Source organism: Pseudomonas sp. GCM10022186 (genome assembly GCF_042656385.1).
Classification (GTDB): domain Bacteria; phylum Pseudomonadota; class Gammaproteobacteria; order Pseudomonadales; family Pseudomonadaceae; genus Metapseudomonas.
In genome coordinates, this window is record NZ_JBHSOU010000010.1 from 333738 (window position 1) to 389446 (window position 55709).

Here is a 55709-nt window from a genome sequence, read left to right on the forward strand (position 1 = left end):
ACCACCTGCCGTATCCCGCCCCTGGCGCCACAGGCTCTTGCCGTCTCGATACAGCGGCACGGAGTAGCCGCAGGATCGCGCCATATCGTGCCGATCGGTGTGCAGCTCGATTTCGAGGCGATCAGGGAAATGTCGGCTCGAAGCATCCAGCACCACATGCCGGCTGGTCACCAGGAACAGGCGCTCCTCCCGCGCGAAAAAGAAGCCGCTGGCATTGGTCAGCAGGCGCGGCCCTGCATAGGTACAGATGCGCACGGTGCTTAGCAGCAGTGGTTCGATTACCGGCATTGCGTAAGCTCCATTAGCTCGCGGCCCAGGACCGCCACCACAACCGGGCGACGTGCGTTACACCTGTCGGCAGTTTGGCCAGCAAAACCCTCCGACAGGGCAATATGCCGACCGGTGGCGGATCGGCCCGGGGGCCATAGGAAAACAAGTACCCGCACTACCATCCGCCTAATCGAGCCAATTGACCACGACCAGCAGCTGTGGCTACCACTCGATGATCGCTCGCACCTGTTGGAACCTCGGCCAGGCGGGAAAAGGGGACAGAAAAGTGAATCTGTCCCTTTCTTTTCTATGGTTCGGGGCCACTGGGCAGAAAACTGTTACGGACTATGAACTTCCGCGACGCAGCTCGGTTCAACCCTACATCGTCAACTTTTCGTCGGGAGGGGGATGACCAAGAGAACTTAGACGGAGGCACATTATGCCTATCAGAAAATGCCTACTGGCTCTGGCTATTGGTGGAGTCCTCTCGGCATCGACAGTGTTGGTACCTGATTACATTTCGATTGGATCGTATGCCTCTGCCCGGGATGGCAGCAGTGGTGGAGGAGGCCACGGTGGTGACGGTGGCGGAGGCCATGGTGGAGACGGCGGTGGTCGCGGTGGCGATGGTCACGGCGGCGATGGAGGTGGTCGCGGTGGCGATGGTCATGGCGGCGACGGCGGTGGTCGCGGTGGCGATGGCCATGGCGGCGACGGCGGTGGTCGCGGTGGTGATGGTCATGGTGGCGACGGTGGCGGTCACGATGGCGGTGGTCACGCCGGTGACGGCGGCGGTCACGATGGCGACCATGGTGAGGCAGGCCATGCCGGTGACGGTCATGGAGGCAAGGGACACGGCGACGCTGACGCGGACCATGGCGGTCTTGCCGGGGACAAAGGCATGGGCAAAGACCATGACAACGACCATGACAGAGACCATGACAAAGTCGGCGGCAACCGGGGTCCTGGCAATGCCCATGACGATGATGCAGGGGACCGGGATAAGGCCGATCGCGACGACGCGGACGGCATGGCCGATGCAGCCAGGGATGCTGACAAGGATGCGGTAGATGCAGCCAGGGACGCTGCCAGGGATGCGGCAGATGCAGACAGAGACGCTGACAAGGATGCCGCAGATGCGGCCAGAGACGCTGCCAGGGATGCGGCAGATGCAGCCCGAGATGCCGCCAGGGACGCTGCAGATGCTGCCCGTGATGCGGCCAGGGACGCTGACAAGGACGGCGCGGATGCAGCCAGAGACGCGGCTAGATTAGCCGCAGATGGCGCCAGAGACGCGGCCAGGGACGCTGCGGATGCGGCCCGAGATGCTGCCAAGAACGAAGCAGATGCTGCCAGGGAGGCTGATAAAGATGCCGCAGATGCTGCCAGAGAGGCAGCCAGAGAGGCCGCAGAGCTGGCCAGAGAGGCAGCCGGCAAGGCTGAAGATGCTGCCAGAGAGGCGGCTGAAGAGGCCGCAGACGCTACCAGGGAAACAGCCGAAGACGCCGCGGATGCCGCCAGAGAGGCGGCCGAAGACGCCAATGAAGCGCCGGACGCGCCGGACGTCGATGTCGTCGAGGCAGAGCCGGAACCCAATAACGTACCCGACGCACCGGATGCCGATATGGTCGAGGTACAGCACTAAGGCCGCGGGTTCCGAAAGGAACACGTGGGCATATCGGTAGAGCGTCCCGGGAGTTCGAGGGACGCATCAGAAGGAGTCGCTGGGCCTGAAGCGTCACGGGGCCTGCGGCTCCTTCTTGCGTCGGGTCCGTTTGCCAGGTCTCCCGCTCGACGGTCGTGCGCTCGAACAGCACGCAGCGCGCCGAACCCATCAGGCGGGCACGGCGGCTCTTCTCCAGCCCATCAGCCTGGCAACTAACCCAGGACGCTCGCACGCTCCGGACGGGCATGGCCCCGTGCGGTGACGATGCCCAGGAACGAAATGACGATCGCCAGGCTGATGGTCGAGGTGACCTCGGTTCGATGCTCGGGGGTCACGAGCATCACCCCCAGAGCGCAGACGATGAAAACGATGACCAGCCAGGTGAGCCAGGGAAACAGCCACATCCGGAAGGTGATCTCGACGTTGTTCCGGCGCAGCAGCGACCTCATGCGCAATTGGGAAATCGCAATCACGAGATACACCAGCAAGGCGATGGCGCCGGAACTGGCCAGCAGGAAATCGAACACACCGGCAGGGGCGAAGAAGTTCAGGACGGCAACCCCCGCGCCGATCAGGGTACTGGCGATGACCGCGGCCCGGGGAACGCCGGCCGACGACGTCTCCTTCAGAAACGCGGGAGCCTCGGCGCGCCGGCCGAGGGAGTAAAGCATGCGGGAGGCGATGTAGATCGACGAGTTCATGCAGCTGGTGACGGCGATCAACACGACGACATCCACCAGGAACTTGGCATAGGGAATGTTCATCAGCTCCAATGCGCGCTGATACGACCCCTGCACGGTCAGCAACGGATCATTCCAGGGCACGATGGAAATGATCACGAAAATGGACAGCAGGTAGAAAATGCTGATCCGCCAGATAACCGACCGCGTGGCCTTGGCGATGTTCTTTGCCGGATCGCTGGATTCGGCAGCGGCGATGGTCACGGATTCCGTGCCGATGAAGCTGAACATGACGGTAATGAACGCGCCCACGACCGCAGCCATCCCATTCGGGGCAAACCCGCCATGTTCACTGCTCAGGCGACTCAGGCCGCTGACTTCCCGGTCCGGCAGCCAGCCCATCAAGGCGGCGGAACCCAGGGCGATGAAGCCGATGATCGCCACCACCTTGAACATCGCGAACCAGAATTCGAACTCGCCGTACTTGGCAACACTGAACAGATTGGTTGCGGCCAGGGCGACCACGGAGACCAGGGCGTACAGCCAGATGTCGATCTGCGGGAACCAGTTGTGCAGCACATTGCCGGCCGCCAGTGCCTCGATGGGAATGACCAGCACCCAGAACCACCAGTACAGCCAGCCGATCGTAAAGCCGGCCCATGGTCCGATCGCCTGGTCAGCGTAGGTGGAGAACGACCCGGTATCGGGGTTCGCAACAGCCATTTCGCCGAGCATCCGCATGACCAGGACGACCAGGAGCCCGGAGACGATATACGCCAGGATGGTCGCAGGGCCGGCGGCTGCGATGGCATGCCCGGAACCTACGAACAAACCTGCGCCGATAATGCCCGCAATCGAAAGCATCGTTACGTGGCGCGGCTTGAAGCCCTGCGCCAACTTACCACTCGAACCATCAGATCCTACGCTAACCATTTCGTCTTATTCTCTTGTTACTGACATAGGAAACTACGAACTGACTCTGGCGACGAAACCAACTCCTTTGAAAACAAGAAAAAACCGCACGACCCGGACGCTCTTTTTCGCCTCGACCGGGCATCGCCGATAGCGCACGGCACTCGAACGGCGCGCCACTTTAAGCCCCGCAAGCAAAATCCCAATTATTCGAAAACGCCACGAAGCTGCCCAAACACGACAGCCATCCGCCATCGACGACTGCTGGCAAAGTGCCAACAACCCATTGTTAATCAAAGCTTTTTTGCAGAGCTTCGGCGCATTGCACGGCGACGCCTGTTGGCGTAACGACAGGTGCGCCCCACGCGCATTGAACGGTGGATTTCGGCGATCACCCGGGACATTGGCAGCCAAAACGCAGAGCCCGCCGAAATGGCGGGCTCTGCGTTTACCGGAAGAGGCCTCAGCCTTCCCACTTGCCGCCTTCGACTATGACCGACTTCGGATCGGTGCCGTCGGCCAGTTCCTTGCGCACGTACTGGTCGTAGAGCTTGAGCAGGAACTGCTCCTCGCCCAGCTTGGCCAGTTCAGCGTTGACCCAGTCACGCAACTCGATGTTGCCCCTCTTCACGGCCGGGGCGATCGGCGCCTCGTCGCCGAGCTTGTCGGCCAGCACGCGGTAGCCCGGGTTCTGCTTGGCCCAGCTGAACAGCACCAGGTTGTCCTGGGCGTAGGCATCGCCTCGGCCATTGGCCAGTGCCTGGAGGGACTCGGAGTTCTTCTCGAACTTGACCAGCTTCCAGTCCGGGCGGTTCTGGGTCAGCCAGAGGTCGGCGGTGGTGCCGGTGGTGACGATGATGGTCTTGTCGGCCAGGTCATCGAGCTTCTGTACCGGGCTGCCTTCCGGGACTATGGCCTGCACGGCGACGCGCAGGTTGGGGTTGGTGAAGTCCACCGCCTCGGCGCGTTCCGGCGTCACGGTCATGTTGGCGAGGATCAGGTCCACCTTGTCGCTCTGCAGGAAGGGAATGCGGCTGGCGGGCTCCACCACCACGAACTCCACCTTCTTCTCGTCGCCGAGCAGGTCCTTGGCCAAACGCTTGGCGATGTCGGTGTCGAAGCCGACGTAGTTGCCCTGCTCGTCGACGAAGCCGAACGGCGGCTTGTCGCTGAACACGCCGACCACCAGCTTGTCGCGCTGCTTGATCTTGTCCAGGTAGCCGGCGCTGGGCGCGGCTTCCCTGGCCGGGGCGGCCTCCTTGTCCGCTTGCTTGGGCGCATCCGAGTTGCCGCAACCGACCAGGATGCCGGCAGCGAGCAGGGGGAAAATAAGGGCTGTTCCAAGTTTCATGACAATTTCCTTCCAGGCATTTTTTCCACGTAGGAGAACTTCTCCAGGAACTGCTGCGCGCGTGCGGTTTGCGGGTTGCTGAAAAAGGTTTCGGGGTCGTTCTGTTCGGCGATCACGCCACCGTCCATGAACAGGATTCGGTCGGCCACCGCGCGGGCGAAGGCCATTTCATGGGTGACGATGAGCATGGTCATGCCACCCTCGGCGAGGCCTTGGATGACCTCCAGCACCTCCTTGACCATCTCCGGGTCGAGTGCCGCGGTGACCTCGTCGAAGAGCATCACCTCGGGGTTCATGCACAGGGCGCGGACGATGGCGATGCGCTGCTGCTGGCCACCGGAAAGCTCACGCGGATAGGCATGGCGCTTGTCCAGCAGGCCGACCCGGGCAAGCAGCGATTCGGCCTGGGCCAGGGCTTCGCCGCGGACACGCTTCTGCACCTTGAGCGGGCCGAGCAGGATGTTCTCCAGCACCGTCTTGTGGGGGAACAGGTGGTAGCTCTGGAACACCATGCCGATGCGCTGGCGCACCTCGCGCCAGTCGGTCTTGCGATCAAGTTCGCGGCCGGCGAAGCGCAGGCTGCCGCCCTGCCCCTCCTCCAGGCCGTTGAGGCAGCGCAACAGGGTGCTCTTGCCGCAACCGCTGGGGCCGAGGATCACCACCACCTCGCCGCGCCGGACTTGCAGGTCCACCTCCCGCAGTACCTGGGTGGCGCCGAAGCGCTTGCTGAACGAGGACAGTTCGATCAAGGCGGTCATGGGTGACTCCAACGGCGTTCCAGCACGCGCGATGCGGCCGACAGCGGATAACAGAGCAGGAAGAAGAAAACGAACAGGAAGCCGTAGACCAGCACCGACTCGTAGGTGCGTTCGATGATCTGCTGACCCACCTTGATGACGTCCACCACGCCGATCAGCACCGCCAGCGAACTGGTCTTGATGATCCGCGTGTAGACGTTGATGGTCGGCGGCGTGATGCGCTTGAGCGCCTGGGGCAGCAACACCTCGGCATAGAGCCTGGGCAGGTCGAGGCCGATGGCCAGGCCCGCCTCGCGCTGTCCGCGCGGCAGCGAGCGCAGGCCGCCACGGACCACCTCGCCCACCTCGCTGGCTCCCCACAGGGACAGCACCAGCACCGCGCACCAGAAACTCGGCAGGCTGACACCGAGGAAGATCGGCAGGCCGAAGAAAAACAGGTACAGCCAGACCAGCACCGGGATGGCGCGGAACAGCTCCAGGTAAATGCGCAGCGGCAGCTCCAGCCACGGCTTGCCGAGGTTGCGCAAGACGCCGTAGAGCACGCCGCCGGCACTGCTGAAGAGGATCGCCGTGGCCGAGATGGACAGCGTCTCCCAGGCGCCCCGCGCCAGTTGCGGCGCCGAGATCAGCAACAGCTCAAGACCCGAACTGGCCATGCTGCAGCCTCCTTTCCAGTCGGGCCAGCAGCAGGGACAGCGGCAGGAACAGCAGAACGCAGAGCGCGGTCATGACCGCCAGCATTTCGTAGGTCTTGTAGTGCAGGGCGATGTAGCTCTTGGTGGTGTAGAGGATTTCCGGCACCGCCACCGCCGAGACCACGGTGGTTTCCTTGAGCAGGAAGATGAAGTTGGCGAACAGCGCCGGCAGGCTGAGGATGCCCGCCTGGGGCAGGATCACGTGGCGCAGCAGCTGCCAGCGCGACAGGCCGATGGACAGCCCGGACTCGACCTGCGCCCGGGGCACCGCCTCCACGCCGGCGCGCAGCACCTCGGTGAGGTAGGCACCGCCGAGGAAGGTCATGGCGATGATGGCGCAGGCGAAGCCGGACAGGCGGATGCCGACACCGGGCAGCGCGAAGTAGATGAAGAACAGCTGGATCAGCAGCGGCGTATTGCGCGCCACCTCGATATACCCCTTCACCAGCGGGCGCAGCAGCGGCACACGCAGCACCAGGATCGCCGCATTGACCAGCGCCACCAGCAGGGAGGTGGCGATGGCGATCGCCCCCACCTGCAGGGTCACGCCGACGGCCTTGGCGAAGGCCGGCAAGGTGGCGATCACGAAGTTCCAGTCGAAACTCATCGGGGCAGTCTCTCCCCCGGCTGCAGCAGCGGCACCTCCACTTCCACCGTGTCCGGGTACTTGATGCCGGCGCCGGTGTTGAGCACCACCACCCGCTCGCCGGGACGGATCCAGCCTCCTTCGCGCAGCTTGCGCGCGGCGGCATAGAGCGCGGCGCCCTCCGGGCAGACGAAGGCGCCTTCCAGCTCGGCCACCTTGCGCTGTTCGGCCAGCAGTTCGGCGTCATCCACGGCGATGGCGTAGCCCTCGCTTTCGTACAGCGCCCGCAACACCAGGAAATCGCCCAGGGCCTTGGGTACGTTGATGCCGAAGGCGACGGTGCGCGAGTCCGGCCAGAACTCCGAGGCCTCCGCCCGCGCCTCCCAGGCCCGGACTATGGGCGCGCAGCCGCTGGCCTGCACCGCCACCAGGCGTGGCAGCGGACGGTCGGCGGGAATCCAGCCGAGTTCACGCAGCTCCTGGAAGGCCTTGTGGATGCCGATCAGCCCCACCCCGCCCCCGGTCGGGTAGAGGATCACGTCAGGCAGGCGCCAGCCGAACTGTTCGGCGAGCTCCAGGCCCATGGTCTTCTTGCCCTCGATGCGGTACGGCTCCTTGAGGGTGGAGGCGTCGTACAGGCCACCTTCGGCCACCGCCTGGGCCACCTGCTTGCCGGCATCGGAGATCAGGCCGTTGACCAGGAACAGGCGAGCGCCGGAGATGGCGGTCTCATTGCGGGTGATCAGCGGCGCATCCTCGGGCATCACCACCGTGGCCCGGATGCCGGCCCGCGCGGCGTACAGCGACCAGGCCGCACCGGCGTTGCCATTGGTGGGCATGGCCAGGGCGCGCACGCCGAGTTCCCTGGCCTTGGACACGCCCACCGCCGCGCCACGGGCCTTGAAGGAGCCGGTGGGGATGATGCCCTCGTCCTTCAGCCAGAGGTCGTCGATGCCGAGGTCCCGGCCGATGCGCGGTGTGGGCAGCAGGGGGGTGAAACCTTCGCCGAGGCTGACCACATGGGCCGGGTCCAGCACCGGCAGCAGCTCGTGGTAGCGCCACAGGCTGGCCTCGCGGCCGATCAGGTCGGACGGTTTCCAGGCCTGTCTGAGTGCGTCGAGGTCGTAGGCCACCAGCAGCGGCGCCCCCACGTCGCTGAGCTGCTGGATGCGGTCGGCGTCGTAGCGCGCGCCGGTCTTCGGACAATGGAGATGGGACAGGTAGCTATAGGGCATGGGTATCACCAGGCAGGGAAAGAAATCGGAATGGCGCTGACCGTACGAAGTGCGCTCACCGCTGCATCCCCCAGCGCTTGACGGTCACCCGCTCCAGGCTGGCGAACACCAGGTACTCCACCAGCAGGCCGATCAGGATCACCGCGATGAGGCCGGCGAACACCTTGTCGGTGTAGAGCTCGTTGCGGTTCTGGAAGATGTACCAGCCCAGGCCGCCCTTGCCGCTGGTGGCGCCGAACACCAGTTCGGCGGCGATCAGGGTGCGCCAGGCGAAGGCCCAGCCGATCTTCAGGCCGGCGAGGATCGACGGCAGCGCCGCCGGGATGAGGATGTGCAGCACCAGGCGCAGGCCCTTGAGGCCGTAGTTGCGCCCGGCCATGCGCAGGGTTTCGGAAACCCCGAGGAAGCCGGCGTAGGTGTTCAGCGCCAGCGCCCAGAGCACCGAGTGCACCAGCACGAAGATCAGGCTGTTCTCGCCCAGGCCGAACCAGAGCAGCGCCAGCGGCAACAGCGCGATGGCCGGCAGCGGGTTGAACATGGCGGTCAGGCTGGAAAGCAGGTCGCGGCCCAGTTGGGTGGATACCGCCAGGGTGGTGAGCAGGAACGCGAGGACGATGCCGATCAGGTAGCCCTTGACCAGCACCGCCAGGGAAATCGCCACCTTCTGCGGCAGCTCGCCGCTGGCCAGGCCTTCGGCGAAGGCGCGGATGGTCTGCAGGAACCCCGGCAGCAGCAGGTCGTTGGCCTGGTAGCGGGCCACCAGTTCCCAGGCCAGGGCCAGCAGCGCCAGGATCGCCAGCTTGCGCAGCCAGCCCTGCTGCCAGATGCGCTGGGACAGAGGCAGCTCGCGTTCGAGGGGCAGGTTGTCGAGAGGGGCGAGGACGACTTCGTATTCCTCGCGGCGGACGCCGGAAACACTCATGGGGATGCTCTCGTCAGTAGGCGATGCGGATGTCCTGGAAACCCAGGTCGGACGCGGGTGCGGCGCCGTCCTCCCGGTCGAACAGCAGGCGGTGGATGCGCTGGGCGGCATTCTGGAAGGCCACGCCCCCCAGGCTGTGCAGGCCGAACTGGTCGCTGCCGATCTCCGCCCGCACCCGCCCCGGATGGGGTGAGAGCAGCAGGATGCGGTTACCCACCACCAGCGCTTCCTCGATGGAATGGGTGACGAACAGCAGGGTGAAGCGCACTTCCTCCCAGAGCTGCAGCAGCTCCTCCTGCATCTTGCGTCGGGTCAGGGCGTCCAGCGCGGCGAAGGGCTCGTCCATCAGCAGGATCTTCGGCTGCATCGCCAGCGCCCGGGCGATGGCCACCCGCGCCTTCATGCCGCCGGACAGCGTGTGCGGATAGGCCTCGGCGAATCCGGCCAGGCCGACCTTGTCCAGATAGTGCAGCGCACGCTCCTCGGCCTCCTGGCGTTTGGCGGTGCGCGATGCCAGCAGCGGGAACATGACGTTCTCCTTCACCGTCTTCCAGGGCGGCAACTGGTCGAACTCCTGGAACACCACGATCCGGTCGGGACCGGGCTCGCGCACCAGTTCGCCGTCCAGGCGTATCGCTCCGGCGCGCGGGGCGATGAAGCCGGCCACCGCCTTGAGCAGGGTCGACTTGCCGCAGCCCGAAGGCCCGAGCAGGACGAAGCGATCCGCCGGATCCACTTCGAAACTCACTTCATGGGTCGCCCGCACCACCCGTTGCGGCGTGCGGTATTCGAGGTTCACCGACTCCACCTGCAGCAGCGGCCGCAGGTGGGTGAGCGTGCTGGCCGTGCGGCCTTGCAGCGGGGCATTCATCACTTCAGCTTCCTTGCAGCGGGTGCGCTTCGTCCTGGAAGAAGTAGTCCTGCCAGGAGGCCGGCTTGTTCTTGATGGCGCCGACGCGGTGCAGGAACTCAGCCAAGGGGTAGGTATTGGTGGGGTTCACGCTGAACTGGATCTGTTCGTTGCCGATCACCTTCAGCAGGTCCTCGCGGCTGACCTTGGCGCCGGTCACGCGGATATAGGTATCGGCGGCCGCGCCCTTGTCCTTCTGGGCGAAATCGGCGGCCTCGGCCAGAGCGGCGACGAAGGCCTTGTAGGTCTTGGGGTTCTCCTGGCGGAATTTCTCGGTGGTGTAGAGCACGGTGGGCGAGTTCGGGCCGAGCAGCTCGTAGGTGTCGAGCACCACGTGCACGTCGGGGTTCTCCAGGGCCTGGTTCTGGAACGGCGGGTTGGAGAAGTGCCCGGTCAGCTCGGTGCCGCCGGCCTTCAACGCGGCGGTGGCGTCGGGGTGCGGCAGGGCCACTGTGTACTTGTCCAGGCGGTCATAGGCCTTGTCGCCCCATTGCTTGGCGGCGGCGTACTGGAGGAAGCGCGACTGCACCGAAACGCCCACGGCGGGCACGGCGATGCGGTCCTTGTCGCCGAGGTCGGCGATGGTCCTGACCTTGGGATTGTTGCTCACCAGGTAGTAGGGGAAGTTGCCCAGGGACGCCACGCCCTTGACGTTCTGCCGGCCGTGGGTGCGGTCCCAGATGGTCAGCAGCGGGCCGATGCCGGCGCCGGCGATGTCGATGGAACCGGCCAGCAGCGCGTCGTTCACCGCGGCACCGCCGGACAGCTGGGTCCAGTCCACCTTGATGTCGAGGCCCTCGGCCTTGCCGTGCTTCTCGATCAGTTGCTGGTCGCGCACCACGTTGAGCAGCAGGTAGACCACTCCGAATTGTTCGGCGATGCGGATCTCGCCTTCGGCCTGGGCCACGGAGGGGGTAGCGAGCCCCGCCGTCAACAGGCTGAGACCGAAGCCCAGGGTGCCGGCCAGTCGGCCGAAGCGCGGAATGAAAGGAAAGCGTTTGCCTAGAGACATATCGGGCTCCATGGAAAAGGGATCGCGGGAAAGGGTCAGCGGATCAGAACGGGGCGTCGCCCTGGATGGTCGTGCGGTGCATGCGCCGGCGCAGGTGGTTGGGGCAGCCGGTGGCCAGGTGGATCAGGGCGCGGTTGTCCCAGAACACCAGGTCGTGGGGTTGCCACTGGTGGCGATAGATGAATTCGGGACGGGCACTGTGGGCAAACAGCTCGGCGAGGATCTGCCGGCTTTCGTCCTCGGGAATACCGAGGATGTGGGTGGTGAAGTTCTCGTTGACGAACAGGCCCTTGCGGCCCGTTTCCGGGTGCGTGCGCACCACCGGGTGCACCACGGCCTTGACCTCGGCGAGCTGGGCCGCCGTGAGCTGCGGCCGCTGGATGCCCTCGAACACCTCGTCGGCGTAGCGCGCCGTGTAGGAGTGGGAGGCGCGCTTGCCCTCGATGGCGTGGCGCAGGGGCACCGGCAAGGTGTCGTAGACCAGGTGCTGGTTGGCGAACAGGGTATCGCCGCCCTCCTCCGGCAGCTCCTGGGCGAGCAGCATTGAGCCCAGGCTCGGCAACTCCTTGTACGACAGGTCCGAGTGCCAGAACTTGCCGGCATCGCCCAGGCCGACGGGGCGGCCGTTCTCGACGATATTGGAAATGATGAAGATCTCGGGGTGCCCTGCCAGCAGGAACTGCTTGAGCACATGGATCTGCAGGGGGCCGAAGCGGCGGCTGAAGGCGATCTGTTGCTCGGGGGTGATGCGCTGGTCGCGGAACACCAGCACGTGATGGTCCAGATGGGCGCGGTGGATGCGGCCGAAGTCCGCATCGTCCAGGGGCCGGGACAGGTCCAGGCCGATCACCTCGGCACCCAGGGCGGCGCCGGCGAAGGGACGAATCTCAAAACGCTGCGGTTGCGCCGCAGAAAGGGCTTGTGCCACGGACATGGCGACTCTCCATGCAATAACTGCGCGCTCATGGCGCGCATCGGTCAAGAACCGCGGGGTGTCCGCGAAGGTTCATCGAGCGGCGCGCCGATTGGTCGGCAGGTACGCATGGAGAAACAGTATAGAAATAAGAAAATTAATTTAAATATCTTTTAGGAATATGCATATCGCGCCCCAACGCACCGTTCGCACCGGAAAGCCGGGGCATGGCCTTGCATGGATGGGCTGGCCCGACCAAGGCGGGTTAAAGCACAGCCTGCCGGCTGGTTGATGGGTTTCGTTCCTCAACCCATCCTACGGGCGGCCCCAAGCGTTGTGCCGTGCGCATAAAAAGATCAAAATTGAATAAATAAATGAATATTAAGTATTTATTGTTCTAATTCGGAGCGACTAGGCTAGCGCCGTACCCCATGACTCCAAAGGAGCAACGCAAATGGACCGCACCGACAACGTCATCGACATCGCCCGCTACCGCACGCGCCGCCAGGCCCGCCGCATGGCCGAGCTGATGTGGCTGATGTACGCCTCGCGCGCGGGCTATGGCGCGTTCCAGGTTCTGCAGCAAGGTCGGGACAGCGGCATTCGAGAGGCTTGAAACCATGGGGCAGTCCGTTTCTGCCGGCGCCCTTGACCAGGTGTTGATCGCGGCCACAGGTGCCGTGGACGACCCCATAGGCCAACGAGTCGCCAGCAATCTCCTGCGCCTGCGCAGCAAGCGCAACCTCTCGCTGGATGGCCTGTCGCGAGTATCCGGCGTGAGCCGGGCAATGCTGGCGCAGATCGAGTCGGGACGCAGCGTTCCCTCCATCAAGGTGCTGTGCAAGATCGCCCAGGGCCTGAAGGTTTCGGTGGCCGCCTTCCTCGACGACCGCGCGTTCGACGGTGTCGCGGTGCTGCCGGCGCGCCAGAGCAAACGCCTGGTGAGCAGCGACGGCAGCTTCGTCAGCCGCGCGCTGTTCCCCTTCGATTGTTCGCGCCAGGTGGAGTTCTACGAACTGCGCCTGGGGGCACTGGCCAGCGAGGATTCCCCCGCTCACGCGCCCGGCACCCAGGAGAACCTGGTGGTGGCCCAGGGCGTGCTGGAGATCAGGGTCAACGACGAGCGCTTCCTGCTGGCCACGGGCGACTCGATCCTGTTCTACGCCGACCAGCCCCACACCTACCGCAACCCCTCGGACAGCGAAGCGGTGGCCTACCTGGTCACCACCTATGCCGAGCGGCTCGACTGAGTCGGCACGCCCAACTGGTGGACAGAAAAGCGCTGTCCACCCTACGGGGCTGGATGGTGGGAGCATCTCCTTGTAGGGGCGAATTCATTCGCCAAGGGCGGCGAAGCTGCCCCCTGCGGCGCCCGAATGGCAGACCTGCGGCCTGCTTGGCGAATGAATTCGCCCCCACAGGTAAAGCAGACCCGAATGAATCCCACCTTCCCTCTCCCGGAGGGAGAGGGGTGACTTGCGCCGGCGAGTCCATAGTCATTCTGAAACCAGAGTCTCAGGGTGGAAATCGCGAAGCGATTTCCACCAAAGGCGCCCGGAATGGAGGCACAAAAAAAGCCCGGCGGGTTTCCCGGCCGGGCTTTTTCGCATCCTGCCGATCAGCAGGTGCAGCACATCACGGGCATGCCGTTGCAGCTCATCATCATGGGCATGCCGCACTCCATCATCTTCATCATCAGGGCGCAGCAGCTCTTGAACATCTCCATGTTCATGCCCTGCATCGGCATCATCCTGCACATCATGGCGTCGCCTTCCATGGTGCACTCCATCATGCACTTCATGGACGGCGTGGGCATGCCCATCCCCATCATCGGCATCATGTTCATCATGCCCATCATCGGCATCATGGCCATGCCGGACTGGGACATGCACATCATCGACATGTTGCCGCAGTGCATCATCATCGGCATGCCGCAGTTCATCATCATCGCCATCATTTCGGCGCTGTTGCGGAACATCGCCATGTCCATGCCCATCGCCGGCATCATCTTGCACAGCATGCCGTCGGCCTGCATTTCACACTGCATGGTGGCCATCATCATCGGCATGCCCATCATCGGCATCATGGTGTTGGCGGTCATCGGCATCTGCATGGCATTCATCATGTTGGCGCTCCTTCAAAGGATGGAATGAGTAATCGGAATGGCGCCAATTCTAGGAAAGCGCGGATGCCGGACAAGATGGCGGGCCAGCGTCGGCGAACGGCGCCGGGCCGCTGATTTTTCGCGAGCCGCGAACGGATTCGATGCGGTAACGATGGATCAGCGGCTATAGCGATCAGCCAATCGGCCACAACGCCGAAACCGGCGAAATGGATATGCGATCAGACACTTAGCAAATAACCCTAGTGAATAAAGAATCTAAGCCCGGGCCATTTTTTCGAGCAGCGATGCCTGGGCTGCGAGCCGCTGCAGGAACACTTCCCTGCGCTCGCGATCCTGCTGCTCCTTGGCCAGCAGCTCAGGGAGCATATCCCGCGCCCGCTTGGCATCCAGGATAAAGACACCGTCGTCATCGCCCACCGCCAGGTCGCCTGGATAAACCCAGGTGCCGGAAACCTGGATCGGATGGTTGATCTCACCTTCCAGCCCGTTCCCGCGCGTGGTGCAAGCGCTGATCCCTCGGCAGAACACCGGCAGTCCGTGCTCGCGCAAGGCGGCGGAATCCGTGACGCTGCCGGAGACCACGACGCCGGCGAGCCCCTTGATTCTCCCCGCCAGTGTGCGCAACTCCCCCCAGCACGCGCAGTCATCGCCCAGGCACTCGATGACCAGCACGTCCCCCGGTTCGCTCAGCAGCAGCGCCTCGCGCAGGATGCCGCCATCGGGTGGGAAGACTTTCACGGTCACCACGTTGCCGACCATGCGCAGTCCGCCGAACAGCGGCCTTATTCCGCGCAGGTAGCCGACATCCGTCAGGTGGCCGATGGTCGATGAAGCGACGGCCCGGTAGTGGTCGAGCAGTTCCTCGCCCAGGGCTTGTCGCCGTGTTGCGATCCGATGGTTCATCGGCATTTCCTCCAGGATCATTGCGGCAGTTCCCGGGCCAGGGCGATCCACCCTGGCCCGCGCCAGTCGAGGGTTCAGGCCCTGCCGGCGAGCCGCTGGAAGGGGTTGACCACTTCGCCCTTGCCGAACGGCATGCTGCCCGGCCCCCCTGCGCGCTCGATCATCGGCCGCAGCAGCAGCTTCTGCGGCCAGCGCTGGGCTTCGAACAGCTGGCGCCGGATCATCGCCCGCGCTTCGTCGTCGAAGCCGATGGTCTCGATCAGCTCCTCCAGCACGTCGCGCAAGGCGCTCCACAGGGTCGTCACCGACAGCGCGTAGACCTGCGCCAGGGTGTCGATGATCGCCCGCACGTTGACCTGGATCGCCAGGGTCTGCAGCCAGAACAGCAGGTCCTCGGCGCGCTGGTGATAGAGGGTGTTGGCGTGGCCTTTCTTGATCCGGTATTGCGGGTCGGCCATGCCATTGCGTTCCAGCCAGGGCACGAAGAGGCGCAGCGAGTCGTGGTCGCGCAGCAGCAGGCCCTGGGCCTGGCCGGCTTTCCAGACCAGCACCGCATTCTGCCCGTGCACCTCGCCCAGCATGCCGAGGCGGAACATGCGCAGGTTGACGTCGAAGAAGCGCTGGCACAGCTCACGGAACAGGGTCAGTACCGAGGCATGGTTGGCCGGCAGCCCACGGTACTGCATCCAGTCGTCGAAGAAATGGCGCTTGCTGCCAGGCAATGGCGTGCCCAGTACGGCCATCGGCAACAGCCGGCAATCGGGATCGTCGAGCAAGGCCTGCGGATAACCACGGACCATCGCCGACAGGTGCCGCGGGGCCTCGTCGAACAAGGTCGCCTGGGGCGGCATGAAGGCCCACCACTTACTCTCGTCACACAGGTGCAGGCTTCGCTCCAGTACCGGGTCGAGACGGCGCACCTGATGCAACAGCGCTTCGCTCAGACCGCCGTTGATCATCTTCACCGCCGGAAGATAGCGGGACGCACCCAGGGAATGGATGGCCATGGGCAGCTTGAGGTAATCGGCGCTAGCGAAACTCGGTGTCATGGAACGCAGCGACGAGGTGGCGAACACAGTGGCCTCCTTGAACTCCAGGCGCTGGCAGTCGCCACGGGCGAAGGCCTCGCCCAACTGCACCTGCAACACATGTTCGAACTGCCAGGGGTGAACCGGCAAGGCCACATGGCTGTGGGCGATGCCGCGCTCTTCCAGTTCCCGGGCCAGGCGTGCCTGCAGCGGTTCGGGCAGCAGGTAACACGCCGGATAGACCTGCTCCAGATCCGCCACGCCGTCGCCGCACAGCAGCAGGGCCTTGTTCACCGCCACCCAGTTCAGCGCCACCGGCCGGGCGAACTCGGCCTGGTACTGCTGGTACTCGCCCTGAAGCAGCCCCTGCTTGGCCTTGGCCAGCGGGTGGTAGGGACGATCACGCAGCGAGGCCCACTGCTCCATGGTGCGGAAGAAGGTCGCGCCATCCAGGCTCATCAGCCCCTGGTGGTCGACCCGGTGCTCCAGGGACAGGGCGGTTTGCCAGACGCTGATGTGCAGCACTTCGAGAAACAGCGTCTGGCCTTTTTCGTTGTCCTGAAACCGCGCAGCCATGCCGGTGAACACCCGCTTCATGAAGTCCACCGGGGACAACAGGGTCCAGCGCTCGTCCTGGCGGGCCAGCACCGGCGTGCCCGGCACCTTCTCCCATTGCTGGGTAATGCCCGGACGCAGGGCAATGTTGATGAAACGCTGCTCCCGGGCGTCGTAGCACCAATCCAGGATGCGCTGTTGCGGGTCGGCCCCGTCGAGGGACGGTGCCTGCGGATGGGCCTGCCGCCATTGCGCGCCGTCCACCAGGGGCAAGCTGTCGTTGGCAAAGAAATCTTCTGCCAGCAGGCAGTCGATCAGGTCCTGCATCACCATGTCGGCGGCCAGTGAAGTGAAGTTCATCGAATCAGTTTCCTTCTGCAGAAAGGGTGGCCAACCTGGCCTGGAGGGCGCGAAAGGCAATGCCGCGATCGTCGCCCAGGACAAAAGCCTTGACCCCGCGGGCACGCCAGCGGCCAAGGTCACCGCCCTGGCGGGGGATGGCGCAGTACGGCACCCCGGCGGCACACGCGGCCTGCCAGGTATCGAGTAGCGCCTGCTGCACCTCGGGCTGGTCGATCTGCCAGGGCATGCCCAGGGACTGCGACAGATCGGCCGCACCTTCCAGGATCATGTCCAGGCCCGGCACGGCGGCGATCTCGGCCGCGCGCCGGACGCCCTCGGCACTTTCGATCATGGCCACCAGCATGGTCTGTTCGTTGGCTTGGCCCACGTACTGCGCCAGGCTGTCCTTGCCGAAGGCACCGGGGCGCCCGGCGTTGAGGCTGCGCCGGCCCAGCGGGTGGTATTTGCAGGCGGCGATGGCGTTCGCCAATTGCTCGGGGGACTCGATCATCGGCAGGACGATGCCCTGGGCGCCGCCATCGAGCAGGCGCAGCAGGGTTTTCGGGTTGAGGTCGGCCACCCGTACCAGCGGTGTCAGGTCGTAGGCCTCTGCCGTGCGGATCATGTTCTCCACGGTTTCCGGATTGATCAGCACGTGCTCCATATCGATGATCACGAAGTCGAAGGCGGCTTCGGCGATCAGCTCGATGGCCGCCGGCGAGGGAATGGAGCAGATCACCCCGTACGCCGCCTGCCCGGCGCCGAGCTTGCGTTTGAGCTGGTTGATTCTCAGCATGCTTGCGGCCTGTAGGCATACAGCGGGTTCGGCACCGACTTGAAGCGCCGCTCGGCGTCACCCAGCAGGCGGCGCTTGGTCAGCTCTTCGACCTCGTAGCTGGGCGCGAACACATCGAACAGCCCGAAGCGGTCGCGGTGCTGGGGATGGGCATCCTGGTAGCCCAGGATCACCTCGGCGGTCATCTGCCAGAACTGCGCTTCGTCCAGCTGGTAATGCTGGCGCAGGAAGATCGCCATTTCCGCCAGGCAGATGAAGAAGAAGCAGTCGCAGGAGAAGTCGCGGACCGCATTGACGTCATCGGTGAGGATGAAAGAGTTGCGGTTGAGCTTGGCATGGCTGGCCGGCAGCGGCACCAGCTCCGGGCAGAATTCTGGACGCGCCAGGTGCGCCGGCGAGTAGCGCACGCCGTCGTGGAAGTCCTTCAGGGCGATGCGTTGCGGCCAGCCCTGCTTGACGATCAGCACGATGTTCTGGCCGTGGGACTCCATGCCGATGCCTTCGGCGTACAGCATATGGATGATCGGAGGCACCGTGACCTGCAACAACTGGCGGGTCCAGGCCAGCAGGCCGTACCGGCCGATCCACGCGTCGATGAAGGGCCGCTGCTCGCCTGTGCCGTAGCGGTTCTCGACGTGACTGAGACCGTTGAAGGGCACCGCCTGCTCGTCCGCCTTCAGGTACTGGTGAATGCTCTCGCGCCAGATCGCCCCCAGGCTGCCGTAGGCCTGGGACCCACGGGACTCGGGCAGCTGCGGGTAGTCGAAACTGACGCCCGCCACTTCGCCGAGTATCACGAAATCCAGGCTGCGGGCGGTGCTGTCGCTGGCGATCAGCCCCTGCAGCCAGTCGGTGATGATCGGCCCGTTCAACACGGTGTGCCGCGCCAGGATGCGGGTGCTGGAGGTGTTGGTCATGTTCATCGCCAGCTTGACGTAGGGCCGCTCCCTGGCCGTGGCGTTGGCCAGGGTGCGGATCGACTGCTGGGCCTTGTACTGGTCATCCGAGGTGCCGAGGTGGATCAGCTCACCGCTGGCCAGCTCCGGGTAGAAGGTCGGGACGATCTGGTTCTCCCATTGCCAGGGGTGCACCGGCAGCAGCTGATAGTCCTCGATCGACCGGCCCTGGCTGGCGAGCTGCCGGGCCACCTGCTGCCAGCGCTCGGAGCCCAGCTCCTGCTGGATGAAGGCCGGGAAATCCAGGTGCCGGGAATGGTTGACCGCGGCCAGGGACCTGGCCAGCGCCAGCCAGACCACGGCGATGGGCGTGGCGAACTCGGGCCCATAGGCGCGGTTGTCCGTCAGGGAAAAGCCGATGCGCGATTTGTAGCAGGGGTGATAGCTGTGGGCATCCATGAAGTGCTGCTCCAGGGCGTCCACATCCAGCTCGTGGGCCGGGCGTTCTGCCTGGTAACCCTGGCTGCGGGATTGCAGGTCCTTGAGCTGGGTCTGCTCCAGCTCCTGGATGAAACGCCCCAGGTGCGGGCTGTCCTGATAGTCGCCGAGCAGTTCCGCCAGGGCCTGGTGCAGGTCCGGCACGCTGGTTTCACCCTTGCTGCCGACGCGCTCCAGGCTGAGAGGGTCGAGGCGGATCAGCTCGAAGCTGTGGCTGAGCAGCCCTTTGCAGCGGTACTCCACCCGCTGCTGCCGCCCATCGCGGCCGACCACGACAAACAGCTGCTGGCCATGTTCCAGCGGCTGGCTGTGGTAAGGCAGCACGGCCTCATACAGCAGGGTCTGCAACAGCTGGCCGACCACCCGCTGCTGCACTTTTTCATAGACGGGGGCATCGATCGTGGCCAGCCAGGCGGCCGGGCTGAAGGCGTGGGGAGTAGCGTCTGTGGCCTGTAAAGAGGTCGCCATATTCATACCTTGTGGAAGGAAGGGTTAACGGGGTTCGAGGGCGGCAGGCACAGCCGGGGCCGCCTCGTCGGACAGGGGAAAGCGCCAGGCGCAGGGCAATGCCAGCAGGATCAGGATGCCGGTGGCCACGAACACCTCGCCGATGGCCGAGGGCGTGGCGGCCTGTTGCGCCTCCAGCCCGGCCGCGGCCAGGCGGAACTCCAGCCACAGCGAAGCAATGACGATGGCCAGGGCCGACACCAGGCGCCGGGAAATGTTGTTCATCGCCGCCCCCTGGGTGACCATCGGCTCGGGCAAGGCATTGAGCCCCGCAGTGGTCACCGGCATGTAGGAAAGACCCAGGCCGGCACCGCGCACCATCATCAGCACGAACACCAGGCCGATGGCGGCATCGGCCTCGAGCAGCCCCAGGGCCAGGGTCGAGGCGCCCGTCAGCAGCAGCCCCAGCGAGACCACGGTGCGCGGTCCGTGGCGGTCCAGGGCGTTGCCGCCGAAACGGCCGAACAGGCTGGCGAAGGCCGCGGTGCACAGCAGCGCCAGGCCGGTCCAGATGGCGCTATAACCCAGCACCGTCTGCACCAGCAGGGGCAGCAGCACCAGGCACTCGAACATCCCCACCGACTGCACCACGGCGATGATCACGCTCAAGCGATAGCCACGCAGGGCGAAGATGCGCAGGTTGAGCAGCGGCGCTTCCCGGCCCAGTTCCACCCGGACGAAGGCCACCAGGCACAGCAGCGCTACCAGCAGCATCCCCAGGTTGAGCGGATCGGCCAGCCCTTCGGCGTGATGCAGGCGTCCGGTGGCGATCATCAGCAGGCCGACGCCTGCGGCAATCAGCAGGTAGCCGGCCAGGTCGAAGGGCTTGCGCTCGGCCGGCTCCGAGGCCGGCAGCACAGCGAAGCCCATCAGCAGTGCGAGCACCCCGATCGGCACGTTCATCAGGAACAGCGAGCGCCAGCTGAACCACTCCAGCAGCAGGCTGCCGCACAGCGGGCCCACGGCCGGGGCGAGCATCACCGCCGCGCCCCACAGGCCGGTGACCCGGCCCCGCTCGTCCTTGGGATAGACCGAGAAGATGATGGCCAGCGACAGCGGGATCATCAGGCCGCTGGCGATGCCCTGCGCCACCCGCGCGGTTATCACCAGGGCGATGGAGTCGGCCAGCGCCCCCAGCAGCGAGCCGCCGATGAACAGCGCCACGCCCCACAGGTACAGACGCTTGCGCCCGACCCACTGGCTGAGGTAGCTGGTCAGCGGCATGGTCATGCCCATGCTGGTCATGAATGCCGCGACTATCCAGGTGGCCATCAGCGGGCCGATGCCGAAGACGCTCATGAAGGCCGGCAGCGCCGGGTTCAGCGAGCTGTTGCTGAGGCTGACGGTCAGCGTGCCCAGCAGCACGTTGACCACCACCCAGCGGCGTGGCGCCTTTAAGCTCTTCATCACGGTTCGGTTCCCCCGAGCAGCGCGCCATCCCGCACGAAGTGCTGGGGCGGCCTCGGATGGCAGAGGAAATCCGCGTGGGAAATGTTGTAGCCGTAGGCGCCGGCCATGGGCAGCACCAGCAGGTCGCCGATGCCCACGCCCTTGAGCGGCTGGGAGCGGCTCAGTACATCCTTGGGCGTGCACAGCTGGCCGACCACGGTCCAGGCCTGCTCGGGCGACTCCGCGGTCCGCCGGCTGCGCGGCAGGTGGATCAGCGGGTGACTGTGGCCCTGCGCCGCCGGCAGGCGGAACTGATGGGTACCGCCGCGGCACACCAGGAAGTGCTCGCCGTGGCTGCTCTTGGTGTCCAGCACCTCGATCACGTAGTAACCGCAGAAGGCGCTGATGAAGCGGCCCGGCTCGAAACGCAGCAGCGGTGCATCGCGCAGCTCGGCCAGGCGCCGCTCCAGATAAGCGCACAGGCGCTGCCAGTCGAACTGCCGGCCGCCGAGGTAATCCACGCCGATGCCGCCACCGACGTTCAGGTGGGTCAGCTGCGCCGGGTAGGCCGCCAGGGCTCGCCACTGCGGCCAACGCCGCAGATAGAAGTCCAGCAGTTGCTCGTGGCGCTCCACCGAAAGCTGGTGGGACATGGCATGCACATGGAAGCCCTTGAGGCTCAGGTGGCTGGCCCGGTCCACCCGCCGCACCGCCTCGGCCAGCTCCGACTCGTCGATGCCGAACGGCGTGGCGGTACCGGCCATGGCCAGTTTGCTCGACAGCGTCGGCGGCAGCTGCGGGTTGATGCGGATGAATACCGGCTGCACCCGCCCGACGTCGTTGGCCAGGCGTTGCAGGCGGTCGATTTCGTTGAGGCTTTCCAGGTGAATGGCTTCCACCTGGTGGGCCATCGCCACCCGCAGGTCGGAGTCCAGCTTGCCGGGACCGGAGAAGACGTAGGGCTTGCGCGTCGGGCAGGCCACCACCCGCTCGATCTCGCCCCCCGAAGAGATCTCGAAGCCGCTGACCAGCGGCGCCAGGGCCGCCAGCATCGGCGCTTCGCTGTTGGCCTTGATCGCGTAGTACAGCTCGACCCTGGCCGGCAGCGCCGCCATTACCTGGCGTACATGCGCCTGCAAGGCATCCAGGTCGTAGATGAACGCCGCCAGCGGGTCGGCACTGCCGGCGCGGGCTGCGTCGATGGCGGCCAGGACCGCCCCGGGCAACTTAGCCATAGCGGGCCTCCTCGCCCCACGGCGAACACAGGTTGACGTAGCCGGCCTGGCGATCGGCCTTGGCCGCCAGACGGACCTTGAGATTGGTCTTGCAGGCGATTGGCTGGCCGGCGATCAGCGCGTCCAGCTCCGGCGCCGGGCACACCAGCTCGCTGCGGATACTCCGCAACTGCCGCGCCACCCGTTGCCACATCGCCGGCGCCAGGTGCGGGCGTTCCCAGCTCAGGGCCAGCACCGCTTCGGACAGGTTGTTGATCAGCAGGCAGTAGCTGATGCGGCTCCAGCCCTGGGCGCGGGAATAGAGCAGCGACTGGCGGACCCGCGGGTGAAGGCCGATGTCGATCTGCGCCATGCCCAGCTCGTCGGTGAGCTTCACCCCCTCGAAATCCCTGAGCAGCACCTGTTGCGGCCGGCCCTGGTCGTGGATCAGCACGCTGTTCTGCAGGTGCGGTTCCATCACCACGCCATGGTTGAAGAACAGCGCCAGGACCGGGCGCAGCAACAGCGCCTGGTACTGGTCGAACCAGTCCAGCAGCTGCTCGTCTTCGAGCTCGCCACCGTTGCAGCCCTGCAGGAAGTCATGCACCAGGGGCCGGGAATGGATGTCCCGGGCGAACAGGGTGCCGGCCATGACGCTGCGCTCGGCCCCGGTGCGCCGGCAGAAGTTCTCCCGCAGGATCGCCCCGGTCTGCTCGCGGAACCAATGGGCGTCGGCTTCGCTGGCCTGGGGCGGCGCCCAGCTCATGGAGCCCGGCTCGGCCACCGCCGCCAACCCGCCGAGGGTGTCCGGCCGGGTTTGCTGCAAGCGCTGGAACAGCTGGTCGATGATCAGCGTGCTTTCCAGTTCGTACCAGGCGTTCTTGCGCACGCAGTTGGTGATGCGCACATTCAGCGAGCCCTTGATGAAGTAATCGTGGCCCTCGATGTACCAGGTGCGCATCGACGCCGTCGGGCTGGCCAGCGGCCCGGTGGCGCCGTGGTCGACGATCTCCCCCTGTTCCAGCAGGCGCTGGACCCGCCGGTCCTGGATGAACAGTTCCGCCTGCACCGGGTGCATGCAGATCATGGCGTGGCCCGGACGCGCCCGGCGCTGGTCGGCGAAGCCGGCCATGACCTGCTCTTCGCTCAGGCCGTTGGCGGTGACCCGCAGGCCGCGCTGCGGCACTTCGAACAGGTGCAGCGCCGTCTGCGCCTGGAATTCCGGGGCGTAGGTCTCCTGGGCCAGGTGCGCCGGCCACAGGCGCGCCTTGGGCGCCGGATGATTGGGGTGGCCGAACCACAGCCCCTGCTCGCTGGCCAGATAACCGCTCAGCGGCGCCGGGCGCTGGCCATCCATGTTGTGGGCGACTATGGCCGCGGTCAGCAACTGGCTTTGCAGCACCTGGTCCAGCAGTTCGTCATTGCTGGCCCGGGTCATGTGCTCGCAGGCTCCGAGCAGTTGCTCGACGAACTCGGCAAAGGCCAGGCAGCGCCAGGTTTCCCGGCCGCGCCGGGCGTACACGTCGGACAGGTAACGGTGGCTGCCGAGACGGTCACGCCGGTCCACCATGACGAAAAACTGCTGCTGGTTGGGCAGGTTGATCGACAGGGGGATGCCCTTCCACTCGAGCCCTTCCAGATAACAGCCAGGCGCGATGCCGGTCATATCGTCCGGCCATGCATAACGCAGGCAGTTCTCCGGCAGGGCGAATTCCTTTATCAGGCAATTGAGCAAGGCGCGCGTGGTCGCCAATTCGCTCACGACTCTGGATAAAACGGTGCGATCGGGAATATTCATCTTTGCTCCATAACAGCTCGCGGGATTACCTCGAATGTTTATTCGCAACAAACATATCCGCCGCGAAAAACAGTCGATAATCACCCGCGCAGCTGATCTTCCTCAGCCACCCAATGGATTGCTTGTTACCAATTAAGAGAGTTTCTTCGAACACCCCGAACAGGGCGTTCAGGAACTATGAAAATTGCACTTCCGTTTCAGTATTCTCTTGTCGGATCGATGCGCATCATTAGCGCACCAAAACTTCAAGAACGGGTTTGCAACAACGCCGCGGCCACGGCTTTTTCGAAACGACTGATAACTTGCTGGCTTTGTTCTTCGTTGATGATCAGCGGCGGCAGCAGGCGGATCACATTGCCCTGCCGGCCACCCCGTTCGAGCAACAGCCCCTGCCTGAAGCAATGCTGCTGGATGGCGACGGCCAGGCCGGGGTCCATCGGGAAGCTGTTGAGGCGATCCGGCGCCCGACGCTCGTCGACGATCTCGATGCCCAGCATCAGGCCGCGTCCCCTGACCTGCCCGAGCGCCGGGTAGCGCTGTTGCAACGACTCCAGCCGCTCCTTGAGCCACTGGCCACGCCGTTCGGCCTGGGCCGCCAGGTTCTGCCGCTGCAGCACCTCGAGGGTCGCGAGCCCGGTGACCATGGCCATCTGGTTGCCACGGAAGGTCCCGGCATGTCCGCCCGGCGCCCAGGCATCGAACTCGCGGCGGATCCCCAGCACCGCCAAGGGCAGCCCGCCGCCGACGGCCTTGGACATCACGACTATGTCGGGCTCGATCCCGGCGTGTTCGAAGGCGAACATCCTGCCGGTGCGGGCGAAGCCTGCCTGGACTTCATCCAGGATCAGCAGGATGCCGCGCTCGCGGGTCACCTCACGGATCCTGCGCAACCAGCTGAGCGGTGCGCAGTTCACCCCGCCCTCCCCTTGCACGGCTTCGAGGATCACGGCTGCCGGCAGCGAAACCCCGCTTTCGACGTCGTCGATGAACTGGCTGAAGTAATGGGTCAGCGCCTCGACCCCGGCCTCTCCGCCAAGCCCCAGGGGGCAGCGGTATTCATGGGGATAGGGCAGGAACTGCACGCCCGGCATCAGCGTTGCGATGGCGTCCTTGGGTGCCGTATTGCCGGTGAGCGCCAGGGCGCCGTGGGTCATGCCATGGTAGGCGCCGGAGAAGCTGATGATGGTGTTGCGCCCGGTATGGGTCTTGGCCAGCTTGAGCGCGGCCTCCACCGCATCGGCGCCGGACGGCCCGCAGAACTGCAGGCAGTAGTCCCGGCCCTGGCCCGGCAGCAGGCTGAGCAGCATTTCGCTGAAGGCGTCCTTGACCGGAGTGGTCAGGTCCAGGGTATGCATGGGCAGGCCCGAGGCCAGGAAGCCGTCGAGGCTGGCCATCACCACTTCGTGATTGTGGCCCAGGGCCAGGGTGCCGGCGCCAGCCAGGCAATCCAGGTAGGTCTTGCCTTCGACGTCCGTCACCCAGACGCCATGCGCCTTGGCGATCGCCAGGGGCAACTTGCGCGGATAACTGCGTACATTCGACTCGAACCTGCTTTGTCGAAGCAGATAGTCGGCATTGGTTTTTTCCAGAGGTTCAGTGCGCAATACGCCATCATTCAACATCTGTACACCCTCGTTAAGATTGAGATGCAAATTATTCTCATTAACAGGACAATGCAACAGGTTATTGCCGATTATTTAAAAAATTACATATCGAAAAATGGAATAAGAAAAAACAATGCGCGCACGCCAACAGCCAGATTAATAAACCTGGCAGGGCCATCAGGAGTGATATGAACAGGCCATGCCATTGCCATGACGCAAACAGCTGTCAGTTTCCATCAGCGAGCAATAGCGTTATTCGGAAAAGTGCAATTCAAGTTTCAATCAATAACGGGCAAAGTCCTTCCTCGGCCGTCAAACAGTCATGGTCAACCAGGCCGGATGCGCCCTTCCCTGTGGCGCACCTTGCCTTGCAGCTTCAGAAACCCACGGTTGCCGAAACCAGCCAGGTCCTGGGGGTCGACAGGGTCAGGCCCGCCGCACTGTCGGACGAAGTCGCGGCGGAGGCCCAATAGGTCTTGTCCAGCACGTTCTCTACCGTGGCGCGCAGGGTCACCGGGCTGCTGCCCAGCTTGAACGCGTAGCGGCCGCCCAGGTCGTAGCGTTCCCAGCTGTCGATCTTCTGCTCGTTGGCCGGGTCCAGGTACTGGGAACCGGTGTGGATCGCGCGGGCGGTCAGGGTCAGGCCCTGGACGGCCTGGATGTCCCATTCGACGCCAAGGTTGGCATTGACCTCCGGCGCGCCGGTGCCATCGTTGCCGTCGAATTCGCCGTTGGTGGTGTCGCTCTGCTCGCTGTCGAGGAACATCACGCCGCCCAGCAGGCGCACGCCCTCGAGCGGTTCGCCGAACAGGTTGAGCTCCAGGCCCTGGTTGGTCAGCTCGCCGTTGGGCTTGAAGGTGTTCTGGTTGTCGAACTGATAGGCGGGCTGCTCGATATGGAATACGGCGGCGGTCAGGGCGAAGTCGCCGAGGTCGTACTTGGCGCCGATTTCCCCTTGCTTGCTGGTGAACGGCGGGAAGATCTCCTCGGCGTTGCTGGCCGTGGAGGGTGCGGTTTCGCCCTGGGTCAGGCCTTCCACATAGTTGGCGTACAGCGACAGCTCGTCGGTGGCCTTGTACACCACGCCCACCAGCGGCGAGGTGTCGGTTTCGTCGTTCTGCTCCTGATCGCGGACGCCGTTGGTCCAGTTGGTGATTTTCACCCGTTGGAGGCGGGCACCGAGGGTCACCAGCAGGCGATCCTCGAACAATCCCAGGGTGTCGGCCAGCGCGGCGCTGGTGAAGCGGTCTTCGGTATGGGTGCTGGCGTCGATACGGTTCGGCCGGCCAGGCGGGGCGATATCCACCGGGTCATAGATATTGCCGATGCTGCGCAGGTAGCGCTCGCCGGCGTTGTCGAAATCCATGTCGAACCGGTTCAGGCTCAGGTTCAGCGTATGGTTGACCGAGCCGGTGCTGAACCACTGGCGGGCGCCGACGGTGGCGGTCTTCACATCTTCATCGCGGCGGAAGGTGCGCGGCACCAGGGTGAAGTTTCCATTGTCCAGGGTGTTCTGCACGCCGTGGCGCAGGAAGTCGTAGTTGCCTTTGCGCGCGCCATAGGCGGCGTAGACCATCAGCGACTCGTTGACGTCGTACTCGCCACGCAGGGCGCCGAAGCTGTCCTTGGTGTTCGAGAAGGTCCAGGGCTGGGCGAAGTTGTCGTCGATGTCGTCGGCATCGGGCACCCTGGCCCCCGCAGCTAGCTCCACCCGCTCCTGCGGTGCGTCGACATGGCGCTTCGAGTGACCGATGTCCAGGGACAGGCGCAGCCTCTCCTCGCGAAGGTCCAGGCCGAGTACGCCGGTTTCGCGCTTGACTGCCTGGTCGTCCCATTCGGTATCGCCATCCTGCTGCACACCGTTGAAGCGCACGCCAAAGCGCTGCTCCTCGCCGAAGCGGCGGCCGACATCCACAGCGCCACCGAACTGGCTTTCCGAGGCGAAGAGCCCGGTGACCTCGGTGATCGGCTCGTCCGTGGCGCGCTTGGGCACGATGTTGATGCCGCCGCCGATGCTGCCGCGCGGCGCGATGCCGTTCAGCACCGCGCTCGGCCCCTTGAGGATGTCGACGCGCTCGGCGATTTCCATGTCGATGGCATAGGTCGGCAGGATGCCGTACAGGCCGCCGTAGGACACATCACTGTTGAACAGGCTGAAGCCGCGCACGGTGAACTGTTCGAAGCGTCCGCCGGCCGGGTTGGATGAACGCACCGACGGATCTACCGCCACGGCATCGTTCAGGGTACGGGCCTGCTGGTTCTTCAGGGTTTCCCTGGTGTAGGAGGTGATGCTGAAGGGCGTGTCCATGAAGTCCTGGTTGCCGAGCATGCCCAGGGAGCCGGATCGGGACACCTGGCCACCGGCGTACACCTCTTCGGTCGCCCGGTCGCTGACGCTGTGGATCGAGGTGCTGGGCAATTGCATGCCGGCGCCGTCCGCGGCCGGAGAGAGAATGTAGGCCTGGTCGCCCACCGGCTGCAGCTGCAAGCCGGAGCCCTGCAGCAGCCGGGCGAAGCCCTCCTCCACCCCGTATTCGCCTGATAGCCCACCACTGCTGCGCCCCCTGACCAGCGCCGGGTCCACCGACAGGCTGACCCCCGCCTGGCCAGCGAAGCGGGTCAGCGCCGCACTCAGGCTGCCGGCCGGCACCTGGTAACTGCGGCGTGCGGCGTCGTCCGCCCAGCTGGACGGGATGAGCAGCGGGCTCGCGCTCAGGGTCATCATGAGTCCCAGGTGCATCAGCGGGCGCAGGCCGGACGAAGTCGGGAACAAACGGAAAGGCAATACTGCTGGCATTGATAAAATCTCTCATTTTCATTTATCTGCCTGTGATGACAGGCGACGCGAAAAAAAGGGACAGCCTTCAGGCAGTATTTTTTCGAGGGACCAAGGTGACCCAGAAACGCGTGCGCGAATGCACCTCCACCGGCAGGCTGGCCGCCAGCAGCGAGAGCACTCGATCGGTGTCGTCGAGACGGAAGCTGCCGGTGACGCGCAAGGCTTCCAGCGCCGGGTCCCAGCGAAGCAATCCGGAACGATAGCGGCCGAGCTCGCGCAGGAAGTCCCCCAACGGCTGGTTGTGCGCCACCAGCACCCCTTCGCGCCAGCCGGGCTGCGCGGCGTCGAAGGTTCCGACAGGTCCGGCGCCCGTCGCCCGCAGGCTGACCTGTTGCCCTTCGCGCAGTTCCAGAAGCGGACCGTGCAGCGGCTGCACCCGCGCCGAACCGCTGACCACCGACACCCGGCAATCCCGCTGATCGAGACGGACGCAGATTTCGCCACGGCTGACGATGATCCGACCGAAGGCCGCATGGATGGCCAGCGGCAGGCTTGCGGGGACCTCGAGTGCAATTTCCCCGCGCACCAGGGTCAGCAGGCGGGCGACCAGGTCGACGTTGACCGCACTGTCGGTGTTCAGTTGCAGCAGGCTGCCGTCGGCCAGGGGGAACCGCTTGTGTTCGCCGGTAGCGGTGTGCAGATCGGCGCTCCAGGCATCCAGCGGCAGTTCCCGGCCCAGCAACCAGGCAGCCGGAACCAGCGCGGCGACCCCGAGGGCGCGTTTGACGACGTCGCGCCTGGCAAGGTCCGGACGGTCCAGAGTGGCCATCGCCACGCCGCTCGGCAGGCCGGAGAACCGCTGGCGCAGGTGCTGCGCCTTCTGCCAGGCGCGTTCATGGCTGCTGTGGCTGTTGCGCCAGTCCTGCAGGCGGCCATGGTCGGCTGCGCTGGCCGAGCCGGATTCGAGCAGTACCAGCCAACGAGCCGCTGCGCGCGCCACCTCACGGGCGTTGCTGGAATGATCCTGGCTCATTGCAGCTCCACCCGCAGGCAATGCTCGTAGGCCTGCGCCATGTAGCGCTTGACCGTGCGCTCCGACACACGCAGACGTTCGGCGATTTGCCGATAGCCCAGCCCCTCCAGTTGGCTCCATAGAAAGGCCCGGCGCACCGGCGCCGGCAACCCGTTGAGCAACTCGTCCAGGGCTTGCAGGGTTTCCAGCAGCAACCAGCGTTGCTCGGGAGACGGCACGCTGTCCTCGGGCAATTGCGCCAGGGCCTCCAGATAGGCCTGTTCCAGGCTGCGCCTATTGTAGAAGTTGCTCAGCAGGCGCTTGCCCACCGTCAGCAGGTAGGCGCGCGGCTCCCGCAGGTCGGCGATCTGCTGGGAGCTGGACAGCACGCGCAGGAAGGTGTCCTGGCTCAGGTCCGCCGCATCCCAGGCGTTGCCCATGCGCCGCCTCAGCCAGCACTCCAGCCAGCCACGGTGGTCGCGGTACAGCGCGTGTAGGGTTTTCTCCGCGGGCGTCGCTACTTCGTTCATGTCAAAGGGGCCTGCACGTATGACAGCACAAATGCGACTGATTCTAATTAATGATAGAGCCATAAACCAAGTCCTTTCGTACATCCGGCGCAACCCGAATCCCACATCTCATTTCGCGCGGGGGAAATCGAAGGACGCCACGGCCTAGCGCAGCGCCACCCACCTGATCGGGGTCACGAAGCAGCCTGGCCGGCCGCAGGTCATAACCCGTAGAACTAACAACCACTGCCGATGAGCCGCAAGAATCTAGCGAACCCTTTCTGAAACAATCAGTTGCACTCGTTCAAGAATTCATGCTGATCTAAAATAATTCTTGATATTTCTAGCAATTCAACTCTGTCTTCGAGACGTCCGCGATTCACCAGAAAGGAGAGCTGCCCCCAGTGGCAGGGCCTGAACAGCGACGGAGCCGATCATGAGCAGAGGAGCACTCGCGCGCATGGCTGCGCCACCAGTGACCACCCCCCTCCTGCTGCACAGCTGCGCCCTTCCTCCGCCGCTCGAATCCGGCCGACTCTCCAGGGTCATCCATCCACAGCCCCCCATGCAGCTTCACGCTGAAAAGCGAAAGCGACCCAGCGGCGTTCGGCTGTAGGTCCTCTTCCCGTACCCGGCAGCCAACCTCCTGGTACGTCTATAAAGCTGGCGCGCCGCCACGACGCCAAGCGCAGCGTTGCAGTCAGCGAAATGCAAGCAGCCTTCTGAGGGAGGGACAGCCATGAGAACCGCAGACTCGAAACGTCGAAAAAGCCACTTGCCAGCCCCGGCGGCCCCAGATGCTGACGACGGCCGGCGCGACTTCCTCAAGCTCGGTGCCGCAGCCTTGCTGTCACCGCTGCTGCTGCGATCGAGCAGGAGCAGCGCCAAAAGCACGCCGGAGTTTCCGCCCAGCCCGCCCACGACTCCCTGGCTGACCACCTTGCCCAATCAGGTCACACCCCTGCAAGCGGTGGCGACACTGACCCCGAGCCCCACAGTGGTGGCCAACACCGCGGGTGGCGAAGCCGGTCGGGCACCCCACCAGCGATACGCCGAACTCACCGGTGTGCTCGGTGCGCCGCTGCTGTATGAACTCAAGGCCAAGGAGCGCCCCGACTGGGTGTTCCACCCGGCCTATCCGCCGCAACGCATCTGGGGCTTCGAAGGCAACACCCCGGGCGCGGTCACCCCCGGTCCGGTCATCTATGCCCGCTATGGCAAGCCGGTCATCGTGCGCTTTCGCAACCAGCTGCCGCAGAATCACGTAGGCTTCGGCACACCGGAAATATCCACCCACCTGCACAATGCACACACGGGGTCGGAAAGCGACGGCTTCCCGGGTGATTACTACAGCGCGAACAAGGCAGGTCCGACCCTGGCCTCGCCCGGGGCTTTCAAGGACCATTTCTACCCCAACATCTACGCCGGCTACGACCAGCTGCAGAACCACATCGGTGATTCGCGCGAAGCCCTGGGCACGCTGTTCTACCATGACCACACCCTGGACTTCACCGCCCCCAACCTGGTGCGCGGGCTGTTCGGTTTCTACCTCCTGTTCGACGACATCGACTCGGGCAACGAGCGCGATCCGAGCCCGAGCGCGCTGAGGCTGCCCAGCTATCCCTACGACTACCAGCTGGACTTTTCGGACCGGCGCTTCGACGCCAATGGCATCCTGTTCTACGACCAGATCAACCCCGAGGGAGTGCTGGGCGACAAGGTAGTGGTGAATGGCCTCATCGAGCCGGTCCTGAAGGTAGCGGCGCGAAAATATCGCCTGCGCTTCCTCAACACCGGACCGAGCCGCTTCTATGCCTTCTATCTGGTTTCAGCGGGCGGCGTGACACAGAGGTTCACCTACATCGCCAACGACGGCAACCTGCTGCCCGCGCCGTTGCTGAATCAGACCAGCTTCCAGATCGGCGTTGCCGAACGAGCCGACATAGTCGTCGACTTCTCCAAGTACCCGATAGGCACCGTGCTCTACCTGGTCAACAAGATGCGCCAGGAAGACACCCGTGAAGGCAAGGACATCAAGGACCCGGGCACGCGGGTGCTGAAGATCATCGTCGATCGCTTCCCGCCCGAGCAGGACCTGAGCCAGGTACCTGCCGTGCTGCGCCCGCTGCCACCGATCACCGCAGCGGAAATCGCCGCCGCACCGGTGCGGCGCTGGGTATTCGCGCGCAACAGCGGCATGTGGACGATCAATGGCCAACTCGTCAACGTAAAAGTTGCGCGAGCTCTGATCCCCCAGGGCCGCGCCGAGATCTGGGAGCTGGTGAATGCCGAAGACGGCTGGACCCACCCGATCCATATCCACTTCGAAGAGGGGCAGATCATCGGCAAGATCGTCAACGGGGTGAGCGTGCCGGTGCCGGCGCAACAGCGAGGTCGCAAGGACGTCTACGTGATCGATGCGTTCACCACCTTGCGGGTGTTCCTGCGCTTCCGTGACTTCAAAGGCAAGTACGTCATGCACTGTCACAACCTGATCCATGAGGACCACTCGATGATGCTGAGGTGGGACATCGTCTGAGTTGCGCGGCAATTACGCATACAGGGCGGAGGTTGCATATGAACACTCGCAGATATCTGGTGACTGGTATGGGCGTCGCCGCGCTCGGATTGATCGCCCTGCCCGGTATCACGGTCGAGCGGCCGCGCCCGGCCAGGGACGCCGACGACGGCAGCTATTTCCCCAATACGCGACTTCTGACCCACGAGGGCAAGGAGGTCAGGTTCTACGACGACCTGATCCGTGGAAAGGTGGTCGCGATCAACATGATGTATGTGTCCTGCGCCGGGCGCTGTCCGATCGCGACGGCGAACCTGTTGCGCGTTCAGAAGATGCTCGGCGACCGTGCAGGGCGGAACGTGTTCATGTACTCGATAACCCTGCAACCGGAGTTGGACACACCGGAAAGTCTGAGGGCATACGCAGAACGACACCACGTCGGGCCCGGCTGGCTGTTCCTGACCGGCGCGCCGGAGGACATCGAGCAGTTGCGCTTGAGCCTCGGTTTCTACGATGTGAACCCGGAGGTGGACGCCAACAAGGCCAACCACTCGGGTGTGGTGCGCATCGGCAATGACGTCTACCAGCGCTGGACCATGGCACCGGCGCTGACGGATCCGGAGCAGATCCTGGCGACCATCAACCATGTGGACAGTCGTGCCGTGCATACGGGCTAGGGCTCCTGGGCAGGGCGATGGCCGATGCCTTGACCCTGCCCATGGCCTTTTTCCTGCCATGGCAAACACGCCTCCCGCTGCCTGACCTTTCAAAGGCCGGACGTCGGCTCAGCGACGGATGATCTGGGCAAAGCGAGGAGCTGTACTAGACTGCACCCCTACCGCGCTGGCGGGCACTCCTGGCGGTGGTTCCAATCGCTGCATCACCAGGGTTTCAGATCACTGCAACCTGTCATTCGCGGGCCAGGAGGGGCCGACGTCTGAGGGGGAAAGCGAGCCTACTCATGCCGTACAGAACGCGTCTGATCGTCGCTGTCGCAACCCTTGCGGCTGGCGTCATACCCAGCGTCCACGCCAGCGAATCGGCCATCCAGGCACATTGCCTGGAGAAGTGGAGCGGTGACGCCATGCGGGCCTACTGCCTGGAGGAACAGCGCGAGGCGTCCGAGGCGGTTGCCAGCTACAGCGGCCCGATCCGCGGCCGCTGCGAGTCCGATTGGGGCAGTGACTTCCATATGGTGCTGTTCTGCATCAAGGAACAGCAGCGCCTGGCCCAGGCATCCCTGGCCGATGTGATTGCGCATGAGTGACCGCTAGGGTGCGCCGTGCGCACCAACGCGCAGGGGCAGCCCCCGCAATCGGTGCGCACAGCGCACCCTACGGCGGGCCAAGTGCAGAAGTCATGCTTCGCAGGAATGCAGCCAGTCCCGACAACTCACTCCAACAACCCAGCCACCCCATAGAGTTCCGGCCGGCGATCCTCATGCAGGTGGTTGTGCCGGCTGATGCGCTTGTTGCGGGCTGCGTCCAGCTTCAGTGTGGCCATGAGGATCCGCTCTCCGCCCTCCTCTGCCGGCCCGGCCAGGGGGTAGCCGTCCGGGTCGACTATGACCGAGCCCTGCACCCAGTTCACCCCGCGCTCGCTGCCGTGGCGGTCGCAGGCGGCGATGAAGAGGCGGTTGACCGCGGCGTTGGCCTGCACGCGCACCACTTCGGCCGGGCGCTCGATGGGCGGGCGCGGGCCGTCCGGCCAGTTGACCGGCGCGCAGAGCAGGTCCGCGCCGGCCAGTGCGGGCAGGCGCACCCATTCGGGGAATTCCAGGTCGTAGCAGACCATCACGGCAATCCGCCCGAAAGCGGTTTCCACCACCGGCGGCGGCTCATTGCCGGCGGTGAAGATGGCGTTCTCGGCGTCCCACAGATGGGCCTTGCGGTACAGCGCTCGCCGGCCCGTGGCGTCCACCAGGGCAGCGCTGTTGGCGACCCGCTGCTCATCCAGCCGCTCGCAGAAGCCGCCGACGATGACGATATCCAGCTCACGGGCCAGGTCCTGCCACAGTCGCAGGGTCGGCCCATCCAGGGTTTCCGCCATGGCCAGCGCCTCGGCCAGGTCGTGGAAGACGTAGCCGCTTTGCACCAACTCCGGCAACACCACGACTTGCGCGCCCTGCAGCGCCGCCGCGCGGATAGCCCGCTCGCTGATGCGGCGGTTGTGGGCGAGGTCGCCGATCTCCGGTGCCAATTGGCAGCAGGCGACCTTGATGGTGGATGGGTTCACGGGGCGGTACTCCCTGTTGTCGGGTTCACGGCTCCTGGCCTGCGCCAGGTCGGGCAATGGCAAGGATGTCGCGCTCGCTGATGGCATCGATGATGCGTTGCTCGGCGGCTAGGTCCAGCGAGCGGCTGAGGATGAAGTAGGTCAGGCCGGACACCACCAGCCCCACCAGCCAGGCGATATCCACACCGTCCAGCAGACGCGCCATGGGACCGACGAAGACTTCCCGGCCGGCGGCGGCATCGAAGATGAAGAAGAACGGGATCATGCAGACGAAGCCCACCACATAGGCGACTATGCCGCGCAGCTGCCAGGCACCGTAGATGCCCCTGGGCGTGAAGAAGTGCGGGATCGCGTAGCGGCCCTTGCGCACACAGAAGTAGTCCACCAGGTTCACCGCGGTCCAGGGCACCAGGAAGTAGAGCATCAGCACCAGGAAGGTATTGAGGATGGAGATGCCGTTGCCGGGTATCGACAGCACACAGGCCAGCAGCACCAGGGTGATGAAGACGATGGACAGCACCCGCGCGCTAGGCGTCGGGTGGATGCGGCGCACCGAGTCGATCCCGGTGAGCAGCGTGAGCATGGCGCTGTAAGTGTTCAGCGCGATCACAGGGAGGAAGCCCAGCACCGACACCAGCACCAGCACATGGCCCAGCCCCGGCATGAGGGACGAGCCCACGCGGTCCAGCGCCACCAGCGCATCGGAGGCCTGCAGCAGCTGCGCCAGCCAGGCGCCGAGACCGATCATCCAGGCGCCGGACAGGGGCGCGCCGAGGAACACCGCGGCGATCAGCCTGGGCCGGCTGGTGTTCTTCGGCAGGTAGCGCGAGTAGTCGGAGACGTAAGGCGCGTAGGAGATGTTGTAGCTGGCGGCGATGGCGAACTGGGTGGCGAAGGCGACCCAGCTGAAGCCGAGGCTGGCCGGCTCGGCGGCCCCCTCCTGCCCCGCGCCGAACATCAGCGCGACGGTCACCAGTGCATAGAGCGGCAGGGTCAGCATCAGCGCCCACTTGAAGGCCTTGTGCATCAGGTCGTGGCCATAGATCGACAGCAGCGCGCCGACGGCGATCACCGCACACGCCACCGGAACCGGGTCCAGGCCGAAGACGTTGCCGAGGCCGTCGATGATCAGGGTGACGTTCACCACATTGAAACCGACGAACACGAACAGGGTCGCCAGCAGCGCCAGCACCACCCCGCAATAGCCGAACTGGGCGCGCGACTGGATCATCTGCGGCAGGCCCATCTCCGGTCCCTGGGAGCCATGGAAGGCCATGAACAGGGTGCCGAACATGATGCCCAGGGCGCCGGCCAGGGTTGTCCACAGGGCGGACAGGCCGAGGCTCGGGCCGACGAAACCGATGGAGATGGTGAAGAAGTGGAAGTTGCCGAGGAACCAGAACGGGCCCTGGCTGCTGAGCCGGGCGTGGCGCTCGGACTCGGGGATGTAGTCGATCGAGTGGCCTTCGATGGCCAGGCCGGCGCCGGCTTCGGCAGCGTGGGCGGGCTGGGTGGACCCTGACATGGGATGCTCCTTCGCTCCTGGTCGAGCGAACTGTTGTTCTTGTGATGATGCTGTCGGCGGCCATGGGCGGCCCCGGCCATACATCGGGTTCATCTATGTTGGGTGAGGTAGCATCGCCCTGGCCCTGTGGCGCACGCTGCCTGGGGCGGCCTATGATGGCGCGCCCGCGACCGGGCTCCTTCCTGCGTCCTGGCAGATTTCGAGCCGTCGCTGAGGCAGCAATCTAGGTGGCCTGGCTGCTACGTAAAATAGCGCGAGCCAACTGTTCACATAGATTGCGCTCTATGTAATGCGCCACTGGAGGCCACATGCTGGGCAACGTATCCGAGCTGGATATCCGCTTGATCAGAGTCTTTCTCGCTGTCGTCGAGGCGGGTGGCATCTCGGCCGCGCAGACCGCGCTGAATACCTCGCAGCCCACCATCAGCGCGCAACTGGCCTCGCTGGAAACCCGCCTGGGCTTTCGCCTCTGCCAGCGCGGCCGGGCCGGCTTCGCGCTGACGCCCAAGGGCAGCCAGTTCGTCGAGGCGGCGCGGCGCCTGCTGGCCGCCGCCGAAGGCTTTCGCCTGGAAGTGCAGCACATCAACCGCACCCTCTCCGGCACCCTGAACATCGGCCTGCTCGGGCAGATCGACCCGGCGGCAAACAAGAAGATCGCCTTGGCCATCGCCCGCCTGCGGGCGCGCAACCAGGGCCTGTACTTCCAGTTCACCGAGCTGTCGTCATCCTTCCTCGAGGAGAAGCTGATCAATGGCCACCTGGACCTCGCCATCGGCTATTTCTGGCGACGGCTCGACAGCCTCGACTATTTCGCCCTGTTCAACGAAACGCAGATGGCTTACTGCAGCGGCTCGCATCCGCTTTATCCACAGGCCGGCACCCTGGGCCACGACGATGTGGCCGAACACGAATGGGTCTGGCCCAGCCACCCGCTGCCGGAAATGCCGGCGCCCACCTCCATCGACCGCCTGACCGCCCTCACCGACAGCATGGATGGCGCCGCCCTGCTGATCCTCTCCGGCCAGCATCTGGGCTTTCTGCCGCAGCACTACGCGGCGCGGCATGTGGACCTCGACCAGTTGCGCCCGCTGAACCCGCAGCAGTTCCGCTACGAAGTGCAGTTCCACGCCGCGGTGCGCCACTCCGCCCGGCAGAGCGAACTGGTGACGACCTTTCTGGCGGAGTTGATGGAGGTGTTCGGGGCGGAGTGAAACACCTCCCGCCAAGCGCGTTGAACGGACTGCGGCCACGATTACGGCGTGTACGCCAGGCACTCCGGATCCAGTACAAAACTTCCCACGCGGCATACCGGCCCCTGCATGCGTACCTCGTAGTCGTCGCTCAGCTCGATGCGGATCGTCCCGCCCGGCATCTGTACATTTACCCGGGACTCCACCAGGCCGAGACGGCGAGACACAGCCGCGGCAGCGCAACTGCTGCTGCCTGAGGACAGCGTGTAACCGACGCCACGCTCCCAGATCCTCACCTCCAGGTTCCCACGGTCGATGACCCGCACGAACTGCACGTTGGTGCGTTGGGGAAAAAACTCCAGATGCTCGATGGTCGGTCCCATGAGTCGTGCCATTGACTCAGTGGGTTGGTCGACAAATATCACGCAGTGCGGATTGCCCATGGACACCGGGTACAGATGCAGTTCGAGCCCTTCGATACTCAGCTGCGGACGATCCGGCTCCAGAAAACGCGCCCGCCCCATGTCGATCGAAACGCACCGGCCCTCTTCCAGCACCTGGCAGGTGACGATGCCGCCTCGGGTACTCAGCCGAAATGGCTCGCTCGTGACATGGCCCTGGTCCCACAGGTAGCGACAGAGTATGCGCAGACCATTGCCACTCTTCTCCGCTTGCGAGCCATCGGTGTTGTAGATCGTGACGGCAAGCATTCCGTCCGCGGTGACGGAGCGGACCAGGATGCCGTCGGCACCAAGCCCTCGTTGCCGCTCACAGGTACGAACGATCTCTGCGGCGGACAGCTCGAACGGCCGGTCATCGGCATAGACGAGATAATCGTTACCAGCGGCGTGGTACTTGACGAAGTTCATGGCAGCTCCGTTGAAATTTGCCATCAGGCAGACGCGGACTATGCCGAAGGCGCTTGCCCACGGACAAGGCCGGGGGCTTCATCCGAGCCATCACAGCTCGTACTTGGCCGGCTCGGCAGCCTGGCTTCGACGTAACCAGTGCCGGCCATGGGATCGAAATCGGCCTGTAGCCTTCGAACCCACCAGCCGACGGCCGGCCGGGAACTGCGCAACCAATCCCTGCCGCCGCTGTCCATAATGGCGCGCTCCGTCAGTGCCTCCGGGAGGCCCATTTGCTCGCCGTATCCCTACGCTCGCTGCTTCGCCAGACCATCCTCGCTTTCTCCTTCGTTTCCACCGCAGCCCTTGCCTGCCCCACCGGGCAGTCGGAAGTCTGCGTGGTGACCTGCTTCTGCGCGCCGGGGAACCCGGGGGACATGGCGCCCCTGCTGGAAGGCGTCAACCAGATGGCCTCCAGCAGCCTGCAGCAGTGGATCCTGGAGTCGCGCAACAACATGGCCGCCAGCCAGCTGCAACCCATTCCGCTGCATATCCGCGCGCAGCTGGAGCCCTACTACGACCTGCAGGTGCTGGACACCGCGCGCTACAAGGTGGGGGTCGACACTGAGATGAATGCCGCCAATACCCTGATGCAGAACCCCGACGTGGAAGCCGTGACCCTGGTGGATGTGATCGTCTTCCGCAACGAAGACGACGCAGAGAACGACGTCGCGCTCTGGGCCCATGAACTCCATCACGTGAAGCAGTACCTGGAATGGGGCGTGGCGGGCTTCGCCCAGCGCTACACCCGCGACTACAACACGGTGGAGGCGCCGGCCTACAAGATCCAGGGCGAAGTGGCGAGGGCGCTGAAGCCCACGATGGCGAGCGCTGGCGCCCAGCGTTCGACTGGGCAAGGTTCGACACCTGGTCAACCCTAGGGTGCGCCTTGCGTCTCCGCTCAGAGCGAAGCGTTGAGCTCGGCGATCAGCGCCTCGCGGTGCTTGAGCGCCGCCACCGAGGCTTCGCCCAGGCGGCTGGCCACGGCGCTGAGGATGCCTTCGGCGAGCAGCATGAAGGCGCACATGCTGTTGCTGAAGAACAGGCTCTGGTTGGGCACGTAGAAGCTGTAGCGGGCGATCTTCGCCAGCGGCGAGCTGCTGGAGTCGGTCAGCGCGACGACCTGGATGCCGTGCCTGGCCGCCACTTCCGCCGTGGCCAGTACGCTGGGGGTATAGGGGAAGCAGCTGGCCACCAGCAGAACATCGCCTTCATCCAGCTGGGCCAGGGCGTCGGCCACGCCCTGGCGGGCGGCGTCCAGCGGCGCCACGTCCGGGCGCAGCATGCCCAGGGCATAGGCCATGAACAGCGCCAGGGAATTGAACTGGCGCATGCCGTGGATGCGCACGCGCCGGGCGCTGGTGAGCAGCTCGACGGTGGCGTCGAAGTCGGCGCAATCCACCTGTTCGATCATGCTGGCCATATTGGCGCTTTCCTGGCGGCCGAGACGGGTCAATTGGCCGATGCTGTCGTTGCTGCCGCTGGGTACCAGCAGGCGCGACGCCTGGTCGCTGTAGAAAGTACGGCCCTCGGTGACTTCGCGGCGGAACACGTCCTGGAACTTGCTGAAGCCACCGTAGCCGAGCTTCTGCGCCAGGCGCGAGAAGGTCGAGGGATTCACCCCCAACTGATCCGCCAGTTCGCTGATGGAGGACACCGCCGCGCGCTGGGGCGCCTCGATCAGGGCAGTGAGGACGCGGCGCGAGCTGCTGCCGAGGGAAATGTCGGCTTCCCGCCGCTCGATGGCTTCGAGCAGCAGTTTCAGGCCGGCCAGGGTATCTGGGGGATTTGCCATGACAGCATCCATCTGAAGGTTTCCCGGGACGCGGCCCGGTGGCAGGCGCCCATACTACCGAGCCTTGATCCCGGCCGCGATGGCCGGATTCGGGTCAGGCGACCACTCTTCCGCTGAGGGTCGGGGTGCAGGTATCGGCGTTCGTGTACACCGCCCAGTCCACCGCGTCCGCGCCGATCAGAAACAGCGCCGTGGCCAGGGTGTTCTCGTCGTCCGGATCGTCGGGAGCGCAGCGGTAGACCGGCAGGTCGCCGCCCGATGTGTCCCGCAGGATGGCCAGCGCCTGGCGGCCGTCCAGCCGTTCACCCAGGCCGGCAACCAGCCCATCCACGCAGCGCTGGCGATTGCCGGAGCTGCCGGTGATGCGCTGCGCCACACCGCCGAGCGCCGGGTGGACCAGGTGGTTGGAGTGGCCGAAGGGGCGCTCGACCTCGATCACGGATGCCCCTTCGGAAGTGCCCTCGAAACTGACCAGACGCTGGCTGCCCACCTGCCCCAGGGCATGGTGGAAGGCACCGGCGCGGCCCTCGCTGGCCAGGATATCCACAGCCTCGTCGAGGCTCGCCGCATCCAGGCTGGCGCGTCCCAGCACCTGCCGGGGCAGACCGGCGGGAATCGCCTGTGGGCGGATGTTGTTCACCGTCACCACCAACCCCTTCTCGTTCACCGCGAAGGTGTGGCCGGGAATGGAGCCGGGATAGACGAAGGAGGTGAAGCCCAGCCCCTGCTCCGGGGAAACGCTGACCAGGGCGCAGTGCCCACGCAGCTGCGGCAGGCCGTCCTCGTTGTGGGCGAGCAGGGTGCCGCTGGCCGTGGGGCCGAGCACCGTGGTGCAGCCGTCGACGCTCTGCTGCTGCACGAAATCGCCGCGACAGTTCCACAGGAAGACCTCTTCCACCGGCAGTTCCAGCCCGGCCGCCAGGCCCTCGAGTTCTTCCCAGTACCGCGGGAAGCGCCGCTCCACGGCACCACGCATGCGGTGCGCCGCATCGCTGCCGGCAAGGCCCGCCAGGCGCTGCCACAAGGGCAGCGGGCGCAGGTGCTGGTGTACTGCCTCGCGGCCAAAGACACCCAGGCCGTGGCCGATGTCGTAGGCGCTGCCGCCCAGTTGGAGGTGAGGAAATGCCATGGGGCTCTACCTTCCTAGGAAACGTGCTGGAGGAACTCGCGCAGGCGCGGGCTCGGCGGGTTACTGATGAGGGATGCCGGGTCGCCGTCCTCGGCGATGCGGCCCTTGTCGATGAAGATCAGGCGGCTGGCCACCTTGCGGGCGAAGTCCACCTCGTGGGTGACGATGACCATGGTCATGCCCTCCTCCGCCAGGTTCTTCATCACCCCCAGCACTTCATGGCGCAGCTCCGGGTCCAGCGCCGAGGTGGGCTCGTCGAACAGCATCAGCTTGGGCTTCACCGCCAGGGCACGGGCGATGGCCACCCGCTGTTGCTGGCCACCGGAGAGCTCCGACGGATAGTGCCCGGCGCGCTCGGCCAGGCCCACCTTGGCCAGCAGCTCGCGGGCCAGGTTCTCGGCATCGGCCTTGCTGGCGCCGCGCACGCGGATGGGGCCGAAGGCGACATTCTCCAGGGCGGTCATCTGCGGGAACAGGTGGAACTGCTGGAAGACCATGCCGGCCTCCTGGCGGATCAGTCGTTCCTCCACCTTGGGGTCGTTGACCTCGAAGCCATCGACGTAGAGTTGCCCGCCGCTGATGACTTCCAGCTTGTTGATGCAACGCAACAGAGTGGACTTGCCGGACCCGGATGGGCCGATGATGACCACCACTTCGCCGCTGCCGATCTTAAGGTCGATGTCGTGCAGCACCTGGGTGCTGCCGAAGTGCTTGGAGACGCCCTTGAACTCGATCATAGAATTTTCAGCCTCGATTCGACGCGGCGCAGGGAGTAGCTGAGGGCCAGGGTGATGATCAGGTAGATCACCGCCACCGCCGTCCAGATTTCCATCGCCCTGAAGTTGCCCGCGATCACTTCCTGCCCTTGCCGGGTCAGCTCGGCGACGCCGATGACGATGAACAGCGAGGTGTCCTTGATGCTGACGATCCACTGGTTGCCCAGGGCCGGGATCATGCGCCGGAAGGCCAGCGGCGCGATCACGTAGCGCAGGGTGTCACGCCCGGAAAGTCCGAGGGCCAGGCCCGCCTCACGAAAACCGCGATTGATGGAAAGCACCGCGCCACGGGTGATCTCGGCGATGTAGGCACCGGAGTTGATCATGATGGTGACCACCGCCGCGCTGAACGGATCGATGCGCACCGGCACCATCAGCGGCAGGGCGAAATAGATGAACATCACCTGCACCATGATCGGGGTGCCGCGGATCAGCTCGATGAACACCAGCGCCAGCCGGTTGCTGAGGAAACCGCCATAGGCGCGGGCGAAGCCCGCGACCAGGCCGATGACCACCCCACCCAGGAGCCCGAGCACCGAGATCCACAGGGTGAGTTTGGCGCCCTCGAGCAACACCGGCAGCGCGCCCCAGATGGCATCCCATTGGAAAGACATTGCACTGCTCCTGTTTCAGTTCCGGGGGCGGGATTATTGCGGGTCGGTGCCGAACCACTTGCGGTAGATCTCGGCGTAGGTACCGTTCTCGCGCAGCTTCTTCAGCGCGCCATTGACCGGTTCACGCAGGTCGCTGCCCTTGGGGAAGCCGATGCCGTACTGCTGCGCCATCATCTGCTGGCCAACGGCTTTCACCTGCCCTTCGCCGGCGGTCTTGATGTAGTAGAGGACGTTGGGGGTGTCATGCATGGCGGCGTCGACGCGGCCGGTGCGCAGTTCCAGGTAGGCGTTGTCGATGTTGGGGAACTGGCGCAGGTCGCTGGCCTTGAGGTTGGCCTTGGCGTAGTCGGCCGATGAGGTGCCGCTCTTCACCGCCAGGGTCTTGCCGGCGACATCCGCCTCGCCCTTGATGCTGTCGTTGTCGCTGCGGACCATCAGCAGGAAGCCGCTGTCGTAGTAACCGTCGGAAAAGTCGATGGCCTGCTTGCGCTCTTCCTTGATGGTGATGCCGGCCAGGGCCAGGTCCACGTTGCGGGTCTGCAGCGCGGGGATGATGCCGTTGAAGTCCATGGGCTTGAGCTGGTACTTCCAGCCCAGCTCCTTGGCGATGGCCGCCCAGAGGTCGATATCGAAGCCGACGTACTGGTCGCCCTGCTTGAACTCGAAGGGCACGAAGGCGGTATCGGTGGCGACCAGCAACTCCTTGTCGGTGGCATTGGCGTGGGTGGTTGCGGCGATGGCGAGCGCAGCCAGGGCTGCTTTGAGCAGGTGCTTCATGTGCATGCTTCCTCTCGGTCGTGGACGAACTGGCCCTGGCCGGTACGGCTTCAGGCGTTTCTGGCAGTCAAGGTTCGGCAAGGGCCCGAGGAAGGCACCCTGCCGGTTTGTTGTTATCAGCTGCTAGGCCAGTCAGCTACGCGCTGCACGGCCACCATGCTTTCGAGCAAGATAAACATGCATTTTCTATAAATGCAATATCAATTTGCACAATCCCTAAAGACATCCTCTCCCCCAGCAGTCCTCTACAGCCCAATAAATACGGGCATATAACAATAAAAACCGCTGAGTCGTGGAAATCATACGCACCGAAGGCAAGGCAAAAAATTATTGCATAACCAGTTTTTGCATATATTCTTTGCCAAAATGCACCGGAGGGCACCATGAGCCACGTATTCCACCGCAGCCTCACCCAGAGCTACCCGACCGCCGTCCAGGGCGACGGCCCCTACCTGATCGACAGCCAGGGCAAGCGCTACCTGGACGCCAGCGGCGGCGCGGCCGTGTCCTGCCTCGGTCACAGCGACGCGGCGGTGGTCGAGGCGATCCGCGAGCAGGTCGGCAAGCTGGCGTATGCGCACACCTCCTTCTTCACCAGCGAACCCATGGAGGCACTGGCGGACTTCCTCATCGAACGGGCGCCGGCGGGGCTGGAGTCGGTGTACTTCGTCTCCGGTGGTTCCGAGGCGGTGGAGGCGGCGCTCAAGCTGGCGCGCCAGTATTTCGTCGAGATCGGCCAGCCCGATCGTCGCCATGTCATCGCCCGCCGCCAGAGCTACCACGGCAACACCCTGGGCGCCCTGGCGGCCGGCGGCAACGCCTGGCGGCGCCAGCAGTTCCAGCCGCTGCTGATCGACGTCAGTCATGTCAGCCCCTGCTACGCCTATCGCGAACAGCGCGCTGACGAGTCGCCGGAAGCCCTGGGCATTCGCCTGGCGGCGGAGCTGGAAGCGGAAATCCTCCGCCTGGGCGCGGACAAGGTGATGGCCTTCATCGCCGAGCCGGTTGTCGGCGCCACCCTCGGCGCGGTGCCGGCGGTACCCGGCTACTTCAAGCGCGTGCGCGAGGTCTGCGACCGCCACGGCGTGCTGCTGATCCTGGATGAGGTGATGTGCGGCATGGGCCGTACCGGCACGCTGTTCGCCGCCGAGCAGGAAGGTATCAGCGCCGACCTGGTCACCATCGCCAAGGGCCTGGGCGCCGGCTACCAGCCCATCGGCGCGACCCTGGTGAGCGGCCGTATCGTCGATGCGATCCGCAACGGCTCGGGTTTCTTCCAGCACGGCCACACCTACATCGGCCACGCCACTGCCTGCGCGGCGGCCCTCGCGGTGCAGAGTTCCATCGAGGAACGCCAATTGCTGCCGCGCGTGCGGGAGCTGGGCGCGGCCTTGCAAACCCGGCTGCGCGAGCGTTTCGCGGACCATCCCCATATCGGCGATATCCGGGGCCGCGGCCTGTTCCAGGGCCTGGAGCTGGTGCAGGACCGCGCCAGCAAGGCGCCCTTCGACCCGGCGCGCAAGCTCCACGCCCGCGTGAAGAAAGCCGCCATGGCCCACGGCCTGATGTGCTACCCCATGGGCGGCACCCTGGACGGCCGCAGCGGCGACCATATCCTCCTGGCGCCACCCTTCATCCTGGAGGAGCCGCACCTGGACGAACTTGTCCACAAGCTCGACGCCGCCCTGCGCGACGCCCTGGCCGACGCCTGAGGAACAGGCAATGAAGATCGAATCGAGACTGGCAGCCCTGGCCGAAGCACAGATGGACGACGCCCAGCGCGCCGTGCTGAAAGACATCCTCAGCGGCCCGCGGGGCAACCTGGACGGTCCCTTCCTCGCCTGGATCCACAGCCCCGAACTGGCCGACCGCGCCCAGCGCCTGGGCGCCTTCTGCCGCTATGGCACCCGCCTGGAACTGCGCCTGACCGAGCTGGCGATCCTGTTCACCGCATCCTGGTGGCAATCCCAGGCGGAATGGCAGATCCACGAACCCATCGCCCGCCAGGCGGGCGTCAGTGACAGGGTGATCGACGCCCTGCGCCAGGGGGTGGAACCGCCCTTCGAGCGGGACGACGAGCGCCTGGTCCATCGCCTGGGCCGCACGCTGTACGCTACGCGGCGAATCGACGATGCGCTCTACGCCGAAGCCGTCGCGGCCTTCGGCGAGCCAGCGGTGGTGGAGCTGGTGGGGGTGTTCGGCTACTACGCCCTGGTGGCCATGACGCTGAATGTGTTCCAGGTGCGACGCGGGACGGATGCGCCGCTGCCCTTCCCTGAGCCCTGAAGCCCCAAGGCAGGGGGCGAGCCACCGATACCCATCGCCAGTCACCGATGGGTATCGCTTAAGCATTTGACGCTCAGGCGGGCTTGAAGCAGTAGGCAGCGACCTTGTTGCCGTCCGGGTCACGGAAGTAGGCCGCATAGGCGTTCTCCTTCCAGTTGCGCGGACCGGGAGCGCCTTCATCCTGGCCACCTTGGGACAGGGCCGCTCGGTGGGCAGCGTCGATGGCAGACCGGTCGGGTGCCGCGAAGCTGACGGTAACGCCATTGCCGACGGTGGCCGGCCGGCCGCTGGCGACGATGCGCACCAGCACTTCGCCGGCCCTGGGCGGCGCCACATCCACTTCGACGATCTGCAATGGCCGCCGTTGCTCGAAGGCGACGGCAGCACGGGATTTGATCATGCCTGTATCTCCTGGCCTGGACCGGCCCGGCGCATCTCCCGGGCCGGCCGCGGCGTTCAACGGTTGGCGAGGGTGCGGTCGACGGTGGCGAGGATTTCGCCCGAGCGCAGTTGCTCGGTCACCGCGACGATGTCGGGGTAGAAGGCGCGGTCCTCGTCGGCCTGCGCCACGCGGCTGCGCACCAGGTCATAGAGCGCGCGGGTGGCGCTGGACGACTTGCCCACATCGTAGAAATCCAGGGCCTGGCAGCCGACCAGGATCTCGATGGCCAGTACCGACTCCAGCTTGCGCGACACCTGGTAGGCCTTGATCGCCGCGTTGAAGGCGAAGCTCACCGGGTCCTCCTGGTTGCCGCAGGTGGACACGCTGTCGATGGTGGACGGGTGGGACAGCACCTTCATCTCGCCGAGCAGCCCGGCGGCGGTGTACTGGATGATCATGTAGCCGCTGTTCAGGCCGGGGTTGCGCACGAGGAAGGCCGGCATCTCGCTGAAGTGCGAGTTGACCATGCGGTCGGTGCGCCGCTCGGAGATCTTCGCCAGGTTGGTCATCGCGTTGCACAGGGTGTCGGCGGCCATGCCGATGTAGGAGCCGTCGAAGTTCGCCCCGGAAATGGCGATGCCGTCGTCCTCGCCGGTCGGGTAGATCACCGGATTGTCGCCGGAGGAGGCGATCTCATTGTCGATGCAGGCCTGGGCATAGGCGATGAACTTCTTCGAGGCGCCGTGCACCTGCGGGATGGCACGCAGGCTGTAGGTGTCCTGCAGGCGATAGTCGATGTTCTCCTCCACCAGCCGGCTGTCGGCCAGCAGGCGCTTGATGTAGCTGGCGGTCTGCGCCTGTTCGGCATGGGCCTTGATCGAGTGGTAGCGCGGGTCGAAGGCGCGGATGGTGCCCTTGAGCGCCTGCAGCGAGAGCGCCGCGGCGATGTCCGCCGCCTGGGCGGCCTGGTTGGCGTTGTACTGCGCCAGGGTGGCGATGGCGGTCACCGAGGTGGTGCCATTGAGCATCGCCAGACCTTCCTTGCACTGCAGGTCGATCGGCTGCATGCCGACCTGGCGCAGCGCGGTCGCACCGTCCACCCACGCGCCACCGGCGACGCTGGCCCTGCCTTCGCCGAGCAGCACCAGGGCCAGGTGGCCTTCCGGGCCGAGGTAGCCTACCGAGCCTTCGCCGGGCGCGAAGGGCATCACGTCGTGGTTGAGCAGGCCGGCGATCTGCTCCAGCAATGCCATGCGCACACCCGAGTACCCCTTGCCGAGGCTGACCAGGATCATCAGCTGGATGGCACGGACCTGCTCGCGGTTCAGTGGTTCGCCGACCGACACCGCGTGCGAACGGACGATATTCACCTGCAGGGTCTGGGCGTCTTCGGGCGAGATGACGTGGCGCACGTTGTCACCGAAGCCGGTGGTCACGCCGTAGACCAGGCGGTTCTCCCCGAGGAAGCGCTCGACCAGCCGGCGCGAACGCGCCACCCGGGCACGATAGGCGTCGGAGAAGCTCACCTTCGCCGAGTAGCGGGCGACGGCGATGAACTCCTCGATCGAGGGTCTGGCGTCGTCCAGGATCACGTTGGAAATCTCTTTCGGGTGCATGGGCATTGCTGTGCTCTCTCGGTTCATTGGCCTTTTTCAAGGCGAAGGAAGCCTGCCCCGTCGCAGGACAGGCGAAAAAATCGGGGGATCGGGCGGGCGTCAGGCCTGGTTCAGGATGAACTTCCTGAAACGTTCCGAGCGCTGCTCCCTGAACATCTCTTCCGGGGTGCCGTGGGCCTCGATCAGGCCCTGGTTCATGAACACCACACGGTTGGAGACATTGCGCGCGAAGCCCATCTCATGGGTCACCACCAGCATGGTGCGGCCCTCCTCGGCCAGCGCGCGCATGACCTTCAGGACTTCGCCGACCAGCTCCGGATCGAGCGCCGAGGTGGGCTCGTCGAAGAGGATCACCCGCGGCCGCATCGCCAGGGTGCGGGCGATGGCCACGCGCTGCTGCTGGCCGCCGGAGAGAAACGCCGGGTAGTGGTTGCGCTTGTCCGCCATGCCGACCTTCTCCAGCAGGGCTTCGGCCTCGTCGACGCACTCGGCGCGCGGACGCTTCTGCACATGCACCGGGCCTTCGATGACGTTCTGCAGCACGGTCATGTGCGACCACAGGCCGAAGTTCTGGAACACCATGCCCAGTTCCGGGCGAATGCGGTCGACCTGGCGGCGGTCGGCGGGCACCAGCATCTGGTGGCGTCCGTGCTTGAACGCCACTTGCTCGCCGGCGACGCGGATCTCGCCGGCATCGGGAACTTCCAGCAGGTTGATGCAGCGCAGGAAGGTGCTCTTGCCCGAACCACTGGAGCCGAGAATCGACACCACATCGCCTTCGTAGGCATCCAGCGAGATGCCCTTGAGCACCTCCAGGTCGCCGAACGACTTGCGGATATGCTTCACCTGCAGGACCGGATCATTGCCTGTAGCCATGCCACTTACCCTCTTCGCATGCTGAGTGCGTGATTTCTTGTTGTTGGACGCGCAGCGACCGGTAGCCGGGGGGACAGCCAGCGTTCGACCTGCGCCAGTGCGCGGACGATCAGGAAGTTCAACACCAGGTAGATCAGCGCGGCACAGAGGAACACCTCCATCGTCCGGTAGGTCTCGGAAATGATCCGCTGCGCGACGCCTGAGACTTCGTAGACGGTCACCAGGCTGGCCAGCGAGGTCGCCTTCATCATCAGGATGATTTCCGTCGAGTAGGCCGGCAGGCAGCTGCGCAGGGCCACCGGGATGATGATCCGCCGCGCCAGCAGCCAGCCGGACATCCCCGCCGCGCGCCCGGCTTCGATCTGCTGCGACGGCACCGCCAGCAGGCCGCCGCGGAAGATTTCCGCCATGTACCCGGCCGTGCACAACGCCAGGGCGATCACCGCGCAGGTGACCGGCTCGCGCAGCACGGGCCAGAACAGGCTCTGACGCACCGCCTGGAACTGGCTCAGGCCGTAGTAGAGCAGGAACATCTGGATCAAGAGCGGCGAGCCGCGGAACAGGAAGATGTAGCTCCGCGCCAGGTGCCGCAGCGCGGCCACTTCGCAGACCCGCAGCCAGGCCACCAGCATCGCCAGCAGCGTGCCGAGGGCGACCGAGGCGGCGAACAGCACCAGGGTCATGGGCAGGGCCTGCAGCAGTTGCAGCAGGGTGTCACCCAGGAAAGTGAAATCGATCGGCATGGTTCGCTCCTTGTCAGCTGCGGCGGAAGGTTCTGCCGACACGCAGTTCGGCCCGCGAGAAGACCAGGTTGGAAAGCCCGGTCAGTACCAGGTAGAGCGCGCAGCCGGTGATGAAGAACAGCACGAACTCGCCAGTGGAGGCGGCGGCCACCCGGCTCGCACGCATCAGTTCCACCAGGCCGGTGACCGAGATCAGCGCCGAGTCCTTCAGGCTGATCTGCCAGACCCCGCCCAGCCCCGGCAGGGCGAAACGCAGGATCTGCGGCGCGATGATCCTTCGCAAGCGCAGCAGGACCGGCATGCCGATGGCCTTGGCCGCCTCCAGCTCACTGCGCGACACGGCCTGGAAGGCGCCGCGATATACCTCGGCCTGGTAGGCCCCGGACACCACGCCGACGGCCAGCGCCCCCACCAGGAAGGCGGGCATGCTGATGAAGCCGCTGGCACCGAAGAGCCCGCCGACGCTGCTGACCAGCGCCGAACCGCCGTAATAGAACAGGTAGATCACCAGCAATTCCGGCACCCCGCGGAATACCGTGGTGTAGGTTTCGCCGAGCAGGCGCAGGAGCCCGCTGTGGTGCAACTTCGCCGCGGCGACGAGGGCACCGAGCACGGCGCCGACCAGCAGCGCGGCCAGGGTCACCAGTACCGTCATGAGCGCGGCCATGAGCAGGATGCTGCCCCAGCCTTTCGCGCCAAAACCAATCAAGTCGATCACGTGCATACCCGCTGATTACCGAGTCAGGAGAGCGGCCGGCAATTGCGGCCGCATGAACAACCCTGCGCCTGGCGTGGCACCGCGCATCGCGATGCCCGCCGGCGGATCACCCGGTTACTGGCTGGGCGGTGTGAAGTCGTGCTTGAACCACTTGCGGCTCAGCTCGCTGATCGTCCCGTCGGCGATCAGCGAGGCGATCGCCGCGTCCAGCCGGGCCTTGAGCTCGGGCTCATCCTTGCGGATGCCGAAGGCTTCGCCTTCGCCCCAGATCGGTCCGTTGATCGCCGGGCCGACCAGCACCAGGCCGCTGTCCGAGGCCCGCTGCATTTCCCCGGCGAGAAAGCCGAGGTCTTCGAACACCACGTCCACCCGGCCATTCTTCAGGTCCATCAGCGGTTCCGGCGGGGTCTTGTATTCGCGGATGGTCGCCACCTCGCCGAACTGGTCGTGAATGAACTTGCTGTACACGGTGCCGGAGACGATGCCGATCAGCTTGCCCTTCAGGCGGTTGCGCAGGTCGTCGACGGCCGGCGTGTCCAGTTCGGGCTTTCCGCGCAGGTGCAGGGTGCCGCGGCCGAGGTCGACGCCGCTGGACTGCAGGGCGATGAAGGTGGCGGGCGCCTTGGTGTAGGGGCGGGAGAAATCGATGACCTTGCGGCGCTCCTCGCTGATCGCCAGGGCATCCATCACCACGTCGAACTTGCCGGCGCGCAGGCCCGGGATCAATCCATCCCAGTCCTGGGCGACTATCTTGCAGCGAACCTGCATGCGCTCGCAGAGCACCTTGGCCATCTCCGGTTCGAAGCCGTCGAAGCTGCCATCCGGCAGGGTGCGATTCCAGGGTTCGTACACCCCCTCCGTGGCGATCTGGATAGTCTCCAGGTCCTTGGCCTGGGCATTCAGCGAGCAGCTGGCGAACATCATCAACAACGAGCAGACGGCGAATTCGATTTTCTTGTTTTTCATCTTTTTATTCTCCGATGCGAAACCACAGGGGGGTCGTAAGGGGCGTGCAAGGCAAGGCGAATCACAGCTCGGGCGTCGGTTCGATAGGCACTCCATCCGTACTCGGTCGATATTCGGCAGCCGTAGGCGCCATCAGTTATCCAGCGCCAGCACCACCGGCGAAGTCGGCCGCGCGCAGCACAGCAGCACCCGGCCCGCTTCGGGCTCCACCAGGGGTGCTTCGCTGTACTCGACGCTGCCGCTCAGAAGGGGCGTCAGGCAGGCGTTGCACAATCCGGCACGGCAGCTGAATGCCGGCTTGAGTCCCGCCTGTTCGGCGCAATCCAGCAGCGACGGGCAGGCCGGGTCCCAGGCGACGGCCTGGCCGGAAGGCTCGAAACGCACCGTCAGTTCCGTGTCGGCCACGGGAGCAGGACTGGCCGGCGTCGGCGTAGCTGGAATGGCAGGCGTCTCGTCTTCGTCGAGAATCGTCGCCGGGCCGAAGAACTCGTAGCGAATCCGCGCCTTGTCGATGCCCAGGCCGCGCAGCAGGCGCCAGTTCGCCTGCATGAAGGGGCGCGGCCCGCACAGGTAGACGTCGTAGTCATCCAGCGGCAGGAGCGCCTGCAGGGTCTCCTTGCTGACCAGGCCGCTGCTGTGATGACGGCCGTGCTCCAGGTCCTCGACAGTCGGCACCCGATAGCAGAAGTGCACGGCGATCCCGCTGCGCCTGGCCGCCAGCGCCAGCACCTCCTCGCCCAGGGCGTGGACGGCACCGTTCTCGCAGGCGTGGATGAAGTACACATGGCGCATCGAGCGGGTGGCCAGGCGGTGCAGCATGCTCACCATGGGCGTCAGCCCGACCCCGCCGCTGAACAGCAGCACCGGACGCTCGCTGTCCTCGTCGAGGACGAAGTCGCCGGACGGGCCGGCGATATCCAGCTCTTCGCCGACCTCCACCGCCTCGTGCAGGAAGCTCGAGCCGACGCCCGCCGGCACATCGGGCAGATGCGCCGGAGGCAACTCATGCTTCACCGAGATGCGCACCTGCGTATGGTCGTCCGGATCGCCGGACAGGCTGTAGGCACGCAGCACCTGCGGGCCTTCGCTGCCGGGGACACGCAGCACGATGAATTGCCCCGGGCGGAACTTCACGGGAATGCCATTCGCGGCGGGCCTCAGCATGAAGGAGGTGATCGACGCGCTCTCCCGTACCTTCCCGGTCACCTGGAAGCGAGCGAACCCCCTGGTGGCGGGAATCGGCTCAAACATGGGCCTGGACCTCATGAACGATGCGCATGTCGGCTGCGGCTTCCTGCTCCTCACGGATCAGCCGTTCCATGCCACGGCGAAAGCGCAGCGGGCCGGAGTCGATGGCCAGGTCGATGTTCGGCGTCTGGCGGTTCTTCATGCCCGCATGCACGGCGGCGAGCACCACGCGGTCCTCTTCGAAGGCGCGACGCACGTCGGCGGCGAACCGGCGGGACACGGCCTCGTCATCGGCATCGAAGTTGCGCAACTGGAACCAGTAGTAACGGGTCCGGTTCTCGTCCACCGGCGTCATGAAGTTGTACGAGTCCATGAGGAACGCCTTCTCGTGGACCGGGGCATGGTCGCCACCGGTGCCGGCCGGGGTGTGCACGCCCTTGATGATCGCGTGGGACGGATAGCGCACCTCGTAGTACTGCAGGCGGTCGCAACGCCCCTCGAACTTGAGGTACTGGGTGTAGAACGGCGCCACGTCGATGTCGTACAGCCAGCGCGAAACCACCACACCGTCGTCGGTCACCCGGGTCTGCAGGGGCTCCGATTCGCAGGCCGAGGTGCCGAAGGTGCTCTGGTGCACCCAGGCGACATGGGACGGATCCAGCAGGTTGTCGGTCATGTACAGGTAGTTGCAGTCGACGGTCATCGAGTCGCCGCGATTGATGCCCCAGTCCGGGTGATCCCATTCGGGGATATCGACGATCTTCGCCGGATCGGCCAGCAGCGGGTCGCCCATCCACAGCCAGACCAGGCCATAGCGCTCCTCCACCGGGTAGCTGCGGACCTTCGCGGCCTGCGGCACCCGTGCCACGCAGGTGGCCCTCACGCAGGAACCCGAGCCATCGAAGGTCAGCCCGTGGTAGCCGCATTCGACCAGATCGCCCTGCAGGCGCCCCATGGAGAGCGGCAGCTTGCGATGCGGGCAGGCGTCTTCCAGGGCCACGACACCACCGTCTGCCTTGCGATACAGAACGATGGGTTCGCCAAGGAGGATGGTCGCATGCAGGGCCTGCTTCACTTCGTTATCCCAGGCGGCGACATACCAGGCATTTCTCAAGAACATGGCTCGTAGCTCCTCTTGTTGTTATGCGAAGCGAGGCTTCTTGAGGCAGAGCGTAGGAGCCGGAGACTCAAAAGAATAGATGGTCTTTTCTGTTGATTGTTTTAGATTTTCTAAACAATATTAATCGTCATTCCCTTGGCCTCAGGAACCGTCATGAGCCACCTTCCCCCCTTGCGCGCACTGGAAGTATTCGAGGCTGTCGGCCTCTGCGGCGGAATTTCCCAGGCGGCGAAACGCCTGGGCATCTCTGCCGGAGCGGTCAGCCAGCAGATGAAGCTCCTCGAAGAAGCGGTTGGCCTCAGCCTGACGGTCAAGGAGGGCCAGCGCCTGCGCTTGAACGCCGCCGGCCAGCGTTTCCACGAAGGGTGCAGCCAGGCCTTCGAACGGCTACGGGCGGCGGCGGCGGAACTGGAGCGCTCGAAGAACGCCAACAACCTCTACATCAGCGCCCTGCCCTCGCTGCTGTCGAAATGGCTCGCGCCGCTGGTTGCAGAGTGGCAGCCGGAATATCCGGAGCTGAGCGTCTACCTCGACGGCACCCACACCGAGCCCTCCCAGGCCGAGGCCAACGGTGTCGACTTCCGCCTCAGCTACGGCGAAGGCATCCAGGATGACCAGCACACCATCGAGCTGTTCCGTGACTGCGTCGTACCCGCCTGCAGCCCTGCCCTGCTGGCTACCGCAGTGCCAGCCGAAGATGCCCGCAAGCTGCTCGAGTACCCGCTGATCACCATCGATTGGCGGCCCAAGTTCGACTCGCCGCCATCCTGGGAGGAATGGTTCGCCGAAAACGCCGTCGAAGTTGCGACGGTCAACAATAGCCGGATCTACTCGCTGTCCTCGATGGCCATCCAGGCGGCCATCGAAGGCCAGGGCCTGGTGCTGGCGCAGTACTCGATGATCAGCAAGGACCTCGAGGCAGGCCGCCTGGTCATCCCGCTCATGCACGCCATGCCGATGCCGGCCTCGTACTATCTGAGCTGGAACCCGAACCACTTCCACAAGCCGCAGTGCCGCGCCTTCCACCGCTGGCTGATCGCACGGGGGCGGGATCAGCAACGCGTCACCGACGAGCTGTTGCAGAACTAGCGGACCAGACATGGCCCTGCAAGCAGGAGCAGCGCGCAGAGCCATGCCTTTGCCAGGTCAGCCGCGAATGAACTTCAGCAGCTCCCGATTGATCACCTCGGCGTGCGTCGTGCACATCCCGTGCGGGTACTTCTCGAACACTTTCAGGGTTCCGTTCTTCAGCAGCTTGCAGGACAGCAGCGCGGAGTCGGCGATGGGAACGATCTGGTCGTCGTCACCGTGCATCACCAGGGTAGGCACGCTGATCGCCCGCAGGTCATCGGTGAAGTCGGTCTCGGAGAAGGCCTTGATGCAGTCATGGTGGGCCTTGGCCGAACCGGCCATGCCTTGCCGCCACCAGTTCTGGATGCTGCCCGGCGAAACGACGGCGCCAGGGCGGTTGAAGCCGTAGAACGGGCCACTGGCGACATCCAGGTAGAACTGCGCCCGGTTGGCTGCCAGCTGCTTGCGGAAATCGTCGAAAACCTCGAGGGGAAGGCCGCCCGGATTCGCCGGGGTCTTGAGCATGATGGGCGGCACCGCGCCAATCAGAACCAACTTGGCCACGCGCCGCTGAACCTGCCCATACCTGGCGACATAGCGCGTCGCCTCGCCGCCACCGGTCGAATGACCGATATGCACGGCGTTGCGCAGATCCAGATGCTGCACCAACGCCGCGACGTCCGCAGCGTAGTGGTCCATGTCGTGGCCGTCGCTCACCTGGGCGGAGCGGCCATGGCCGCGCCGATCATGGGCGATGACGCGATAGCCCAGGCCGACGAAGAACAGGGCCTGGCTATCCCAATCGTCACCGCTGAGCGGCCACCCATGGTGGAACACGATTGGCTGTGCGTCCTTCGGCCCCCAGTCCTTGTAGTGGATTTCAACGCCATCTCGGGTGGTCACTTTGCTCAAGGTCATGATTCCGCTGTTGATGGAAGAAGAGTCGCCTGACGAGAGTGCCGCGAAGGGCGCCGGGGAAAAGGCAGCCACGGCCGCGGCACCCAAGCCGAGCAGCAGAAAATCTCGCCGATCCGGGCTGGCGGGCCCGAAGTTCTTGTTAGTGCTCATGCGTGACTCCGCGTCGGTCGGCCCGCACGGGAGCCACAAGGACTCCCGTGTCCGGGCGGGTGATTGGTCGGCCACATGGTCAGCGGCCTTCCAGCTTGTCCACCACTTCGTCGGTAGTCACCAGGTCGTTGGCGATGTAGCGGAAGTCGACCAGTGCGCTGCCGTATCCGTCGCCGTCGGGAAGCTTCGGGCCGGCGACGGCGTCACGCACGACGACCACCTCGAAACCGCGCTCCAGGAACTCGCGAAGATGCGATTCGACGCACAGGTTGGAGGCCATGCCGGCAAGGACGATCTTGTCGATCCGCTGCTTGTTCAGCTGCAGCATCAGGTCGTTGCTTTG

The 55709-nt window shown here is 65.1% G+C and carries 53 protein-coding genes (2 of these 53 cut by a window edge); 11 read left to right on the forward strand and 42 right to left on the reverse strand.

The features are described from left to right. Both ACFPU0_RS08090 and ACFPU0_RS08095 read right to left on the reverse strand, forming a co-directional pair. Window positions 1–288: the 5' portion of a S1 family peptidase gene (locus ACFPU0_RS08090; RefSeq protein ID WP_377692363.1), read on the reverse strand. It extends 450 nt beyond the left edge of the window; the window shows 288 of its 738 coding nt (coding positions 1–288); it begins with the start codon at window positions 286–288; the stop codon falls past the left edge of the window. Between the two features lie 439 nt (window positions 289–727). After that, window positions 728–1186 (reverse strand): hypothetical protein, encoded by a 459-nt coding sequence (locus ACFPU0_RS08095; RefSeq protein ID WP_377692364.1) that lies wholly within the window; start codon window positions 1184–1186, stop codon window positions 728–730. Here ACFPU0_RS08095 and ACFPU0_RS08100 point away from each other — a divergent pair. Continuing rightward, the gene (locus ACFPU0_RS08100; RefSeq protein WP_377692365.1) at window positions 1172–1915 is read left to right on the forward strand and encodes a hypothetical protein; all 744 of its coding nucleotides are present in this window, start codon (window positions 1172–1174) and stop codon (window positions 1913–1915) included. The genes ACFPU0_RS08095 and ACFPU0_RS08100 overlap by 15 nt on opposite strands. A 233-nt stretch (window positions 1916–2148) precedes the next feature. Here the strand turns inward: ACFPU0_RS08100 and gabP are convergent, their stop codons facing one another. The 10 genes from gabP to ACFPU0_RS08150 all read right to left on the reverse strand — a co-directional run bounded on the left by gabP (window position 2149) and on the right by ACFPU0_RS08150 (window position 11931). Next, the gene (gene gabP / locus ACFPU0_RS08105) at window positions 2149–3549 is read right to left on the reverse strand and encodes a GABA permease (RefSeq protein WP_377692366.1); all 1401 of its coding nucleotides are present in this window, start codon (window positions 3547–3549) and stop codon (window positions 2149–2151) included. A 442-nt stretch (window positions 3550–3991) separates the two neighbouring features. Next, window positions 3992–4879, reverse strand: a complete 888-nt coding sequence (locus tag ACFPU0_RS08110) for a transporter substrate-binding domain-containing protein (protein WP_377692367.1) — start codon at window positions 4877–4879, stop codon at window positions 3992–3994. Beyond that, the gene (locus tag ACFPU0_RS08115; protein ID WP_377692368.1) at window positions 4876–5637 is read right to left on the reverse strand and encodes an amino acid ABC transporter ATP-binding protein; all 762 of its coding nucleotides are present in this window, start codon (window positions 5635–5637) and stop codon (window positions 4876–4878) included. The genes ACFPU0_RS08110 and ACFPU0_RS08115 overlap by 4 nt, the downstream gene beginning before the upstream one ends. Then, entirely contained in the window at window positions 5634–6293 is a 660-nt protein-coding gene (locus ACFPU0_RS08120; protein ID WP_377692369.1) for an amino acid ABC transporter permease, read from the reverse strand. Before ACFPU0_RS08120 ends, ACFPU0_RS08115 begins: the two co-directional genes overlap by 4 nt. Further along, window positions 6274–6939, reverse strand: coding sequence for an amino acid ABC transporter permease (locus tag ACFPU0_RS08125; protein ID WP_377692370.1), 666 nt, complete (start codon window positions 6937–6939; stop codon window positions 6274–6276). The genes ACFPU0_RS08120 and ACFPU0_RS08125 overlap by 20 nt, the downstream gene beginning before the upstream one ends. Then, entirely contained in the window at window positions 6936–8153 is a 1218-nt protein-coding gene (locus tag ACFPU0_RS08130) for a threonine synthase (protein WP_377692371.1), read from the reverse strand. Before ACFPU0_RS08130 ends, ACFPU0_RS08125 begins: the two co-directional genes overlap by 4 nt. A 55-nt stretch (window positions 8154–8208) precedes the next feature. Next, window positions 8209–9075 carry an ABC transporter permease gene (locus ACFPU0_RS08135; RefSeq protein ID WP_377692372.1) on the reverse strand — a complete coding sequence of 289 codons (867 nt, stop codon included), beginning with the start codon at window positions 9073–9075 and terminating at the stop codon, window positions 8209–8211. A 13-nt stretch (window positions 9076–9088) separates the two neighbouring features. Further along, on the reverse strand, window positions 9089–9946 hold the full coding sequence (locus ACFPU0_RS08140) for an ABC transporter ATP-binding protein (protein WP_377692373.1): 858 nt from the start codon (window positions 9944–9946) through the stop codon (window positions 9089–9091). Between the two features lie 4 nt (window positions 9947–9950). After that, window positions 9951–10997 carry an ABC transporter substrate-binding protein gene (locus ACFPU0_RS08145; RefSeq protein ID WP_377692374.1) on the reverse strand — a complete coding sequence of 349 codons (1047 nt, stop codon included), beginning with the start codon at window positions 10995–10997 and terminating at the stop codon, window positions 9951–9953. A 43-nt stretch (window positions 10998–11040) separates the two neighbouring features. Continuing rightward, a complete protein-coding gene (locus ACFPU0_RS08150; RefSeq protein WP_377692375.1) occupies window positions 11041–11931 on the reverse strand; it encodes a TauD/TfdA dioxygenase family protein in 891 nt (296 codons plus the stop codon). Between the two features lie 433 nt (window positions 11932–12364). Between ACFPU0_RS08150 and ACFPU0_RS08155 the strand changes: the two genes are divergently transcribed. Continuing rightward, entirely contained in the window at window positions 12365–12526 is a 162-nt protein-coding gene (locus tag ACFPU0_RS08155; protein WP_377692376.1) for a hypothetical protein, read from the forward strand. Window positions 12527–12530: 4 nt separating this feature from the next. Further along, a complete protein-coding gene (locus ACFPU0_RS08160; protein ID WP_377692377.1) occupies window positions 12531–13160 on the forward strand; it encodes a helix-turn-helix domain-containing protein in 630 nt (209 codons plus the stop codon). 368 nt (window positions 13161–13528) lie between these two features. On the opposite strand, the gene ACFPU0_RS08165 is transcribed toward ACFPU0_RS08160, so the two are convergent. The 12 genes from ACFPU0_RS08165 to ACFPU0_RS08220 form a co-directional block, all read right to left on the reverse strand. Next, window positions 13529–14035 carry a hypothetical protein gene (locus ACFPU0_RS08165; RefSeq protein WP_377692378.1) on the reverse strand — a complete coding sequence of 169 codons (507 nt, stop codon included), beginning with the start codon at window positions 14033–14035 and terminating at the stop codon, window positions 13529–13531. Window positions 14036–14290: 255 nt separating this feature from the next. Then, complete coding sequence (locus tag ACFPU0_RS08170; RefSeq protein WP_377692453.1) at window positions 14291–14944, reverse strand: RraA family protein; 654 nt, start codon at window positions 14942–14944, stop codon at window positions 14291–14293. 68 nt (window positions 14945–15012) lie between these two features. Continuing rightward, a complete protein-coding gene (locus ACFPU0_RS08175; RefSeq protein ID WP_377692379.1) occupies window positions 15013–16881 on the reverse strand; it encodes an IucA/IucC family protein in 1869 nt (622 codons plus the stop codon). A 4-nt stretch (window positions 16882–16885) separates the two neighbouring features. Then, window positions 16886–17659, reverse strand: coding sequence for an HpcH/HpaI aldolase family protein (locus tag ACFPU0_RS08180; protein WP_377692380.1), 774 nt, complete (start codon window positions 17657–17659; stop codon window positions 16886–16888). Next, window positions 17653–19521 (reverse strand): IucA/IucC family protein, encoded by a 1869-nt coding sequence (locus tag ACFPU0_RS08185; RefSeq protein ID WP_377692381.1) that lies wholly within the window; start codon window positions 19519–19521, stop codon window positions 17653–17655. The genes ACFPU0_RS08180 and ACFPU0_RS08185 overlap by 7 nt, the downstream gene beginning before the upstream one ends. 24 nt (window positions 19522–19545) lie before the next feature. Then, window positions 19546–20967, reverse strand: coding sequence for a DHA2 family efflux MFS transporter permease subunit (locus ACFPU0_RS08190; protein ID WP_377692382.1), 1422 nt, complete (start codon window positions 20965–20967; stop codon window positions 19546–19548). Continuing rightward, window positions 20967–22184: a type III PLP-dependent enzyme gene (locus tag ACFPU0_RS08195; RefSeq protein ID WP_377692383.1), complete on the reverse strand. Its 1218-nt coding sequence runs from the start codon at window positions 22182–22184 to the stop codon at window positions 20967–20969. The genes ACFPU0_RS08190 and ACFPU0_RS08195 overlap by 1 nt, the downstream gene beginning before the upstream one ends. Then, on the reverse strand, window positions 22177–23961 hold the full coding sequence (locus tag ACFPU0_RS08200) for an IucA/IucC family protein (protein WP_377692384.1): 1785 nt from the start codon (window positions 23959–23961) through the stop codon (window positions 22177–22179). The genes ACFPU0_RS08195 and ACFPU0_RS08200 overlap by 8 nt, the downstream gene beginning before the upstream one ends. Window positions 23962–24206: 245 nt before the next feature. Further along, complete coding sequence (locus ACFPU0_RS08205) at window positions 24207–25583, reverse strand: diaminobutyrate--2-oxoglutarate transaminase (RefSeq protein WP_377692385.1); 1377 nt, start codon at window positions 25581–25583, stop codon at window positions 24207–24209. Window positions 25584–25941: 358 nt separating this feature from the next. Continuing rightward, window positions 25942–28362 (reverse strand): TonB-dependent siderophore receptor, encoded by a 2421-nt coding sequence (locus tag ACFPU0_RS08210; RefSeq protein ID WP_377692386.1) that lies wholly within the window; start codon window positions 28360–28362, stop codon window positions 25942–25944. A 67-nt stretch (window positions 28363–28429) separates the two neighbouring features. After that, window positions 28430–29377, reverse strand: coding sequence for a DUF4880 domain-containing protein (locus ACFPU0_RS08215; protein WP_377692387.1), 948 nt, complete (start codon window positions 29375–29377; stop codon window positions 28430–28432). Then, window positions 29374–29886 (reverse strand): sigma-70 family RNA polymerase sigma factor, encoded by a 513-nt coding sequence (locus tag ACFPU0_RS08220; RefSeq protein ID WP_377692388.1) that lies wholly within the window; start codon window positions 29884–29886, stop codon window positions 29374–29376. The genes ACFPU0_RS08215 and ACFPU0_RS08220 overlap by 4 nt, the downstream gene beginning before the upstream one ends. A gap of 718 nt (window positions 29887–30604) precedes the next feature. Here ACFPU0_RS08220 and ACFPU0_RS08225 point away from each other — a divergent pair. The 3 genes from ACFPU0_RS08225 (at window position 30605) to ACFPU0_RS08235 (ending at window position 33650) form a co-directional block, all read left to right on the forward strand. Beyond that, the gene (locus ACFPU0_RS08225) at window positions 30605–32404 is read left to right on the forward strand and encodes a multicopper oxidase family protein (protein ID WP_377692389.1); all 1800 of its coding nucleotides are present in this window, start codon (window positions 30605–30607) and stop codon (window positions 32402–32404) included. A gap of 38 nt (window positions 32405–32442) precedes the next feature. Then, complete coding sequence (locus tag ACFPU0_RS08230) at window positions 32443–33060, forward strand: SCO family protein (RefSeq protein WP_377692391.1); 618 nt, start codon at window positions 32443–32445, stop codon at window positions 33058–33060. 284 nt (window positions 33061–33344) lie between these two features. After that, window positions 33345–33650 (forward strand): hypothetical protein, encoded by a 306-nt coding sequence (locus ACFPU0_RS08235; RefSeq protein ID WP_377692392.1) that lies wholly within the window; start codon window positions 33345–33347, stop codon window positions 33648–33650. A gap of 125 nt (window positions 33651–33775) precedes the next feature. Here ACFPU0_RS08235 and ACFPU0_RS08240 read toward each other — a convergent pair whose 3' ends face one another. Both ACFPU0_RS08240 and ACFPU0_RS08245 read right to left on the reverse strand, forming a co-directional pair. Beyond that, entirely contained in the window at window positions 33776–34618 is an 843-nt protein-coding gene (locus ACFPU0_RS08240; protein ID WP_377692394.1) for a nitrilase family protein, read from the reverse strand. Between the two features lie 25 nt (window positions 34619–34643). Beyond that, a complete protein-coding gene (locus tag ACFPU0_RS08245; RefSeq protein ID WP_377692395.1) occupies window positions 34644–36143 on the reverse strand; it encodes a purine-cytosine permease family protein in 1500 nt (499 codons plus the stop codon). Window positions 36144–36451: 308 nt separating this feature from the next. Between ACFPU0_RS08245 and ACFPU0_RS08250 the strand changes: the two genes are divergently transcribed. After that, window positions 36452–37354: a LysR family transcriptional regulator gene (locus ACFPU0_RS08250; RefSeq protein ID WP_377692396.1), complete on the forward strand. Its 903-nt coding sequence runs from the start codon at window positions 36452–36454 to the stop codon at window positions 37352–37354. Window positions 37355–37395: 41 nt separating this feature from the next. Here ACFPU0_RS08250 and dapF read toward each other — a convergent pair whose 3' ends face one another. Next, window positions 37396–38202, reverse strand: a complete 807-nt coding sequence (gene dapF / locus ACFPU0_RS08255; RefSeq protein ID WP_377692397.1) for a diaminopimelate epimerase — start codon at window positions 38200–38202, stop codon at window positions 37396–37398. A gap of 272 nt (window positions 38203–38474) precedes the next feature. Between dapF and ACFPU0_RS08260 the strand changes: the two genes are divergently transcribed. Next, window positions 38475–39122 (forward strand): DUF4157 domain-containing protein, encoded by a 648-nt coding sequence (locus ACFPU0_RS08260; protein ID WP_377692398.1) that lies wholly within the window; start codon window positions 38475–38477, stop codon window positions 39120–39122. Window positions 39123–39142: 20 nt separating this feature from the next. Here ACFPU0_RS08260 and ACFPU0_RS08265 read toward each other — a convergent pair whose 3' ends face one another. From ACFPU0_RS08265 to glnH, 5 genes are all read right to left on the reverse strand, one after another. Beyond that, a complete protein-coding gene (locus ACFPU0_RS08265) occupies window positions 39143–40036 on the reverse strand; it encodes a MurR/RpiR family transcriptional regulator (RefSeq protein ID WP_377692400.1) in 894 nt (297 codons plus the stop codon). Between the two features lie 94 nt (window positions 40037–40130). Then, complete coding sequence (locus ACFPU0_RS08270; RefSeq protein WP_377692401.1) at window positions 40131–41165, reverse strand: C45 family autoproteolytic acyltransferase/hydolase; 1035 nt, start codon at window positions 41163–41165, stop codon at window positions 40131–40133. A gap of 14 nt (window positions 41166–41179) precedes the next feature. Then, a complete protein-coding gene (glnQ, locus tag ACFPU0_RS08275; RefSeq protein WP_377692402.1) occupies window positions 41180–41902 on the reverse strand; it encodes a glutamine ABC transporter ATP-binding protein GlnQ in 723 nt (240 codons plus the stop codon). Next, entirely contained in the window at window positions 41899–42555 is a 657-nt protein-coding gene (glnP, locus tag ACFPU0_RS08280; protein ID WP_377692403.1) for a glutamine ABC transporter permease GlnP, read from the reverse strand. Before glnP ends, glnQ begins: the two co-directional genes overlap by 4 nt. Window positions 42556–42588: 33 nt before the next feature. Beyond that, on the reverse strand, window positions 42589–43332 hold the full coding sequence (gene glnH / locus ACFPU0_RS08285; protein ID WP_377692404.1) for a glutamine ABC transporter substrate-binding protein GlnH: 744 nt from the start codon (window positions 43330–43332) through the stop codon (window positions 42589–42591). Between the two features lie 383 nt (window positions 43333–43715). On the opposite strand from glnH, the gene ACFPU0_RS08290 reads away from it, so the two are divergent. Together ACFPU0_RS08290 and ACFPU0_RS08295 are read left to right on the forward strand one after the other, a co-directional pair. Continuing rightward, on the forward strand, window positions 43716–45044 hold the full coding sequence (locus ACFPU0_RS08290; protein ID WP_377692405.1) for an aspartate aminotransferase family protein: 1329 nt from the start codon (window positions 43716–43718) through the stop codon (window positions 45042–45044). Window positions 45045–45054: 10 nt separating this feature from the next. Then, window positions 45055–45618, forward strand: coding sequence for a carboxymuconolactone decarboxylase family protein (locus ACFPU0_RS08295; protein WP_377692406.1), 564 nt, complete (start codon window positions 45055–45057; stop codon window positions 45616–45618). A gap of 73 nt (window positions 45619–45691) precedes the next feature. Here ACFPU0_RS08295 and ACFPU0_RS08300 read toward each other — a convergent pair whose 3' ends face one another. From ACFPU0_RS08300 to ACFPU0_RS08335, 8 genes are all read right to left on the reverse strand, one after another. Further along, complete coding sequence (locus tag ACFPU0_RS08300) at window positions 45692–46018, reverse strand: VOC family protein (RefSeq protein WP_377692407.1); 327 nt, start codon at window positions 46016–46018, stop codon at window positions 45692–45694. A 56-nt stretch (window positions 46019–46074) separates the two neighbouring features. After that, on the reverse strand, window positions 46075–47616 hold the full coding sequence (locus tag ACFPU0_RS08305) for an HAL/PAL/TAL family ammonia-lyase (RefSeq protein ID WP_377692408.1): 1542 nt from the start codon (window positions 47614–47616) through the stop codon (window positions 46075–46077). A gap of 99 nt (window positions 47617–47715) precedes the next feature. Beyond that, complete coding sequence (locus ACFPU0_RS08310) at window positions 47716–48492, reverse strand: ABC transporter ATP-binding protein (protein ID WP_377692410.1); 777 nt, start codon at window positions 48490–48492, stop codon at window positions 47716–47718. Window positions 48493–48497: 5 nt separating this feature from the next. Then, window positions 48498–49235 (reverse strand): ABC transporter permease, encoded by a 738-nt coding sequence (locus tag ACFPU0_RS08315; protein ID WP_377692412.1) that lies wholly within the window; start codon window positions 49233–49235, stop codon window positions 48498–48500. 13 nt (window positions 49236–49248) lie between these two features. Beyond that, window positions 49249–49959: an ABC transporter permease gene (locus tag ACFPU0_RS08320; protein WP_377692413.1), complete on the reverse strand. Its 711-nt coding sequence runs from the start codon at window positions 49957–49959 to the stop codon at window positions 49249–49251. A gap of 108 nt (window positions 49960–50067) precedes the next feature. After that, a complete protein-coding gene (locus ACFPU0_RS08325; protein WP_377692414.1) occupies window positions 50068–50919 on the reverse strand; it encodes a transporter substrate-binding domain-containing protein in 852 nt (283 codons plus the stop codon). 132 nt (window positions 50920–51051) lie between these two features. Further along, a complete protein-coding gene (locus ACFPU0_RS08330; RefSeq protein WP_377692416.1) occupies window positions 51052–52170 on the reverse strand; it encodes an FAD-binding oxidoreductase in 1119 nt (372 codons plus the stop codon). After that, entirely contained in the window at window positions 52163–53227 is a 1065-nt protein-coding gene (locus ACFPU0_RS08335) for a Rieske 2Fe-2S domain-containing protein (RefSeq protein WP_377692417.1), read from the reverse strand. Before ACFPU0_RS08335 ends, ACFPU0_RS08330 begins: the two co-directional genes overlap by 8 nt. 153 nt (window positions 53228–53380) lie before the next feature. On the opposite strand from ACFPU0_RS08335, the gene ACFPU0_RS08340 reads away from it, so the two are divergent. Beyond that, window positions 53381–54316, forward strand: a complete 936-nt coding sequence (locus ACFPU0_RS08340) for a LysR substrate-binding domain-containing protein (protein WP_377692418.1) — start codon at window positions 53381–53383, stop codon at window positions 54314–54316. Between the two features lie 57 nt (window positions 54317–54373). Here the strand turns inward: ACFPU0_RS08340 and ACFPU0_RS08345 are convergent, their stop codons facing one another. Further along, window positions 54374–55210 carry an alpha/beta fold hydrolase gene (locus ACFPU0_RS08345; RefSeq protein WP_377692454.1) on the reverse strand — a complete coding sequence of 279 codons (837 nt, stop codon included), beginning with the start codon at window positions 55208–55210 and terminating at the stop codon, window positions 54374–54376. Window positions 55211–55445: 235 nt separating this feature from the next. Continuing rightward, window positions 55446–55709, reverse strand: partial view of a cysteine hydrolase gene (locus ACFPU0_RS08350; protein ID WP_377692419.1) — the 3' end only. 525 nt of this gene lie beyond the right edge of the window; only the last 264 of its 789 coding nucleotides appear in the window; its start codon lies beyond the right edge, outside the window — the gene reads right to left on this strand; the stop codon is at window positions 55446–55448.

Excerpts from the sequence above, each read along its gene's own strand:
- ACFPU0_RS08100 (WP_377692365.1), top strand. The coding sequence starts at position 1,172 with ATGGGCAAAGACCATGACAACGACCATGACAGAGACCATGACAAAGTC.
- ACFPU0_RS08095 (WP_377692364.1), bottom strand. The coding sequence starts at position 1,186 with ATGGTCTTTGCCCATGCCTTTGTCCCCGGCAAGACCGCCATGGTCCGC.
- gabP (WP_377692366.1), bottom strand. The coding sequence starts at position 3,549 with ATGGTTAGCGTAGGATCTGATGGTTCGAGTGGTAAGTTGGCGCAGGGC.
- ACFPU0_RS08110 (WP_377692367.1), bottom strand. The coding sequence starts at position 4,879 with ATGAAACTTGGAACAGCCCTTATTTTCCCCCTGCTCGCTGCCGGCATC.
- ACFPU0_RS08115 (WP_377692368.1), bottom strand. The coding sequence starts at position 5,637 with ATGACCGCCTTGATCGAACTGTCCTCGTTCAGCAAGCGCTTCGGCGCC.
- ACFPU0_RS08120 (WP_377692369.1), bottom strand. The coding sequence starts at position 6,293 with ATGGCCAGTTCGGGTCTTGAGCTGTTGCTGATCTCGGCGCCGCAACTG.
- ACFPU0_RS08125 (WP_377692370.1), bottom strand. The coding sequence starts at position 6,939 with ATGAGTTTCGACTGGAACTTCGTGATCGCCACCTTGCCGGCCTTCGCC.
- ACFPU0_RS08130 (WP_377692371.1), bottom strand. The coding sequence starts at position 8,153 with ATGCCCTATAGCTACCTGTCCCATCTCCATTGTCCGAAGACCGGCGCG.
- ACFPU0_RS08135 (WP_377692372.1), bottom strand. The coding sequence starts at position 9,075 with ATGAGTGTTTCCGGCGTCCGCCGCGAGGAATACGAAGTCGTCCTCGCC.
- ACFPU0_RS08140 (WP_377692373.1), bottom strand. The coding sequence starts at position 9,946 with ATGAATGCCCCGCTGCAAGGCCGCACGGCCAGCACGCTCACCCACCTG.
- ACFPU0_RS08145 (WP_377692374.1), bottom strand. The coding sequence starts at position 10,997 with ATGTCTCTAGGCAAACGCTTTCCTTTCATTCCGCGCTTCGGCCGACTG.
- ACFPU0_RS08150 (WP_377692375.1), bottom strand. The coding sequence starts at position 11,931 with ATGTCCGTGGCACAAGCCCTTTCTGCGGCGCAACCGCAGCGTTTTGAG.
- ACFPU0_RS08155 (WP_377692376.1), top strand. The coding sequence starts at position 12,365 with ATGGACCGCACCGACAACGTCATCGACATCGCCCGCTACCGCACGCGC.
- ACFPU0_RS08160 (WP_377692377.1), top strand. The coding sequence starts at position 12,531 with ATGGGGCAGTCCGTTTCTGCCGGCGCCCTTGACCAGGTGTTGATCGCG.
- ACFPU0_RS08165 (WP_377692378.1), bottom strand. The coding sequence starts at position 14,035 with ATGATGAATGCCATGCAGATGCCGATGACCGCCAACACCATGATGCCG.
- ACFPU0_RS08170 (WP_377692453.1), bottom strand. The coding sequence starts at position 14,944 with ATGCCGATGAACCATCGGATCGCAACACGGCGACAAGCCCTGGGCGAG.
- ACFPU0_RS08175 (WP_377692379.1), bottom strand. The coding sequence starts at position 16,881 with ATGAACTTCACTTCACTGGCCGCCGACATGGTGATGCAGGACCTGATC.
- ACFPU0_RS08180 (WP_377692380.1), bottom strand. The coding sequence starts at position 17,659 with ATGCTGAGAATCAACCAGCTCAAACGCAAGCTCGGCGCCGGGCAGGCG.
- ACFPU0_RS08185 (WP_377692381.1), bottom strand. The coding sequence starts at position 19,521 with ATGGCGACCTCTTTACAGGCCACAGACGCTACTCCCCACGCCTTCAGC.
- ACFPU0_RS08190 (WP_377692382.1), bottom strand. The coding sequence starts at position 20,967 with ATGAAGAGCTTAAAGGCGCCACGCCGCTGGGTGGTGGTCAACGTGCTG.
- ACFPU0_RS08195 (WP_377692383.1), bottom strand. The coding sequence starts at position 22,184 with ATGGCTAAGTTGCCCGGGGCGGTCCTGGCCGCCATCGACGCAGCCCGC.
- ACFPU0_RS08200 (WP_377692384.1), bottom strand. The coding sequence starts at position 23,961 with ATGAATATTCCCGATCGCACCGTTTTATCCAGAGTCGTGAGCGAATTG.
- ACFPU0_RS08205 (WP_377692385.1), bottom strand. The coding sequence starts at position 25,583 with ATGTTGAATGATGGCGTATTGCGCACTGAACCTCTGGAAAAAACCAAT.
- ACFPU0_RS08210 (WP_377692386.1), bottom strand. The coding sequence starts at position 28,362 with ATGCCAGCAGTATTGCCTTTCCGTTTGTTCCCGACTTCGTCCGGCCTG.
- ACFPU0_RS08215 (WP_377692387.1), bottom strand. The coding sequence starts at position 29,377 with ATGAGCCAGGATCATTCCAGCAACGCCCGTGAGGTGGCGCGCGCAGCG.
- ACFPU0_RS08220 (WP_377692388.1), bottom strand. The coding sequence starts at position 29,886 with ATGAACGAAGTAGCGACGCCCGCGGAGAAAACCCTACACGCGCTGTAC.
- ACFPU0_RS08225 (WP_377692389.1), top strand. The coding sequence starts at position 30,605 with ATGAGAACCGCAGACTCGAAACGTCGAAAAAGCCACTTGCCAGCCCCG.
- ACFPU0_RS08230 (WP_377692391.1), top strand. The coding sequence starts at position 32,443 with ATGAACACTCGCAGATATCTGGTGACTGGTATGGGCGTCGCCGCGCTC.
- ACFPU0_RS08235 (WP_377692392.1), top strand. The coding sequence starts at position 33,345 with ATGCCGTACAGAACGCGTCTGATCGTCGCTGTCGCAACCCTTGCGGCT.
- ACFPU0_RS08245 (WP_377692395.1), bottom strand. The coding sequence starts at position 36,143 with ATGTCAGGGTCCACCCAGCCCGCCCACGCTGCCGAAGCCGGCGCCGGC.
- ACFPU0_RS08250 (WP_377692396.1), top strand. The coding sequence starts at position 36,452 with ATGCTGGGCAACGTATCCGAGCTGGATATCCGCTTGATCAGAGTCTTT.
- dapF (WP_377692397.1), bottom strand. The coding sequence starts at position 38,202 with ATGAACTTCGTCAAGTACCACGCCGCTGGTAACGATTATCTCGTCTAT.
- ACFPU0_RS08265 (WP_377692400.1), bottom strand. The coding sequence starts at position 40,036 with ATGGCAAATCCCCCAGATACCCTGGCCGGCCTGAAACTGCTGCTCGAA.
- ACFPU0_RS08270 (WP_377692401.1), bottom strand. The coding sequence starts at position 41,165 with ATGGCATTTCCTCACCTCCAACTGGGCGGCAGCGCCTACGACATCGGC.
- glnQ (WP_377692402.1), bottom strand. The coding sequence starts at position 41,902 with ATGATCGAGTTCAAGGGCGTCTCCAAGCACTTCGGCAGCACCCAGGTG.
- glnP (WP_377692403.1), bottom strand. The coding sequence starts at position 42,555 with ATGTCTTTCCAATGGGATGCCATCTGGGGCGCGCTGCCGGTGTTGCTC.
- glnH (WP_377692404.1), bottom strand. The coding sequence starts at position 43,332 with ATGAAGCACCTGCTCAAAGCAGCCCTGGCTGCGCTCGCCATCGCCGCA.
- ACFPU0_RS08290 (WP_377692405.1), top strand. The coding sequence starts at position 43,716 with ATGAGCCACGTATTCCACCGCAGCCTCACCCAGAGCTACCCGACCGCC.
- ACFPU0_RS08295 (WP_377692406.1), top strand. The coding sequence starts at position 45,055 with ATGAAGATCGAATCGAGACTGGCAGCCCTGGCCGAAGCACAGATGGAC.
- ACFPU0_RS08300 (WP_377692407.1), bottom strand. The coding sequence starts at position 46,018 with ATGATCAAATCCCGTGCTGCCGTCGCCTTCGAGCAACGGCGGCCATTG.
- ACFPU0_RS08305 (WP_377692408.1), bottom strand. The coding sequence starts at position 47,616 with ATGCACCCGAAAGAGATTTCCAACGTGATCCTGGACGACGCCAGACCC.
- ACFPU0_RS08310 (WP_377692410.1), bottom strand. The coding sequence starts at position 48,492 with ATGGCTACAGGCAATGATCCGGTCCTGCAGGTGAAGCATATCCGCAAG.
- ACFPU0_RS08315 (WP_377692412.1), bottom strand. The coding sequence starts at position 49,235 with ATGCCGATCGATTTCACTTTCCTGGGTGACACCCTGCTGCAACTGCTG.
- ACFPU0_RS08320 (WP_377692413.1), bottom strand. The coding sequence starts at position 49,959 with ATGCACGTGATCGACTTGATTGGTTTTGGCGCGAAAGGCTGGGGCAGC.
- ACFPU0_RS08325 (WP_377692414.1), bottom strand. The coding sequence starts at position 50,919 with ATGAAAAACAAGAAAATCGAATTCGCCGTCTGCTCGTTGTTGATGATG.
- ACFPU0_RS08330 (WP_377692416.1), bottom strand. The coding sequence starts at position 52,170 with ATGTTTGAGCCGATTCCCGCCACCAGGGGGTTCGCTCGCTTCCAGGTG.
- ACFPU0_RS08335 (WP_377692417.1), bottom strand. The coding sequence starts at position 53,227 with ATGTTCTTGAGAAATGCCTGGTATGTCGCCGCCTGGGATAACGAAGTG.
- ACFPU0_RS08340 (WP_377692418.1), top strand. The coding sequence starts at position 53,381 with ATGAGCCACCTTCCCCCCTTGCGCGCACTGGAAGTATTCGAGGCTGTC.